The following is a 56,830-nucleotide window of genomic DNA, read 5'->3' as shown; positions in this document are numbered from 1 at the left end:
ACCGACCTCGGCGAGGAGGGCCCTGGCCCGGGGTTCGAACTCGCCCCGGGCGGTCGGGCCGACGTTGAGGAGCAGGTTGCCGTTCTTCGCGACGCCGTCCACCAGCACCCGGATCACCTGGCCGGCGTCGAGCCACTGCTGGAAGCCTGGCGCGTAGCCCCAGGACCCGTTGAGGGTGCGGCAGGTCTCCCAGGGGAGTCCCCGCTCGGTGAGGTCGTCGTGCGGGGACCGTTCCTCGGGGGTGAGGAAGTCGGCGGATCCGGGGAGGTCGAGGCGGTCGTTGACGAGCGTGGCGGGTGCGAGTTCCCGCACCATCGCGACGAGGTCCGCCGACCGCCAGTGGTCGCGTCCCTTGCCGTTGTCCAGGCCGGAAGCCGGCTCGGGGAAGGAGAAGTCGAACCACAACACGTCCGGCCGGTGGGCGGTCACCAGTTCCCGGACCTGGGCGTGCAGGTAGTCGACGTAGGAGTCGAGATCGCCCTCGTGGTTGTCGCCCCCGCGTTCCCAACGGGGGTGCATGCCGTCCCAGGGGTAGTCGGGGTGGTGCCAGTCGATCAGCGAGTAGTAGAAGCCGACGCGCAGGCCCTCGGCCCGGAAGGCGTCGACGAACTCGGCCAGCACGTCCCGGCCAGCGGGTGTGTTCGTCACCTTGTAGTCGGTGTGGGTGGAGTCCCACAGGCAGAAGCCCTCGTGGTGCTTGCTGGTCAGGATCGCGTACCGCATACCGGCTCGCCGGGCGTCACGCGCCCAGCGAGCCGGGTCGTAGCGGTCGCCCCGGAAGTGGCGGAAGTACCGGTCGTAGTGCTCGTCGTCGAGGTGTTCCCGCAGTTTGACCCACTCGTGCCTGGCGGCGAGGGAGTAGAGGCCCCAGTGCACGAAGAGGCCGAACCGGGCTTCGGTGAACCAGGCGGTCCGGGCCGCGACGGCGTCGGTCATTCCGGTGTCCTTCCTCGTGGGGTCGCCCATCCCCGGGTGCGCGTGCGCTGGTCGGCTCGGACGTCGACCACGGCCGGTGGATCAACCGCCCAGTTGTCGTTTCGCGTCGGTGAGGAAGCGCTCGACGCCCTCCTCGACGGTGAGGCGGCCGAAGGCGACGTCGTCGTTGACGCGCTGGAAGTCCCGCTTGACGGCGCCCTCACCCGGCGGGGGCGGCGGGGGTGCGGTGGCGAGCTGGTCGGCGATCTCCTCCTCGAAGGTGAACACCGCGAGCTCGGCGCCCTCCAACTCACCACCGACGGCCTCGCGGACCTCGGCGTTGACCGGCATCCCCCGCGTGGTGCCCTGGATGAGGCCCGCGTCGACGTCGTTGATCATGAAGTCGACGAACAGGGCCGCCTCGGCGGGGTGGTCGGTGTTCGCGGCCACCGAGGCGAGCATGGACGGCTTCGCGTACTGCCCGAGCTCGTCACCGGAGGAGGGGAACGGGGCCAGGCCCATCGGGCGGCCCAGGGTCTGCTCGTAGGAGGTGAACCCGCTGTCGTAGCCGAACTCCGAGGCGGACCGGTTCTTGCCCATCGGGCTGGTGGCGATCGAGCCGTCCATGCCGGTGCTGATCTCCGGCGGGGTGGCGGCACCCGACTCGCGGAACTCGGCGGCGAGCTCCCAGAACTCGGCGAGGTCCTCGCCGTCGTAGCCGATCTGCCCGTCGTCGGTGAACAGCTCCTTGCCCTGCTGCCGCAGCCACACCTCGAACCAGTCCTCGGCGCCGCCGAAGTCGGAGGTGCCGAACACGGAGGGCTCCGCGTCGCTGCCCTCGCTGATCGCGAGGGCAGCGGCGTGGAAGTCGTCCCAGGTCCAGCCGTCCTCCGGCGTGACCCCGGCGTCCTCCCAGAGTTCGCTGTCGTAGATGAGGACCTGGGTGTTCTGCGCCATTGGGATCCCGAAGAGCTGACCGTCGAGCTGACCGGAGGCCAGCAGCTCGTCGGGGATGTCCTCGGTCGCGAGGTTCTCCCCCGCCTCGCCGCTGGCGAGGTCGAGCAGCACCCCCCGGTCCGCGTACTCCCGCAGGTACCGGTAGTCCATCTGCACGATGTCCGGGGCGTTGCCCCCGGCGACCTCGGTGGACAGCTTCTGGAAGTGGTTCTCGAAGGACGAGAAGGAGCTCTCCACCCTGATGTTCGGGTGGCGTTCCTCGAACAGGGCGATCGCCTCGTTCGTCGCCTGGGCACGGTCGTCGTTGCCCCAGTAGACGAAGCGGAGGGTGACGTCACCGTCGCCGCCGTCCTGCGATCCACACCCGGCCACCGCGACCGCAGCCGCCGCGGCGACGGCGAGAGGCCAACGTCTGCGCATGTTGCTGTCCTTCCTGGCTTCCCTTCCCGCCACCCCACGGCGCGGGGTCGGGGCCCGCCGAGATCGGCGCCCGCCGGTGCGGCCGTCGTGCCCGTTCCCGGCCGTGAGCGCGTCGTACGCGGGATCTGGTTGACCGAGTATGGGTGGTTCTCCCGGCCGGCCCGCCCTGTCATCGGATGTCTGGCCCTTCCCGGCCAATCCCCGTGGCCCCCGTGGGCCGGCGGGGTCGGGCGCCCGCGCCCCTCCGGGCGGGCGGTCGCCGGCCGCTCCGGTGGTCTGGTGGTCGAACGGCCTGGTCAGCGGGCCTGTCGGATGCCCTGGGGACCGGTGCGGCGGCGGGGAGGGTGCCAGCGGGACGGTTCCCCGGCGGGCGGCGGGCGATCGCCTAGGGTGGCGCCGGGCCACCCGTCGGCCGGCGAGGAGCGTCGGGCCGGGGACCCGCGGCCGCCCCCGGGGCGCACCGCCGTGGACGGGTCGCGGCGGGCCCCGAACAGGGAGGGAATCTCGACGTGAGTGCCGGAACCGCACCGACCAGGGACGAGGTCGTCCGAGCTCCGCTGTACCGGGATCCCGTGTACGACGGCGCCACCGACCCCACGTTGATCCACCACCGCGCGACCGGGGAGTGGTGGATGTTCTACACGCAGCGGCGGGCTACCGCCGACGTGGAGGGCTTCGCCTGGGTGCACGGCACGGACATCGGGGTGGCGACGAGTTCGGACGGGGGCGCGACCTGGCTGTACCGGGGGGTCGCCGAGGGCCTCGCCTTCGAGCGGGGGCGCAACACGTACTGGGCGCCCGAGGTGGTCTGGCACGAGGGCCAGTACCACATGTTCGTCTCCTACGTCCGGGGCGTGCCCACGGACTGGGTCGGCGAGCGGCTGATCCTGCACTACACGTCGTCGGACCTGTGGAGCTGGGAGTTCCGTTCGGAACTCGACCTGTCCAGCAGGAAGGTGATCGACGCCGCTGTCGCCCCGCTACCGGGGGGCGGCTGGCGCATGTGGTTCAAGGACGAGGCGGACGACAGCCACATCCACGCGGCGGACTCGCCTGACCTGTTCGACTGGACGACGGTCGGCCCGGTGATCACCGACCGCCCGCAGGAGGGGCCCACGGTCTTCTCGTTCGCCGGCAGCCACTGGATGATCAACGACTTCTGGTCCGGTCTGTCCGTCTACCGGTCGGATGACCTCACCGCCTGGGAACTCCAGGACGAACCGATCCTGGACCGGCCGGGGGTGCGGGACGGCGACGACGGGCTGGGGCACCACGCGGTCGCGATCACGCAGGGGGAACGGGCCTTCCTCGTGTACTTCACCGAGCCCGGCGGAGAGCGCCGGGCACGGGTGCAGGTCGCCGAGCTCAGGGTGGTGGACGGTCGGCTGACCTGTGACCGCGACGCGCCGTTCTCCCTCACCCTGGACGCGGCCCGCACCGTGGAGTCGCGTGGTGGCCAGTTGCCCGGCTGACCACCACGCGGCCCCGGTCAGGTCGTTCCGACGAGACCGTCGGCGGCGGTCGGCAACGGGAGGGCCGGGGGCCGGGCGCAGGTGCTGGCGACCCGGACCCCCGACCCCGTCTCGTTCGAGGTGAGCACCGAGCGCATGACGTCGAGGACGTGCAGCGCGAGCCGCCCGCTGGCCCGGTGTTCGCGGTCGTGGGCCAGCGCGTCGGCGAGGTCGACCAGCCCGTAGCCGCGTTCGGTGTCCGGTGCCCCGGCCTGGGGGTGCTGTTCGACCCAGCCGTCCGACCCCGACCGCCACAGTTCGCAGCTGCCTTCGAAGGCGTTCGGGTCGGGGACGGACAGGGTTCCGGCCGTGCCGTACACCTCGATCCTCGGCAGCCGGGACGCGGCGACGTCGAAGCTCACCATCAGGGTGCTGACCAGGCCGGACTCGTGGCGCAGCAACGCGGAGACGTGGGTGTCCACCTCGACCGGGACGCGGTCCCCCTGCCGGGGGCCGCTGCCCACCGTGCGGGTGTCAGTGGCGCGGCTCCCCGCCCCGAACACCTGCTCGACCGGGCCGAGGAGGCTGATCAGCGCGGTGAGGTAGTAGGGCCCCATGTCGAAGAGGGGTCCGGCGCCGGGCTGGTAGTAGAAGGCGGGGTCGGGGTGCCAGGTCTCGTGTCCCGGTGAGGTCCAGAACGCGGTGGCGGCGACGGCGTCGCCGACGGCGCCGGCGTCCAACAGGTGGCGTGCGGTCTGGAACCCGGTGCCCAGCACGGTGTCCGGCGCGCAGGCGACCCGCAGTCCCCGCCCCTCCGCGAAGTCCAGCACCGCCCCCGCCTCGGCCACGTCCAGGGCGAGCGGCTTCTCCACGTAGACGTGCTTGCCCGCCCGGAGCGCGGCCATGCTGACCCCGGTGTGCGCGGCGGGGATGGTCAGGTTGACCACCACGTCCACGTCGTCACTGCTCAGCAGTTCGCCCACGGATCGGGCGGTGGCGGGTGGGTACGCGGCGGCGAGCTCGGTCGCCCGGTCCTCGACGAGGTCGGCGACGGCCGTCAGGTTCAACTCGGGACGGTCGGCGATGGTGCGCGCGTACCGCCGGCTGATCGTGCCGGCTCCGATGATGCCGATGTTCAACGGGCGGCCCACAGCAGCCCCCTTCCCGTGATGTCTCGTACGGCTGGGTCGGTGAGGTCCGGCAGGTGGTGGCCGAGTGTGGAGACGAAGACCCGGCCACTCCCCCACGTGCGGGTCCAGATCGCGGGCATCGTGACCGGCTGGTCCCACGGGGTGTCGGGTCCGGCGGGCAGCACGGTCTCGGCGAGCACCTCGTTGTGGGAGTCGGTGGCGACCCAGTACTGCTCGGAGTGCAGGCGCAGCCGGTGGTGGCCGGCGACGACGGGGTGGTGGGCGTGGTCGGGCCGCACGGTGACCTCGAAGTCGGTCAGCCCCGGGGCGTGCCACAGGAACTGGCCACCGGTGAGGCGCTGGTAGTCGATGCTGCCCCGGAACGCGTCGATGATCCCGCCGTGCCAGCCGGCGAGACCGGTTCCGGCGCGGACCGCGTCGGCCAGGCCCCGGACCTGGTCCTCGGTGGCCTCGCCCATGGTCCAGCACTGCACCACCAGGTCGGTGGCCGCCATCCGCTCGTCGTCGGTGTAGACGTCGAGGGAGTCGAGGGTGTCGACGTCGAAGCCGTTGCCGCGCAGGAACGGCAGGAAGAGGTCGGTGGCGGCTCGCGGCTCGTGCCCGGGCCACCCGCCCCGCACCACGAGCGCCCGTCGGCGGTGGTCGGGCCCGCTCACCGCGTGCCCCCCGTCGACGCGGACCGCGCCCCTCGCGGGCTGTCTGACGTTGTCGTCGGGGTGTGTCGCACGAAGAATCCTCACCTCGTCGTGTCCGGTCGCCGTGCCCGTCGGGTGCGCCGCCGCGACCGCGTCCTCGCGCAACGCGCGGGTTCCCGGGCGTGGAAGCGGTTACCACCCAGTCAACCAGTCTGCCAGAACGCGTCCGCGCCGCGATGGGGCCGCCCGGTTCGCGGGGGACGCCCCGCGAACCGCCGAGCGGCGGTGGTGACGCCGCTCTGGGCGCCGAGGTCGCCAGCCGATGGTCTCCCGTCCCGGACTGGCCGTCCCGCCCGGGGCGAGGTGGGGCGGACCACGGGTGGGAGCACCATCGCGGGCCGGGGCGGCCGGCCGTTCGAGCTGGTCACCGAGCGCTGGGCTGCCGCCCTCGGAGCCCGGGACTACCGTTCGGGGCGTGGGCGAGATCCTGGTGGGTACGGCGGGGTGGACCGATCCCACCCTGCTGGCCACCGACTGGTACCCGCCCGAGGCCCGGACCGCCGAGGACCGGCTCCGCTACTACGCCTCGCGGTTCCCCCTGGTGGAGGTCGACTCGACCTACTACGCCTCGCCGGCCGAGAACACCGCCCGGCTCTGGGCGGAGCGCACTCCCGCCGACTTCACCTTCACGGTCAAGGCGTTCTCCCTGCTGACCCACCACCCGACGAAACCCTCGGCCCTGCCGAAGGACCTGCGACCCGAGGGGTCGAGGAACCTCTACCAGCGGGACGCCGACCCCGGACTCGTGGAGTCGGTGTGGGAACGGTTCCTGTCGGCCCTGACACCGCTGCTCGACGCGGGGAAGTTGGGCGGGCTGCTCTTCCAGTTCCCGCAGTGGTTCCCGATCGGACGTCGGAACAAGCAGTACCTGCTCGAATGCCAGCGCCGGTGCGCTCCGGTCCCGGTCTGCGTCGAGTTCCGCAACCACACCTGGATGTCGGAGGACAACCAGCGGGAGACCCTCGGGTTCCTCAGCGACCACGCGTTGCCCTACGTCTGCGTGGACATGCCCCAGGGCTATCCGAACTCGATCCCCCCGGTGCTGGCGGCCACCGCCGACCTCGCGGTCGTCCGGTTCCACGGCCACTCGGAGAAGTGGACCAGCCGCGACGTCCAGGAACGGTTCGGCTACCACTACAGCGGTCCGGAGCTGGCCGAGTGGGCGCCTCGCATCACCGACCTCGCCCAGCGGGCGGACCGCACCCACGTCGTGATGAACAACTGCCACGCCGACTACGCCCACACGAACGCCCAGCAGCTGTCGCACCTGCTGGTGGGCGGCTGACCCGGTAGGGCGGGCCCGCGCGCACCGCCCGGCGTGACCACCCCGACGGCGGGGTTCCCGGCGCGCCTCGCGGCCCCGGTCGGTACTCCACCACTCCCCGTGTTCGCGGCGGGCCGGACGGTCGAAACCGACCCCGCCCATTTCCCACGACCAACGACGGGACGATCTCCGCACCAGCACCCGGAGAATCCGGAGCCAGCACTTCTTCGCATTCCCCCGAATCCAGCGGAATTGTTCCGCCCGCCTGTTCCGGTCACCCTAACGGGCCGAACCGACAGGTTCCCGTTCGGCGGAACCACGCGGTACGGGTCAGGCTGCCCGTCGCAGCACCCCGGTCTCCACCGCCAGCAGCGCGCGGGGGTCGGTCCGCCGCTCGGTGGACCGGCGGCGCCGGGTCCTGACGGACCCCCCAGGGCGGGACGAACCCCGCCGAGCAGCCGAAACGGGCCGGTATCCCCGTGTCGTGGACCGCGCGGCGGCGGACGCCCCGGGTCGCGCCAGCCCGTCACGTGGGTTCTCGTTCGGCTCCGCCACCGGCGTTCCACCGCCCGCGACGGCGGAACCGGCGTCCGCTCCCGCCCGCCCGGCGGCCGCGCCGCCGGCGTCGCGGGCGGCGCCCACGAGGGCACGCTCAGCCATCAGGAACAGGACGCCGCCCGTGATGGACCAGAAAACGAGATTGACGAGACCGCCCACCGTGACCTCCGTGACTGAGCCGTTCTTCGACACCCCCGGAAAGAGCCCGGATATCGTGGTCGCCGAACTGTCGATTGCTTTGGTACCCGTGATGCGCCGAATCATGCTTCCCGAGTCCGACAATTCCTGATCAACGACGAATTCACTCCGTTCGGACCAGTACGCACTGGTCCGAACGGATCAATGGGGTGTCCTCGTGGGAACCACGTCCCGTGCCCAAGGAGCGCACCCGATGACCCCGGCGGGAAGGTGTGGGTGATGGATGGTGGACGGCCTGGGCCTGGAGCTGGGTGACGCCCGCCACCCCTACCGCGTCGGCCGGTCACCCCGTGGCGGAGCGCTCCGTCACGGGCGGCACCTCCTCCGCTCCTTCGACCGAGGCCACGGCGGAACGCGGGAGGAACGGGGTCAGCGCGAGCGAGACCACCAGGACGACCAGGTGGTACCCGAGCGCGGCGGCGGCCGCACCCAGGTGGTCGGAGGCGGGCGCGGAGCCAGCGGTCAGGAGTCCGAAGTAGAGGGTTCCGACCACCGCCACCCCGAAGGCACCTCCGCACTGCAACACCGCGTTCGCCACGCCGGAGCCGGCTCCGGCGTCGCGGGCGGGCACCTCGACGAGCGCGATGCTGGTGAGGATCGAGACGCACAGGCCCATTCCCAGGCCCATCACCGCGATCGGCAGGGCGATGGTCCAGGCCCCGCCGGAGCGGGCCACGTCCCCGAGCGCCAGTGCCAGCCCGGCGGTGGCGAGGCAGATGACCGACAGCCCGACCTGGACCAGTCGGCGTCCGGCGACCTGGGCGTACCGCTGGGCGATGCTGGTCGTCGCGAGGACGCCCAGGGGGAACCCGACGACGACCAGGGCGGCGCCCATCGGCGTCCAGCCCAGGCCGAGTTGGAGCGCGTAGTGCAGGACGACGAACAGGGAGGAGAGGACCGAGTAGACGGCGAACATCACGACGAGTCCGACCGTGAAGGAACGGCGCCGCAGCAGCGCGGGCGGCACCAGCGCGTCCTCACCGAGGCCCCGCCGCCGTTGGCTGCGGTGGAAGGCGGCGAACAGGGGCACCGCCAGGACCGCGAGGGCAACCGTCCACCAGGGCCAGCCGGCCTCACGCCCCTGCACGAGCGGCACCATCACCGCCGAGGTGGCGGCCACGAGGAGGGCGAGCCCGAGCAGGTCGACGCGTCGCACCTCGGAGGACCGAGACTCCGGCATCCAGCGGAGCGCTCCGAGGAGGGCGAGCAGCCCGATGGGCACGTTGACGTAGAACAGCCCCCTCCACCCGAGGCCGAGCGGGTCGACGTGCAGGAACAGCGCCCCGAGGAGTGGACCTCCGACGTTGGCGAGGCTGAGCACCGCTCCGTACACGACGAAGGCGCGGGGTCGCTCCTCCGGTCCGAAGACCTGCACGATCAGCGCCATCGCCTGCGGAACCATCAGCGCCGCGCCCAATCCCTGCGCGACCCTGCCGGCGACCAGGACGCCACCGGACGCCGCCGCGCCGCACACGACCGAGGAGAGCACGAACAGGGCGGTGCCGACGAGGAAGACCCGCCGGCGCCCGTGGACGTCTCCCAGGCGTCCGCCGGGGATCATGCCCAACGCGAAGGCCAACAGGTAGGCGGCGACGATCCACTGGACCTCCGCGTCCGTCGCCTGGAGGTCGGCCTGGACGCGGGGCAGGGCCACGCTCACCATCGTGCCGTCCACGAGGTCCATGAAGACCGCGACGAGGACGACCGCGAACGCGGCCCACCGGCCGCGCGGCGGCGACGACGATCTCGCGGTGTTTGACATGATCCATCCTCCAGTACAGGTCCGCTCCGAGAAGAACGAAAATAGAGCATCTCTAAAGTAGAGACAAAGGAGGGGTATGAGCCCGGACAGCGGCCAGACCGAGAACGGGCGCACCGACGCCCTGTACGACGCGTTGCGCGAACAGGCGATGCGCGCAGTGCTCTTCCATCTGGATGTGGCCAACCGCGTCGGCATCAGCATCACCGACGTCGGGTGCCTTGGCGTGCTCGACAAGGAGGGCGCCATGTCGGCCGGCCAGCTCGCCGAGCGCATCGGCCTGTCGCGAGGCGGGGCGATCACGGCGGCGGTGGACCGCCTGGAGCGGGGCGGTTTCGTCACCCGGCGCCGCGACACCTCGGACCGGCGACGGGTGATCGTCGAAATCGTGCGGGGCGGACCGTACGACCGGGTCGTCGCGGCGCTGGACAGCCTCAGCAGCGCCTACCGGGAACTCATCGCCGGCTATGACGACACCGAGGCGCGACTGCTGCTCGACTTCACCCGCCGCGCCAACGCCGTCGTGACCGAGCACCTGACGGGCCAACCGCCCACCGGGCGCTGATCCCGCCCCGCCGGGTCGCGCTCGCGGGGGACGAGGCCGCCCGCGCTCAGTCCCCCGTGAGCCGGAGGCGAAGCTCGGTCTCGACGATCCGGTGCAGGTGCCGCCGGGCCTGCTCAGCGGTCAGCGGCGGCGCCTGCCGCAGCCACTGGAGCGCGAGACCGTCGATCAACGCCACCTGGTGCACGGCGGACTCCTCCAGGTCCGCACAGCCGAACTCCCCCTCGGGCGGTGGACACCGCGGCCCACAGGCGGTGCCCGGCGGGGACGGTGTACCCGGTGGCGGTCAGCCCGACCTCCACGTCCTCCTTCGCCCCTTCGCACCTCGGAGGACCGCGACTCGGACATCCACCGACGCGCCCCGACGGGAGCGAGCAACCCGATGGGCACCTCGACGTGGACCACCCCCTCCCCTTGTCGTCGACGGAACCTGGAGGCTCATCTCCAGTGCGGTCGTGGAGCGCCAGACCGCCTGGTCCAACGGCATGAAGTAAGGCCGGGTTCCGCTGACGGGTTCTCGCGGTTCCCGCGCTTGCTCGTCACCGTGCTGCCCCTCGAACGGTCCTCCCCCACACCGAACAAGGCCGTTCGCACCCCCAGACCATCACCTGTTGCTACGGTCCATCACTGTCCGCAATCGCTTTGTGGGGGGTGCTCAGTGTCCGTCGCCGACGTCGTCGCCCAGGCACGCACGGCCCTCCTGGAAATCGAGGAAGCCCAACGCGACCTGGTCGCGGCGCTCGACAGGGCGGAACGAGGCTGCCAACTCTCTGCCCAACTCCTCTTAGCTTCAGCGCACCACGACGTGGTGTGGACGGTGAAGGCCGCCGCCGACGCGGCCCAGCCACTGAAGCAGGCGTACGCCGCGTTCGGCCGGTCCGCAGACCTGATCCGCCACTACCTCGACACCATCGCAGGCGGAAACCACTCAGGGCCGGTAACACCCCCTCCCAGCCCTACGTCCGTAGTACCACCGGCCGCGCCGACCGCTCCTACGGACGCGGCGCCACTGGCCGCGCCGCCGACGGTGGGAACGTGGCGAGGGAAGACCGCGAGCGAGTACGCGAGGAACGAAGGCGAGGGGATCGGGCGGCTTTCCCCGCGAGGACGACGCACGGTGGTGCGCGAAGTCGATAGCGCCAAGGAAGTGCGTGACATATTCGATTCCCTCTCCCGGGGGGCTCGTAGGATCGATGTTCCCGGGTACAACGGGATTATGACCATAGACTCGGACGGTACTAGGATTGGGTATCGATACACCTCGGCAACAACGAAGGATGAACCCACTCTCGACGTTCGAGATGCAGATCAGAACGTGTTCAAAGTACACGTTGCAACGAAAGATTGATATTGATGGATATTGACCACGAGGTCCGTGAGTCGGTGTGCGATCTCACCCGGTATGACTACGTCATGATGACAGACGTCATCGGGATCATGGTTCACTTCGGAGGGAAGGAGTACAAGCATCTGATCAGTCGGGCGGGTCGTATAGCGGCCCAACTCGTTCGCGAGGGCAAGATCACCGCCGGCGACCTCCGCGAAGACGGCTTCGCGGCTTGGGATAGCACACCGGAGGAATCAGCGGCGCGTATTGAACGCGAGACCCGGGAGTACGAGGAGAACGGGCGCGAAGTCGACTTCGGCGATATCGCGTGGTTCTCGTGAACGACGTGGAACGAGCCCCCGACCAGGTGTGACGCTGATTGAGGGCTCGTTGGTCTGGTGCGCGTGGGCGTCTGCACGCTGCGGTGAGGACGTCGAGCACGTACGACGGGGATTACGAGAACGTCGCCGTCACGGGGCTTCGCGTTGCGCGGCCGGTACCCCTTCCTCCCCTCACACGCCGCACCTCCCGCTGTCACCAGTCGAGCGCGACGAGCGCCATTCACGCCCACCATGCCACCCTTCACCGAAGGCTGGTCTGTGCGCGAACTGGTGAGCCGCGTGTCCCGGGCTGATGTGTCGACTCGAAGCGGGCTGCCGTCAGCCCAGCTGGACGGTGAAGGACTGGCTCACCCTGTCACTGGCACTCACGATGTGGCTGGACTCAATCGGCTGACCGTCCACATCCACCGTGGTCCGGTTCGTGACCAGGACGGGGACACCGACGGGAAGTTCCAGGACCTCACGCTCGTCGGGGTCCGGCATCCGCGCGGTGATGCTTTCGGTGGTGAAATCGGGTTTCCGTCCGGCGTCTTCCGCCTCCTGGAAAATGTTTCCTGGTCCTCGGGTGGTGTCCGCGAGATCGCCGCCTCCCTTGGCTGCGATCAGCTCGGCCAGTGTTCCGGGAATCCACTGTTCGTGTACCTGAACGATGCCCTGGCCCTGGTAGTGGTGGCGGACACGCCGGATGACCCGCTCGCCGATGTCGACGCGGAGCCGGCTGCTGACGTCGCGGTCGGCCTGCTCCCACTCGGCTGAAACGAGCTCGTCCGTTCCCTCTCCGGCGGTCTGGGCTTCCCAGGTGCGCGAGGCACCGATCGGCGCGTACTCGAGCCGTACCGGGCTTGTTTCCCGGACGACGGTTCCGATGCCTCGTCGTGGGGTCACCAGTCCCTCAACCGACAGCACCCTGATCGCGTCGCGAACGGTGTCACGTGCGGCGTCGTAGCGCGTCATCAGTTCGGGTATCGCGGGAAGCGTCGATCCGGGCGGGAACTCCCCGCTCGCGATCTGTTCCCTGAGTTCGGAAGCGATGCGGCTGTACAAGGTTGTTCCCACGGGACTACTCCTAAGGGGTGAACATGGAGATGTTTGGCCGATCTTGCTGCTAGCGTCAGCCTACAATAAACGTCTACACCTTTAGCGCCTTCGTTTGTGGCGGCGGGCCCATTCCCTGTGGTGCCCCGACCGCGCAGCGCTCCTTGTTCGTTCGGAGGGAATGTACCGACGTGGGCTTTGTGCCTGTTGATCACCGTTTCCCTGAGTGTAGCCCTGTTGTTGCGGGGGGCGGCGTGGCTCGCGGAACGAGGCTTGCCACCGGAGCCTGACAAGCACCGAGCTGTCGAGTACGACCCCGCGACGCGAAGCTTCCGCTCGCTGACGGGTGGGGGTACCCGGTGACCGGTCACGGCGGGGACCTCGCTGACACCGCACGGGCACGCGACCTCCTCGCGGTGCGTGCCTTCGAGGCGCAGCGACGTCGTCGGCGCCGTCGGCGTATCGCCACGGTGGCGCGCGTGGTCGCCCTGGCCCTGCTGGCCGCGGTCACGGTTCTGGCCATCCTGGCTGCTCTGACCGCCTGATCCTGTTGACCGTTGTCGGGGGACGGTCACAACGACGTTAGCGCTTGCACAGGACCCCGACCACCGCTGCCACAAGGTGCCAACCTGACTGGTCAGAGCGATGTTGACGGAACGGCACTACCGGCGAGTTCTCCGGAGTACGAGGAGAGCGGACGAGAAGTCGACTTCGGCGATATCGCGTGGTTCTCGTGAACGACGTGGAACGAGCCCCCGACCAGGTGTGACGCTGATCGAGGGCTCGTTGGAGACTGGTTACAGGCGGCCGGACTTCACTGCCGAGAGGAAGGCCGCGAACGTGTCACGGTCGACGACCAGCATTCCGCCGTCACGGTTCTTGGTGTCGCGGACGGCCGCGAGGTCGGCGGCGCGGCCTACCTCAACACACTGCCCACTGTCGCCGCTCCGACTCGACTTACGCCAAGTTTTGATGCCCATGACTCTCCTCATCATACTTCGCCTGGTACTTGAGCAGGACGTCATTGCTTTCGTCGACGTTGAGCGCGATGGTGTGCAGCTTTTCGACTGCTCGCACGAAAATTTCCGTGTCGCGCTCCCGGTCCAGCCATGACGCCGTACGCAGGTTCTCCAGGTAGACTAGCGGAGATGTTTCGTTCTCGGGAAACGTCAGGAGCATAAACGGGCTGATCTGACCGAGATAGCATCCCGCTGAAAATGAGATCATTCTCACAGTGATGTTTGGCTCTTCCGATACGCGAAGCATGTACCGGATTTGATCGGACATGACCTCACTTGAGCCAGCAGGGCGCGCAAGTGCCGCTTCATCCAAGAATGCGGTGTAGCGGGGAGCACGCCGCCCGGTGAGCACACCTTGCCGACCAGCCCTAATGTAGAGCAGATCGCCTATGTTTGATGCTTCGTCGTCGGCAGTGATGACAGCCGTAGCGTAGTCGCGAGTTTGCAGTAGGCCCGGAATGTACGAGCTGACGTTAACGATGTGGTCTGCCTCGACTTCGTACGAGATCAACGCGGACAGCTCGTCATCAATCGCCGCGCTGGGAGTCCACGGGCTGACGCGCAGGTCGGCGAAACGGTCAAGCCACCGCCTCTTGACATCAAGGGAGACTTCCAGGAGGTCCGCGAGCTCGTTCAGGATCTCTTCTGAGAACTCGACCTCACCGCGTTCGAGGCGGTTCACCCACGCCCCGTTCTTCCCCGCGAGGCGCGCAAGTTCGCGAACTCCAACGCCTGCTTCCGTGCGCGCTCGGCCGATGGCTGCTCCCAGCGCCCGCGCGACGGGTGTTCGCAGTGTCCGTGACATGGCAGCAGCCTAGTGGATCGACATACGTACCAGTAACAGTTCACTCGACTGGGCACTAGACGCGATGTGTGAGACACAGCAACTCTTACGTGGACAGTGGAGCTGTATCGGATACAGCAGCCAAACGGCAGAAGGGGCCGCTATGTGGGCGTTGGTCTGGCTGGTCGTGTCGGGGATGGGCGTAGCCCTGTTGTTGCGGGGCGCGGCGTGGCTCGCGGAACGAGGCTTGCCACCGGAGCCTGACAAGCACCGAGCTGTCGAGTACGACCCCGCGACGCGAAGCTTCCGCTCGCTGACGGGTGGGGGTACCCGGTGACCGGTCACGGCGGGGACCTCGCTGACACCGCACGGGCACGCGACCTCCTCGCGGTGCGTGCCTTCGAGGCGCAGCGACGTCGTCGGCGCCGTCGGCGTATCGCCACGGTGGCGCGCGTGGTCGCCCTGGCCCTGCTGGCCGCGGTCACGGTTCTGGCCATCCTGGCGGCCCTGGCCGCCTGATCCTGTTGACCGTTGTCGGGGGACGCTCAATGAATGGACATGTACACCGATTCGTGGGGCCGGGGAGTCTGCCACCGGTCTGGCGGATCGACGCGCGACCACCTGCCGGCTGGTTGTGGTGGCGGCACCTGGTAATCGGCACCTACGGCGAACACCTCACCGGTACTACCGTCCACACCGTCTGCGGACACGCGGTCGTCGTGGGCCACGAGGAACGACCAGACGAGATCCCGTACCAGCCCTGCGGGCACTGTGCGCAGATCATGAAACCTGACCTGTTCGCGGCGCTGGTCGTGCCCGGATACACGGCGGCTCACCTGACGCGGGAACGCACCGACGTCGACGTGTGGACGGAATGCGGCATCCGGGCACCAGCAGCCGATACCGAACTCCTCAGCCTGCTCACTCCCGGGGTGGAGTTCTGCCTGGCCTGCTGGTTCCCCCACAACAGGGAAGGGGAACCGTGGTGAGCCCGTACGCGCCCGCCACCCGGCTCACCCACGCCGTCCTCGCGGGACGCCTCGACCGGTCGGCGCCGGTCACGGTGCTGACCGCCACGGCCTGCCGGGTGCACGGGCTGACCGTGGCCGGCGCGGCCGTGCTGGAGATCGTCGCCGACGGCCCCACCACGGCCAGCGCGGTACGCCACCAGGTGGGGCTGTCCCACCCGGCGTGGGAGGCGGTCCGCAAGCACCTCCAGCGTCGTCACCTGCTGCTGCGGGGCGTGGCCCGCGCCAGCCCTGCCCCCGGGGCGCCAGTGTTGCGGCGCCACCAGCTCACCGAAGGAGGGCGTGCGCTGGTGGGCCGGCTGACACCGCTGCTGATGATCATCCTGGATTACTTCGAGTTCCAGGAATAGAGCAGGAGGAATCCCCGTATCCAGTTGATACTGGATACGGGGATTCCTCCATGCGCCCAGTCGGTCCCGGCCGGACTTCGTCCGCCGCACCGTCGCACCTGGATGCTGCGCGCCCATCGGACACATCCACGTCGGTGCATCGTCACCAGCGCGGCCACCTTCTCATCGTCGGGCGGGCGCGGGCGCCGGTACAGGGTGACCACGCTGTCCGCGTGCTGCTGGTGGGCGCGGATCCGCCCGGTCGAGACGTCGTCAGAGAGCGGTCGGGGAAGGGAACCGGCGAGCGCGGTCATACTGCCTCCCCGTCCACGAGCCACTGTGCCGCCGGGAGCACGTCCCGGGTGGGCGCCACGGTCGCCGCGACCACCAGCGCCCGAACCCGCCGAGAGATGTTCACCGGCCGGGGACGGGTTGGTCAGGTCAAGGCGACGGTACGTCCCGGCCGCCGTCTCGCAAGGGAACGCGGTGGTCGATCCGCTGGCCCATCCTGTGCGATTCACCGCGCGCCTGGGTGTCGCACGCACGCACTCGCGAGAAGCCTGCCGTGGCCCGCGCTCAGCGCACGGAGCCCGGCCTGGCACGGGGTGTCCCCTCAGTCCCCCGTGGGCCGGAGGCGCAGCTCGGTCTCGACGAACCGGTGGAGGTGCCGCCGGGCCCGCTCGGCGCTCAGCGGCGGCGCCTGCCGCAACCGTTGCAGCGCGAGACCGTCGATCAGCGCCACGAGGTGGACGGCGGACTCCTCCGGGTCCGGGCAGCCGAACTCCCCCTCGGCGACCCCACGCCGGATCAACTCCAGGATCTGGGCATGCCACCGGTCGTACCGGCCGGACTGGCGGTCGGCGAAGGCGTCGTCGTGCCGGCCGGCGCTCCAGTAGTCGAACCACAACCGCCAGTGCCGAGCGGTGTCCTCGGTGAAGGCCGCCTCGACGAGCCCGCGCAACCCCTCGACGGCGGACCTGCTGCGACGCGCCTCGGCGAGCACCGGATCGTAGTACTGCTCGATCTCCAGGGCGATCGCCTCGGACAGGATCTCCCGCACGCTGTGGAAGTGGTAGGTGACCGTGCCGACCGAGACACCGGCCGCCCTGGCGATGTCACGGATGCCGATCCCGGCCAGGCCGCGTTCGCCGATGAGCGGGAGCGCCGCCTCCAGCACGAGTCGGCGGCGCACCTCGGTGGGCTGGCGGGTCCTGGTAGCCGGGGTGACCGCCCGGCGTCCTCGCCGCGCCCTCGGCTGCTCCCCGGGAGGGGTCTCCGCCACGGCCACCCCGGTGTCGGTGGCCATCGTCGGCTGCCCGTCCCGACCCGCCTCGGCACCGTCCTCGGGAGATCCCCCGTCCACCGCCCCGTCCCGGGCGGGAGTCTCCGACCCGGCGCCGGTTCGCGGTTCGGAGACCCGGGCGGCGGGGGGCGGCGACGCCCGCCCGGCTCCCGGCGTCGGGAGGTCGCCGTCCGCGTGATCCTGGGCGGGGTCCGCGACCTCGGAGGTCGCGGACCCCGGGAACCCTGCGCTCAACCCGAGGTCCTCGGGAGTCGGCGGTGCCAGGTGCGGTCGCTGACCGTCTCGCCGTCGGCGACGGCGGTGACCCGGCTCTCCAGGACGAACTCGTCCGCCGTGGCCCGCAGGTCGGACTTCGTGTCGATCCGCACGTCCCAGTCCTCCCGCCGCAACCGGATGGTCCACGTCGAGGTGGCGGAGGCGGAGAGGGGGTCGTCCGCCCGGATGCGGTAGGTCTCCAGGGCGCTCTCCGAGTACTCCATCCCGTCGGGGAAGGTCCGCGAACCCCCGTAGTTGGGGTCCACCTGGAGGGTCCACTCGCCGGTGGCGACGTCGTGGCGGACGACCCGCTCCGGGCGATCCGGCGTGAGACCGGACCGCACGGGCAGCGGCGGCGCCTGCTCCGGCTCCTCGAACTCGATCGGGGCGGCACCCGCGTCGGCCCCCGGGTCCCGCACGGGCAGCAGCAGCGCGCTGTCCTGGGCTCGTACCCGCAGCACCGGGCTGGTGGGCTGGGGCCAGACCCAGGGCCAGTACGCGGTGGACACCGCGACCCGCAGGCGGTGCTCGGCGGGAACGGCGTACCCGGTGGCGGTCAGCTCGACCTCCACGTCCTCCTTCGTCCCGGGGTGCCAGGGCACCGCCCGGTCCCGGCCGTCCCGGCTCGCCAGGTTCAGCACGCCCCGGCTGATGAGGGTGGAGGACCCGTCGGGGGCGACGTCGCAGAGCCGGACGATCACGTTGGCCCTGGTGACGTCGCAGTCCATGCGGAGCCGCACCCTGGCCCGCCCGAGGATCTCCAGCCGCTCGGTCAGGGGGGCCGAGTCGAAGCAGGTCGACCGGCCGTCCTCCTCCCGCTGGTCGGGTGGCAGGTCGGTGGCGTTGCCGAACGGGAAGTAGCGACCGGCGTCCACCCCGGTGTGCTGGGGGCTGGAGATGACGACGCGCCCGTCGCCCATCGTGGCCGGTCCCCGCAGGTCCCCCGCGAACGGGCGGGTCTGCCAGTTCACGGAGGGGGAGGGCCAGCTGGGGTCACCAACCCACCGCCCCGGCCGCTCCGGGTAGCTGGTTCGTGGTGGGACGGGTTCCTGCATCCAGGTGCGCAGCGGCGGCGTGTCCATCGCGCCGTTGTCCTCGCCCTTGAGCCAGTGGTCCCACCACCTCAGGGTCTCCTGCAGGAACCCGATGGCGGGTCCTGGCGGCAGTTCGATGTCCGGGTAGCGGTGCGCCCAGGGGCCGATGATGCCCCGAACGGGGGCGTCGAGGTGTTCGACGAGCCGGAGCACCGTGTCGCGGTAGGGGTCCGCCCAGCCGCCGACGGCGAGGACGGCGGCGTCGATGGCCGAGTAGTCCTCGCAGACGCTGCCGTGCCGCCAGTAGTCGTCCCGCTGCTGGTGGGCCAACCAGGTGTGCAGGAACGGCTCCAGCGCGTCGAGCCGTTCCCGCCACATCGGCAGCCACCGGTCCCCGACGGCGGCCGGGTCCGGCGGGCGGGAGGTGAAGGCCAACATCGTGCCCGCCCACGCCAGCATGTCGATGCCGAGGACGGCGCCGCCGACGTAGTGCACGTCGTTGTCGTAGCGGTCGTCGGTGGAGCAGACGGTCACGACGGCCTTGAGCGGTTCGGGACGCAGCGCCGCGACCTGGAGGGAGTTGAAGCCGCCCCAGGAGATCCCGAACATGCCGACCCGCCCCGTGGACCACGGCTGCTCGGCGAGCCAGTGGACGACGTCGACGCCGTCGGCCAGTTCCTGTTCGGAGTACTCGTCCCGCATCACGCCCTCGGAGTTGCCACTGCCCCGCAGGTCCACCCGCACCGAGGCGTAGCCGTGGCCGGCGTACCAGGGGTGGCGCTGGGCGTCCCGGGGGGCCGTCCAGTCCCCCTTGCGGTAGGGCAGGTACTCCAGCAGCGCCGGGACCGGCCGGTCGACCGCGTCCACGGGACGCCAGATGCGGGCGTGCAACCGCGTGCCGTCCCGCATCGGGATCCAGGTGTCCTCGACCTCGACGTCACGGGCGAACTCCTCGCGGTATCTCACCGGTCCTCCTTGCCGACCTCCCGCCACCGCCGGATTCGGTGGCCTGCCCCTAGTTCTTCCCACACCGCCCCGTCGGCCGCGTCATCGGCCCACTGGACGGGTGGCGCGTCCCGGTTCTCGGCCCGTCGGCGGGCCGAGGTCGGGTCGGGTTCGAGCGCGGCGGCGAGCAGTGTGCTGGTGTACGGGTGGTTGGGGCCCGCGAAGACCGCTTCGGTGGGGCCCTCCTCGACGACGACACCGTGCCGGAGGACGACGACGCGGTCGGCGATGCCCCGCACCACGGCCAGGTCGTGGCTGATGAACAGGCAGGCCAGCCGCCGTCGCGCCCGGAGGTCGTCGAGGAGGGCGAGGATCGAGGCCTGCACGGACACGTCGAGCGCGGTGGTGATCTCGTCCGCGATCACGACGTCCGGTTCGCCCGCCAGTGCCCGGGCGATGCCGACGCGCTGCCGTTGGCCGCCGGAGAGCTGGGCCGGCAGCCGTTCGGTCAGGGCCGGGTCCAGGTGGACGTCCGCGACCAGCCCTCGGGTCCGCTCGTCCAGTTCCCGGCGGCCACGCGCCAGGCCGAACATCCGGAGTGGACGCCGAACCGCCTCGGCGACGCGCCGACGCGGGTTGAGCGCGGTGTCGGCGTTCTGGAAGACCAGCTGCACCCGGCGGCGCAGGTCGGTGGCCCGGCGGGCGGCGGGCTGGGCGAGGTCGTCGGACCGCCCGTGGTCGGTGTACCGCATCTCGCCCTCGCTCGGGGGGCGCAGGCCGGCCAGCGACCAGGCCAGGGTGGTCTTCCCACTGCCCGACTCACCCACCAGCGCCAGCACCTCGCCACGGCGCAGCTCCAGGGAGACCCCGTCGACGGCGGGGCGGGGTTCGGCGTGGGCTCGGCGGGTGCGCCGGCGCCTCCCGTACCCGATGCGGACGTCCCGCAGGGAGACGACGGGTGGTGCGTCCGCCACCGGCTCGCGCCGCCGCACGGTGCGGCCGCCGTCCTCGCCCACCTCGACGAGACCCCCGTCGGTGATCCTGGGGACGCTCGCCAGCAGGGTCCGGGTGTAGGGGTGGCGCGGGTCGGCGAACAGCCGCTCGGTGTCGGCTTCCTCCACGACCTCACCCCGGCGCATCACCAGCACCCGGTCCGCCATGCTCGCCACCACCCCGAGATCATGACTCACCAGGACCGTCGCCAGGCCCAGTTCGGAGCTCAGCGTGTCGAGCAGGCGGAGGATCCCGCCCTGGGTAACGACGTCCAGCCCGGTGGTGGGCTCGTCGAGCACGAGCGCGCGGGGGCGCGCGGCCACGGCCATCGCGATCGCCACCCGCTGCTGTTGGCCGCCGGAGAGCTGGTGCGGGTACCGCCGGGCCAGCTCCGCCGGGTTGGGCAGTCGTACCTGGTCGAGCAGCTCGACCACGGCGGCGTCCAACGCGCGGCGGTCCAGCCCCCGGCCCCGCAGCGCTTCGGCGATCTGGCGTCCCACCCGCATCGACGGGGTGAGCGCCTGTCCCGCGTTCTGCGCCACCATCGCGACGGTCCCGCCCCGCAGGGCGCGGAGCTGCCGGGGCGGCAGGGCGAACACGTCCTGCCCGTCGACCAGCACCCGGCCGCCGGCGAGTCGCGAGCCGTGCCGCAGGTGGCCGAGCACGGTGCCGGCCACGGTCGACTTCCCCGACCCCGACTCTCCCACCACGGCCACCGTCTCGTTGGCGCGCACCGCCAGGTCGACCTCGTTGGCGACGACCACGTCCCGGCCCGCGGAGCGGTAGGACACGGTCAGCCCGGTGATCTCGACGACCGGCTTCCCGCCGGTCGCTTCCCGCTCGGTCATGCGCGCCCCTTCCGCACCCGGTCGACTCCCCATGCCTTGGACAACCCGTCTGCCGCCAGGTTCAACCCGATGACCAGGGTCGCCAGCGCGATGATCGGCGCCAGGCTCGCCATCGGCACCACGGTGATCGCCGTCCTGTTCTCCGCGACCATCAGCCCCCAGTCCGGCGTCGGCGGGTTCGCGCCGAAGCCCAGGAAGGACAGCGAGCTGATCAGCAGGATCACCCAGGAGGCCCGCATGGCGAACTCGACGCAGACCACGTCGACGATGTTGGGCAGCACCTCCCGGAACAGGATCGACGTCGTCCGTTCGCCCCGGACCCTGGCCGCGGTGACGTAGTCGCTGGGGGCCACCCCCTGGGCGGCGGCCCGGACGACGCGGGTGACCGCCGGCGTGTAGACGAGGCTGACGGCGAGGACGATGACCAGCGGGCCCGCCCCCAGCACGGTCACGACCACCAGCAGGGCCAGGACCGGCGGGATGGACAGCACGGCGTCCATCACCCGCATCACCAGGTTGTCCAACCAACCCCCGCGCAACGCCACCACGCAACCGATCACGGTGCCCAGGGCCACGGCGAGGACGGTGGCCCCGAAGGACACCATCAGGGCGTAGCGCCCGCCGTGCAGCACGCGGCTGAGGACGTCACGTCCGTACTGGTCGGTGCCGGCCCAGTGCGCCCAGCCAGGCCCGGCGAGGGCGTTGGCCGGGTCGTTCTCCACCGGGGAGTGGGGGGCGACCAGCGGGGCGAGGAGGGCGACCAGCAGGTGCGCCGCGACCAGCGCCAGGCCCACCCACGCCGTGGTCGAACCCCGCAACGCTCCCAGGAGACCGGTGAGCGTTCCTCGCCGCCCGGTCGTGTCGGTACCAGTCCCGCTCATCGCAGCCCCACCTGCTCCCTGCTCCGCAGTTTCGGGTTGAGCGCCATCGCGCCGAGGTCGGCGGCGAGGTTGCACAGCACGTAGACGGTGGCGCTGATCAGCGCGATGGCCTGCAACATCGGCAGGTCGCGGTTGTGCACCGCCTGGAGCATCAGACTGCCCACCCCCGGGTAGTTGAAGACGTTCTCCACGACGACGACACCCCCGACCAGCCAGGCGATGTTCATGGCGATCACGTTCAGCGTCGGCAGCAGGGCGCTGGGCAGGGCGTGCCGGGTCACCACCCGCCAGCGCCCGAGCCCCTTGAGGGTGGCCGTCGTGACGAACTCCCCGGCCATCACGTCGATCACGCTGGTGCGTGCCATGCGGACGATGTAGGCGGTCATCGCGACGCCGAGGGCGGCGGCGGGCAACCAGACGGCGGGGAGCAGCTCCCCGATGCTGGCCGATGGCCCGTCGAGCACCACGGCGGGCAGCACCGGCACGGTGATGGACAGCGCCAGGACCAGCAGGGTCGCCACCACGAACTCGGGCACGCTCATGCCGACGAGGCTGAGCCCGGAGATCAGCGTGTCGGGCCAGCGGTCGCGGTAGAGGCCGGCGAGCACGCCGAGCACCACGGAGAGCGTGACCGCGACGAGGATGGTGACCACGGCGATGAGCAGGGTGTTGCGCAGGTGCAGGCCCACCTCCGCCGCCACCGGCTCCCCCGAGGCGAGGGAGGTGCCGAGGTCCCCGGTGACGGCGCCCCCGACCCACTCGAGGTAGCGCTGCCAGGCGGGTTGGTCGAGGTCGAGCTGCTCCCGCAGCGTCGCCACCGCCTCGGGGGTCGCGTCCCGCCCCAGGATCTGGCTGGCGACGTCGCCGGGGAGGGCCTGGAGCGCGAGGAAGATGAGCACGGAGGACAGCGCGATGGTCAGCAGCGCGGAGAACAGTCGTCTGGCGACGAAGGACAGCATGCCGGTCACCTCCGCAGCCCGATGTTGAGGTAGTCGAACTCGAACCCGTGCTCCCGGTAGTTGAGGACGTCACGGGAGAGACCCACCAGGCGGTCGGCGAACACCGGGGTGATCGAGCCACCGTGGTCGACCACGTACCGCTGGGCGTCCTGGTAGAGCATCCGGCGGCGGTCGGCGTCCATCTCACCCCTGGCCTCGTCGAGGAGCCCGTCGAAGCGGTCGTCGGCCCAGGCCGTCTCGTTGTAGCTCGAACCACCTCGGAAGATCTGGTTGAGGAGTTGTTCGATGGGCCGGCCGGTGTACCAGTAGGTCGCCATCAGTGGTTTCTGCATCCAGATCTGGGAGAAGTACGACTCGGCGGCCGCGGTCCGGACGTCGAGGGTGATCCCGGCCTCCCGCACCGAGTCCCGGAACGCCAACGCCATCGGCGTGAAGACCGGGTCGTAGGCGGAGGTGTGCAGGTCGAGGCGAAGGCCTTCCAGCCCGGCTCGGCGGAGCAGGAAACGCGCGTGCTCGGGGTCCCGTTCGACGCGGTAGTCGGTCCAGTAGGGCTCCTCGGGGGGTACGGGGTTGTCGTTCCCGATGACCCCGGCTCCCTGGAGGGCGACGTCGAGCACGGCCTGGGGGTCGTAGGCGAGCTTCATCGCCTGCCGGACCGACGGATCGGTGAAGGGCTCGGCGGTGCACAGCATCGGGAGGCCGTACCACTGCGAGTTCACCGACCGGGCGATGGTCGCCCGGTCGGAGGCGTTGATGACGCGTGCCGTGGCGAAGTCCAGGTTGGTCTGGGAGAGGAGGTGCACCTGGCCGGCGAGCAGCGCGTTCGACCGGGCCTGGGTGTCCGGGATGGCGTAGAACTCGATCTCGTCGAGCACCGGCCGCCCCTCCCAGTACTCGGGGTTGGCCACCACCCGGCCCCGGCCGGCGGGGGTGAAGGACTCCAGTCGGAACGGGCCGGTCCCGACCCCGGTCTCGCCGATGTGCCGCCCGCCGGCCTCGGCGCTGCCGTCCGGGATGACGTAGCAGTTGTACGAGGTCAGCAGGCTCGGGAACTCGGCGTTGGGCCGGGTGAGGTCGACCACGAGCGTGTGGGGGTCCGGGGTGTGGATCCCGCCCGGTTCGAGCATCGGCGCCAGGACCCCGGCCTGCGGCGATGCCACGTCCGGGTCCAGCAGGTGCCGCAGCGTGTAGCGGGCGTCGGCGGAGGTGAAGGGCCTGCCGTCGTGGAAGGTCACGCCGCGGCGCAGGGCGAAGGTCCACCGGGTGCCGTCCGGGGACGGTTCCCAGCCCTCCGCGAGGTCGGCGACGACGGAGCCGTCCTCCCCGATCCTGGTCAACCTGTTGTAGACGGCGCCGAGGTACTCGTAGGCGGAGAGCGCGCTCGCCGGGTCCAGCGTCTCGGCGTCGGAGGCCGGGGGCCGCGCGATGCGCAGCACCCCTCCGCTGGCCGGGTCGCCGGTCGCCGCCTCCACGGGGAGGGCGCGGGAGGCTGGTCCGGACGAGGAGCACCCCGCGGCCAGCCAGGTGGCCCCGAGGGCGCCCAGCCCGCCGGCGAGCAGGGAGCGGCGGCTGATCCCCCCGGGTGGTCGGACGCTGGTGCTGCCGTGGCGCATCTTCCTCCTCGCCCTGGCTGGGTGCCTCGTCTCGCCCTTATTCGTTCACTGAGCGATTGAGTTGGACCGCTGCACGATAGACAGACACCGCGAGGAGACCAAGCCCCCGGCCCCGTGGAGACCCGGGCGGAGACGAGGCGGACGGGCCCTCGGATCGAGGGCCTCACGACCGCCTCACGCACCGACACGGGTCACCTCGAAGCGGGAGGAAACCGCTGTTCGTGCCGGGGAGTCGGCCCACACCACCGCCCGGTGGGCCCCGGCGCGGCGAAGGCCCCGAGAACCGGCGGGCAGGACCGTTACGGCTTCCCGCCGGTAGTGACGGGAAACACTGCCCTGGCGACGGAGGGAGTTCGGCCCGTCACGGTGATCCGCCGGGGGCGGGGCTTGGGACGATCGATCGGCGGCCGGCGGTCGACCGTCCACGGTCGTCCACCGCCGGGAACGTCCGGATCACGGTGTCACGGCCGGGGTGGACGGCCAATCCGCGCGGCTCGCCGCACCGAAGGACGGACGTGACGAGTCGGCTCGACGATGAAGGTGGTCATGGCTGAGTGGACGGAACGGGCCGGCCGGCCCCCGGAGCAGGACGGGGCGGGCCGGCCGGACCAGGACGCCCCCACCGCGGAGCAGCTGATGGTGCGGGTCGCCAGAGGGGACGAGACCGCCTTCGGGCAGCTGTTCGACCTCCTCTCCGGCCCCGTGCTGTCCCTGGTGCGGACGGTGCTGCGCGATCCGGCCCAGTCCGAGGAGGTCGCGCAGGAGGTCCTGGTCGAGCTGTGGCGCACGGCACCCCGGTACGACCCGGCACTGGGGTCCGCGACGACCTGGGCCCTGACGATGGCCCACCGGCGGGCGGTGGACCGGGTCCGCTCCGAGCAGTCCGCGACGGACCGGGAGTCGAGGGTGGGCCGGCTCGACGAACGGCGGCCCTTCGACGAGGTCGCGGAGACCGTCGCGATCCGGCTGGAACAGGCGCAGGTGCGGCGCTGCGTCTCCACGTTGACGAGCCTCCAGCGGGAGTCGGTGCTGCTCGCCTTCTACCGGGGGCACACCTACCGGCAGGTGGCGGAGCTCCTCGGGGCGCCGTTGGGGACGGTCAAGACCCGGATGCGGGACGCCCTGATCCGGCTGCGTGACTGCCTGGGGGTGGGACAGTGAGCGTGGACATCCATTCGTTGACGGGCGCCTACGCGCTCAACGCGGTCACCGGCGAGGAGCGGACGGCGTTCGAGGAGCACCTCGCGGCCTGCCCGGTGTGCGCGCAGGAGGTGCGGGAACTGCGGGCGACGGCGGCGCGGGTGGCGGGGGCGCTGCCGACCACCCCGTGCCCCGGCCTGCGCGAGCGGGTCATGGCCGAGGTCGCCACGGTCCGCCAGGAACCCCCGCTGGTGGACGACGGGACACGGGCCGGGGCCCCCGCCCCGGACGTGCGTTCTGGTGCGGGTCGGCGGTGGGTGGTGCGCTCGGCGCTCGCGCTGGCCGCCGCGACCGCGGTGCTGGCCGGCGTGCTGGGCGGGCAGGCCATCCAGCTGCGCGAGGAGCGGGACACGCTCCGGGAGGAGCTCGCCGGAGAGGCGGGGCCGGCGCTGTCCGACCTGTTGGCCTCCGAGGACACCAGGGTGGTCAGTGGGGAGAGCGAGGGTGGGGGTACGGCCACCGCCGTCGTCTCCCGGGAGGCCGACCGGGCCGTCCTCCTGGTGTCGGGCATGCCGGACGCGCCGGCCGACCACGGCTACCAGCTGTGGCTGATCGACGACCAGCACGCCAGGCCGGCGGGGATGCTCGACGACGGGGAGGGACCCGTGGTGCTGGTGAAGGGTCTGGACGGGGCCGAACGGATCGGGGTTACTGTCGAGCCGGCGGGCGGGTCACGCCAACCCACCACGGATCCGGTGATGGTGCTCTCCCTGAGCGGTTGACGGGCCGGACGACGGCTCGTCCGGGAGGGACGAGGGCGGATCCGCCGCGCCCCCGCGCGGCGGGCGGTCCGGGCCGCACGCACGGGCCCGGACCGCCGGCGCGACTCGCCGCACCACCCCGGGTGCGCGGCGCTGGCTCGTTTGCCCCCGGGGCGCTCGGGTACCCGGAGCACGGTGGCGGCCCCGGGAGACTTCACCGCCGGCCGGTGGTCCGAGCGGAGGAGGAGCGCATGCGCGCACCGTTGTCCCGGCTCCGGTCAGCGGTACTGGGACCGAGCCGACGCGTACCCGAGCGAGCGCGGGACGTCGAGACCGCGACCCTGCGCTACCTGGTGTACGGGCTCCTCCCCGCCTGGTTCGTCCCCGGCTTGCTCGACTGGGCGCTACACCGGCGCACCGACATCGAGCACACCGCCGGGGTCCAGGAGTCGCTGATCCACGCCCTGATGATGACCGAGGTCGGCGTGCCGATCGCCATCGCCCTGGTGTGCGAGGTCAACCCCCTCGTGCTGACGATCATCGTGGCCGCGATCCTCGCGCACGAGGCCACCGCGTTGTGGGATGTCACGACGGCGGAGGAGAGCGGGCGGGAGGTCCGGCCCGTCGAGCAGCACGTCCACAGTTTCCTGGAGGCCATGCCGTTCATGGCTGGTGGAGCGCTGGCCTGCCTGCACTGGGAGCAGATCCAGGCGCTGGCGCGGGGTGCCCGGGACCGCCGGGCCTGGACGCTCCGGTTGAAGCGCCCGTCGCTGCCGCCCCGCTACCTGGCCGGGGTCGGTGGGGCCATCCTCGGTCTGATCGCACTGCCCTACGGGGAGGAACTGGTGAGGTGCCTGCGGGCACGTCGGCGCGGCTCCGCCACGGCGACGGCCTGACAGGTCTCCCCCGCCGCCGGCCCGCCGGTCGACCGGGGCGACCGTGGGTTGGCGCGCGTGCGTTCGACCCGGCGCGGGTGCCGCGCCGAGGGAGGCGCCGCGGCGGCCGGTCGCGTGCCGCCCGGTGGGCGGAGGCCTTCGGGACGTTCCCGCTCGCCGCCGGCGCGAGGTCGAGCGGGGGGCCGACGACCGCCGACGGGCACGCGCACCAGAGGAGACGGGACCGGGGTCCGCCGAACGGCGGCCAGCACCCCGATCCGTGGAGGACGAGGAGGACGACGATGACCGAGCACGCTGGCGAGTTGGCGGTGAGCACTCCGTCGGACGTCGAGATCACCATGAGCCGGACCTTCGACGCGCCCCGGGACCGCGTCTTCGCCGCGCACGGCAGCTGCGAGCACCTGCGGCGCTGGTGGGCGCGCGGGAACCCGATGGACTGCGAGCTGGACTTCCGGCCGGGCGGTTCCTACCGCTTCGTCGAACACGACCCCGACGGGAACGACTACGCCTTCCACGGCGAGTACCAGGAGATCGTCGTCCCGGAACGCATCGTTTCCACCTTCGAGTTCGAGGGCGCGCCCGGTGAGGTCCTGGTCGACACCGTGACCTTCGAGGAGGCGGACGGGAGGACCACGGTCACCACGGTCTCCCGGTTCGACAGCAGGGAGGCACGGGACGCGATGCTCCGCGTGGGCATGGTCGACGGAGCCGCCCAGTCGCTGCGCCGGCTCGCGGAAATCCTGCCCACCCTGCCCTGACGCGGACCGGTCCCAGGTCGGGGCGTGTCCGGCCGGGGACGTGCGTGACCGCCTCGTGGACGTCGAACCGGCCGCCGATCGCGGCCGGGGTGGCGAAGGATGCGGGTCAGGTCGAGTTGACGGTTCCCCGCCCCGACCGCAGCGCGGGGCTCGGGTGGTCGCGACCGGCTTCGAGCCCTTCCAGCAGTTCCAGCACGGTCGCCCTCGCGTCGTGCTCCGGACGCCAGCCCAGCTCCGTCCACGCTCTGGACGTGTCCAGCACCGGGCACCACCGGGCCAGGTCCACCCAGCCCGGCGAGGTCGGCTGGAGGCGCAGTGCCCAACTCACCCTCGCGGCGGCCCGGACGAGCCAGGGCGCGACCGGCACGTGCCTGGCGTGGAGGAGGCGGGCCAGCTCGGCCGGCGGCATCGGCGGATCGGCGGCCAGGTTGAACGCCCCCGCCGCCCGCTGACCGATGGCCAACGACACGGCGCTGGCCACATCCTCGGTGTGGACGAACTGGAGGGTCAGTTCGGAGGGCATCGGTAGCACGGGCAGCTTTCCCCGCCGCACCCCCCGGTACACCGACCGGGGGACCAGTGGGCCGATGAAGTAGCCGGCGATCTCGACGGCGGCCCGCCGTTGCAGGATCAGGCCCGGCCGGAACCGGGTGATGGTGAGCCCTGGCTCACGGCGACCCAGTTCGTCCAGCAGGGCCTCGACGGCCGCCTTGTCCCGGCTGTAGGAGGACGCGGCGACACCCCCGGTGGGCCAGTCCTCCCCCACCGCCCGACGTTTGGGACCCGGTGAGTACGCGCCCACCGAGGACAGGTACACGAGGTGGGGCACGCCGGCTCGGACGCACGCCTCGGCGACCCGCCTGCTGCCTTCGACGTTCGTGCGGTGCAGGGCGAGCTCGTCGTGGCTCGGTTGGATCAGCCAGGCGAGGAGCACGACGCTGTCCGCGCCCCGCAACACCTCGACCAGACGTGGGGTGCTGTCCTCCGAGCCGATGTCGATCTCGTGCCAGCCGACACCCTGGTAGGGCGGGGCGGGGGGTGGCGTCCGCCTGCTCACCCCGACCAGTTCGGCCCGCGGGTAGTCGCGGGCCAGCCGACCGAGCACGGCCGTCCCCACGTTCCCCGAGGCTCCGACCACGACGATCCTCACGACGGCTCCTCCTCACCGGGCTGCGTGCTCGTGGGTCCCGTCTCCCGCGCGGGGGACCCCGGCCCGAGGCCTGGGCGGCGGGAGGGGCCGCCCCGGGGGACCGCCCGGTCCCCGTCCCGCGCCCCCGACGCCCAACCTCGGTGGCCGTGCGGCCGCAACAGCACCTTCCGCACGCCGGGACGCTTCTTCGCGAAGGCCGCGTAGTACTCGGGGGCGTCCCGCAGCGGGACCTGGTGGGAGACGAGTTCGGCGGCCCCCAGCGGGTCACCGTCCCGCAACACGTCCAGCAACGTGTCGGTCCACGCGCGGACGTGGGCCTGGCCCCAGCGCAGGGTGACGTTGCGGTCGAACAGGTCGCCCAGGGGGAAACGCGGCATCCACGCCGCGTACACGCCGCTGACCGAGACGGTGCCGCCCCGGCGCACCGCTCCGAGGGACTGGTGCAGGGCGTGCAACCGGTCGGGCTTCGTCTTGAGGATCTGGGTGACCCGGTCGACGACCGACCCCTCCGAGTCCATTCCCACCGCGTCGATCACCGAGTCGGCGCCGCGGCCGGCCGTCCCGGCCCGGATCTGTTCCACCGGGTCACCGTCCTGGGGATCGATCGTCTCGATCCCCGCCCTGGCGGCGAACGCGCGCCGGTCGGGGTACGGGTCGACGGCGAGGACCCGGCCGGCGCCCCGGTGCAGGGCGATCCGGGCGCTCATCTGTCCGATGGGGCCGAGGCCGAAGACCGCGAGGCTGCCCCCTCGGGGGACGTCGGCGTACTCGACGGCCTGCCAGGACGTGGGCAGCACGTCGGAGAGGAGCGCCAGCGCCTCGTCGGGGACCCCTTCGGGTACCCGGATGGGCCCGAAGTGGGCCTGGGGAACCCGCAGGTACTCGGCCTGCGCTCCGGGGACCCCACCGTAGAGGTGGGTGTAGCCGAACAGCGATGCGCCCTTCCGGCCCCCCAGGTTCTGCGTCGTCTCGCACTGCGCGAACAGCTGGCGCCGGCACATGAAGCACTCGCCGCAGGAGATGTTGAACGGCACCACCACCCGGTCCCCCGGCCGGATGTGGTGGACCGACCTCCCCACCTCCTCGACCACGCCCATCGGCTCGTGACCCAGGATGTCCCCGGGTTTCACCGCCAACGCGAGGCCGTGCTCGTAGAGGTGGAGGTCCGAGCCGCACAGCCCGCTCGCCGTGACCCGGATGATTGCGTCCGTCGGCTGCTCGATGGTCGGGTCCGCCACGGTGTCGACGTGCACCGACCGGGGGCCGTGCCAGGTGAGCGCGCGCATCCTTCCCCTTCCGCCCAGCGTCCGTGAACCTCCGCACTGTCCCCCTACCCGGACGCCACGCCGCGAAACGTGGCCCGGCCGGGCCCGACCCGCTCGGTCAGACCCGGCGCAGCAGGTCCGCCGCTGCCGTGAGGTCAGCGAGGAAGCCCGCGTAGGCGTCCTCGCGGTCCCTCGCCCGCAGCACGGCCGACGGGTGGACGGTGGCGATCAGGTGGTCGGGCGCGCTCCTTCGCGGACCGAGTTCCCCGGCGGGGAAACGCTGGGGTTCGCCCCGGTGCCGGGTCACCCGGAACGAGTCGCCCAGCAGGGACTTCGCCGCCACGGCCCCCAATGCCACCACCAGTCGGGGGCGAACGACTGCGAGTTCCGCCAGCAGCCAGGGGCGGCAGGCGACGCGTTCGGTGCGGTTGGGCTGGCGGTGCGGGCGTGGCTTGCCCGTGCCGCCACGGGTGAACCCGAAGTGCTTGACCGCGTTGGTGAGGTACGCGCGGTCCCGGTCGATCCCGGCCTCCCGGAGACCTCGGTCGAGCACGCGGCCCGCGGGGCCGACGAACGGGGTGCCCTCGATGTCCTCCCGGTCGCCCGGCTGTTCGCCCACCAGGACGACCTCGGCGGTGGCCGGCCCCCGGCCGAACACGACCTGCGTGGCGTCCCGGTAGAGGTCGCAGCCCCGGCAGGCCGTGGCCGCCCGCCGCAGTCCGGGCAGTCCGGCCCGGGCCGGCACGAAGGGGGTGGCGTCGGTGTGCTCAGCGGGCATGATCACGTCACCTCGTCTCGCCGCGCCGAGCAGGCTCCCTGCTTGGACGGCTGCGCGGACGTCCTCGGACGGAACGCCGTTCCCCTCCGGGTGCCCCGCCGCCGGGCACCGTTCACGGCCCGGTCTCCTCCGAACCTCTCGCGGGAGGCCTGCCCTCCCGCGCGGTCGCGTCGCCGCCCCCGCCAGCGCGTACCCAGGCCGTCCGGCCCGGCGTCGCGGCGCACCCCGCGACCGGGCGGTCCCCCGCGCCAGCCGGGACGCGGTCAGCCAGGGCACACCTCCACCCTCCCCCGCCACGGTGGCGGCCCAGCCGAACCGGCATGCACCCGCGGCCGGCGGGCACCCGGCTACCGGGAGCGGGTCGGGGCACCCGCCCTGGATACCGGGCGGAACGCGGAGGTGCGGGGTGGCGGCTGACCAGCCCAGGGTGGCGATGGTGTGCGGGACGACGGCGGCGGACAGGGACGGGGTCGCGGACTACGTCCACCACCTGCTGCCCGCGCTGACCAACGCCGGGGTCGCGGCGGACCTGGCACCGGTGTCCCTCCACCCGGGGCAGGGGCCGGGCCGCCGGTGGGACCAGCTGCGCACGTTGCGCCGCCGGCTGGCCCGGTGGGCTCCGGACGTGGTGCACCTCCAGTTCGCGCCGTCCGCCTACGGCTTCTCCCGCCTCTCCGGCCTGCTGCCACTGGTGGTGCCCCGAGGCGTGCCCCTGGTCACCACCCTGCACGAGTACGGTTCCTGGGACCCGCCAGCGGTACTCCCCCGGGCCCTCTGGCGGCTGGCTGAGGCCCGAGGCTGGTGGTGCCGGGAAACCGGGCGGCTGGTTCCGAGGAGCCGGGCGCTCCTGACCACCAACGCCGGGCACGCCAGCGTCGTGGCACGGCGGTGGGGGCAGGCCCCGCACGTGGTGCCGCTCGCCGCGAACGTCGCGGTAGGACGACCGGAAGGCGATCCCCGGGTCCGCGTGCGCGCCGGGTTGGGCCTGCGCGCGGACGCCCCGCTGATCGTGTTCTTCGGGTTCGTCCACCCGGTCAAGGGCCTGCGCTACCTGATCGACGCGCTGCCACCGCTCCGCGCCGCCCACCCGGGGCTGCACCTGTGCGTGGCCGGCGGCTTCGTCTCCTGCGCCCTGCCCGAGCCGGAGGCGCGGGCGTTCCACGACGACCTGGTCGAGCTCACCCAGCGGCGGGGCGTGGGCGACGCCGTGACCTTCACCGGGTACCAACCGGAGGAGCGGGTGTCGGACCTGCTGCGCGCGGCGGACGCCGCGATCTTCCCGTTCACCGGGGGCGCCACCACCAAGAGCGGCGCCGTCCTCGCGGCCATGTCGCACGGAACGCCGACGGTGGTGACCGGAGCGGACCCGCCCGATCCCGACCTGGTGGACGGCGAGACGACGGTGGTGGCGCCCTCCACCCGCAGCGCCGAGGCGCTCCGCGAGGCGGTGCACCGGGTACTGGCCGACCCCGACCTGCGTCGACGTGTGGCGGACCGGGCCCGCCAGGTGGTGGGTCGCCGCGACTGGCCGGTGATCGCCGCCGAACACCACAGCGTGTACCGGGCGGTGCTGCGGGAGTGGTCGTGAGCGGCACCTACCGGCGCATCCTGGTGGTCGACCTGCTCGGCGGTCTCGGGGACCTGCTCATGCTCCTGCCCTCCGTGCATGCACTGGCCAGGAACCACCCCGGGGCGGAGGTGCACCTGCTCACCCACCGGCCAGGGGACTCGCTGGTGGAGGCGGACGAGGCGGTGACGGCGGTCCTGGTTCCGGAACGGCGGGGCGGGGCGGTGAGCGCGAGGCCGTCCAGCGGTCGCTGGCACGGGTCGACCCGGACCTGGTGGTCAGCTCCACCCGCTACGACGGCATCCCCGACCTCATCGAGCGCTTCGGCGCCAGGGCGGTGACCGACCTGTGGCGCCACCCGCCGCCCGACGAACGCGTCGGTGACCGCTACCTGCGGATCCTGCGCGACGAGGGGCTGATCGGGACCGAGGACCTGGACTGCCCTGGGCATGTCCGCCTCACCTCGACCGAGCGCCTCCTCGGCGCGGAGCTGCTGGGGCGCGTGGTGCCGGCGCACGTGCGGCGGGCGCCGGTCGTCCTGGTGACGGGAGCCGGCATGGCCGTCAAGCGCTGGCCGGGTCCGAGCTGGGACGCCCTCGCCGCCGCCCTGCGCGCGGCGGGCACCCCGGTGCTGGCCGTCGCCGACGGGGGACCGGTGCCGAGGGGGGCGTCCCCGCTGCCCCGAGGGGACCTCCGGGCGCTGGCCGCGACCTACGCCGAGGTCGGGCGTCGCGGTGGGGTGGTCGTCGGCGGCGACACGGGACCAACCCGGCTGGCCGCCTCACTCGGAGTGCGGGTCGTGGGGCTGTTCGGGCCGACCTCGACGCCGCGGTACGGGTTCGGGCCGGGACCCGGTTCACCGCACGAGGCTGGCCGACGGGGGGTGGGGCAGGTCGGGGGCGGTGGCGCGGGTACCCGCGCCACCGGCGCGTCGGCCCGTCCCGGGCGAGACGGGGAGGACGGGCGGGTGCTCGTCTCCCCATCGGGTTCCGACCTCCAGGGCCTCCCCGGGTGCGACCACCGCAGACCCACCGCGATCACCGAGCAGGGTTGTTGGTGGTCGGCCGCCTGCCCGTTGTCGCCCCACGGTCCGGCGTGCATGGCGGCCCTGGACGTCTCCGATGTCCTCCTCGCGGTGGAGCGTGCCACGGGGGCGGCCGGGTGAGGGGCGGCCGGGACGGGCCTCGTCGCGGGCCGGCGTGCCGTGCGCGCGGGTGCCCGGGGCGGCAGCTCGGCGTTTCACCGCGCCGTCACGTGGCATCCCGGGAGGGAGGTCCATCCGGACCTCGGCGGCGGTGGGACCGCCGTCCGGACCGGCACCGGAGGAGGGACGGATCATGGCCAGCGCCAACCCGATCCAGATGCAGAAGTCGCTGAAGGACCTGGACTACCCGGCGAGCACGGACCAGATCGTCGAGCACGCGCAACAGCACGGAGCAGACGAGAACATCCTGTCCGGCCTGCGCAAGCTGCCCAAGGACCGCACCTTCGACGGGCCGAACGCCGTGAGCGAGGCGTTCTCCAAGGTGTGACGTCACGACGATCGCCCCAAGGGGCGCGGCTGGGGTGTCAGGCGGCTGATGCCCCTTCCCGTGCGCAGTCCGGGACACCCAGCGGAGGAGTGAGATGAGGCTGTCACGAATCACCGACCGGATCGCGGAGCAGAAGTGGCTGGACAGGGTGAACTCCCGCATCCACCGCGTCGTCACGCGGGTGCTGCCCGAGGGGAGCGTGAAGGACGCCCTCCACGGTGTCTGGCTCGGCCACCCGGTGCACCCCGCGATGGTCCAGCTCCCCGTCGGGTGCTTCCTCTCGGCCGCCGTGCTGGACGTCACCACGCCGGGGAGCCGGGCGGCGCGGGTGTTGGTCGGCACCGGGATCGCCAGCGCGATGCCCGCGGCGGTGAGCGGTTGGGCCGACTGGTCCGACGCCCACGAGGAGCAGCAGCGGACCGGCACGGTGCACGCGCTGTTGAACACCGCCGGGCTCGCCTGCTACCTCGTGTCGTTCGTGGCCCGCCGCGACCGGTCCGGTCGCACGGGTTCGGTCTCCGGCGGCGTGGGCATGCTCTTCCTGCTCGCCGGCGCGACGCTGGGCGGCGAGTTGTCGTTCCGGCAGGCGCTGGGCCCCAACCACGCCGAGGACGCGGCGCACCGGGGCCCCAACGACTGGTGCGACCTCGGCCCGCTGGACGACTTCAGCGAGGGGCGCCCCGAGGTCCGGGACGCCGGCAACGTGAAGGTCGTCGTGCTGCGCAGCGGTTCGGACGTGGTGGTGTTGCACGACGCGTGCAGCCACCTCTCCGCTCCCCTGCACGAGGGGGAGGTGGAGGAGGTGGCCGGGCACCGCTGCCTGGTGTGCCCGTGGCACGGCAGCACCTTCCGCCTCTCCGACGGTGAGGTCATGCGGGGGCCGGCGACCGCGCCGCAGCCACGGCTGATCAGCCGGGTGCGGGCGGGCCGGGTGGAGGCCCGGGCCCGCACCTACGCGGGCGTCCCGGCGAGCTGAACCTCCCGGCCGGCGGGTTCCGCTCCGGCGTCCCCCGTCTCCACCGACGTGCGGAGGTGTCGGCCGCTCGTGGACGGCACCCGAGGCCAGGCGTCCGCCCTCGGGTCCCCGCACCGGGGACGGGAGTGCCCCGGGGGGACCCGACATCCGCCGCATCGACGACTCCCCCGGCACCTGGTCCGGGCGGCCCCGGACCTCGGGAACGGCTCGGCGCCAGGTCGTCGCAGTTCGGCAGCTCCTCTGGGCCTGAGCGGGACCGCCGCCCAGCGGTAGGTGGGTCACGACCGGTACGACCGGTCCCGATCGGGACGGGGGCCGGTTCGGTCCCGGAATCCCGGTCCGACGGGCGTTCACCTGCCGCTTCCGCGCCTGGCCGACGGTGACACCCGGTCCACCCGAGACGGGACGCACGGGTGGGGAGGTCCACTGGCAGCGCCCGGGTTGGCGGCGGCCCGTTCGGGTCCGGGAGCCCGGCGACGGAGCCGCCGCGTCCGCGCCGCCAGCCAGTCACGTCACCGAATCACCGAATCACCGAGACACCGAGACACCGAGACACCGAGACACCGAGACACCGAGACACCGAGACACCGAGACACCGAGACACCGAGACACCGAGACACCGAGACACCGAGGATGGGACCACCGGTCGCTCGTGCCCGGTCTGGGAGCCCCAGGAGTTCGACGCCGGAGAAGCCAGTCGTCAACATCGCGCCCGACTCCCCTGCCGAGCCCTCAGCGGGGGTCACGCCCGCTCCCGGCCTCGTCGCCGGCACGGTGGAACTCCGGGAGGGCGGTGGCCTGCGCCTCCCGGTCGGGGACCGTGGTGGGCGACTCCAGGTGCACCGCACCGGAAGGCAGGACGCCCGCCCCGCCGAACCGCCGCATCACCCGCCACTGCGCGGCGACGTCCTCCCCCGCGTGTTCGACGGGGAGGTCCGACCAGAAGTCGTAGCCCCCGCAGGCGACCAACGCGAGGCGGTCGTAGAGGACGCAGCCGGACACCCAGGCCACCTTGTACGCCCGCCAGTCCTCCGCGCCAGTCAACACGTGTTCGGCCAGGTGCAGCGGATTGGCGGCGTTGTGCAGGGTCCACCTGGCCATCGCGGGGCTGCCCGGCCCCACCGCCTCGGGTACGGGTCGTCCCGGCCATTCCTCGTAGGGCTCCCACTCCGCCGGTCGCCGGTCGGCGACGTGGGACATGCCCACGACGGCGTTGCCGACGAAACCGCACCCCAGCGCGGCCAGTGCCCGGCGGAGCCGGGCGATCGTGCCGGGCGCCAGCCACACGTCGTCGTCGAGGCAGAGCACGAGGTCCGCGCCGGACGCGTCCAGGAGCGCCTGCCGGTGTTCGGCCAACCCCCGCCGGGGCAGGTGGCGACCCAGCCGGACGGCATGGCCCCGGTGGTGGAGGGTGCGGAGCACGGCACGGGCGGCGGGGGTGTCGTAGGAGGCGGTCCCGTCGGACTGGTCGGACACGATGATCCCGAAGCGGTCGTCATCGTCCTGCGCACCGAGGCCGGCCAGGGTGACCGCGAGTTCGGTTGGCCGGTTCCTGGTGGGGATCAGGACGTCGAGCGTGCTCCGGTGTGCCGCCGGTTCCGGCAGGTCGCGCGGGCGGGGAGCACCCGCCCTCGGCAGCGGTGCGCCCATCAGTCCACCACTCGGTCCGCGTTGGCCCGGATCCGGGTGATCAGCGCGGTGGTGGACCGGTCCGGGACGTAGTCGAGAAGCCGGACCTCGCCGCCGTACCCCCGCACGACCGGCGTCTCGGGCAGCATCTCGGGGGTGTAGTCACCCCCCTTGGCGTACACGTCAGGGCGGAGCAGGCGCAGGAGTTCCACCGGGGTGTCGCCGTCGAAGACCGTCACGTGGTCGACGCAGCTCAGCCCGGCCACCACGGCGGCCCGGTCGTTCTCCGGGTTCACCGGGCGATCGGGTCCCTTCAGCCTGGCCACGCTCGCGTCGGAGTTGACCGCGACCACGAGCACGTCCCCCAGTTGCTTGGCCTGGGCCAGGTAGGCGAGGTGTCCCCGGTGCAGCACGTCGAAACAGCCGTTGGTGAACACGATGCGCCGACCGGTGTCGCGGTGCCGGCGCACGACCGCCGCCAACTGCTCCCGCCCCACGGGCTCCCCCTCGCGGTCCCCGAGCCGGCTGGCGAGCTGGTCGGGCCCGCACACGCAGGTCCCCGGCTGGGCGACCACCACGTCGGCCGCGGCCTGGGCGAGCTCCATGCCACCGGTCAGGGGCAGGCCGCTGGCGAGCCCGGCCGTCAACGCGGCGACGTAGGTGTCGCCGGCTCCCGCGGCCCGGCAGTCGGGTACCGGCCTGGCCCACGTCCGGTGCTCCGGATGGGTGTGGCTGAACAGCACGGAGCCGTCCCGGTCCAGGGTCACGACCACGGCGCCGGCGCGGGTGCGGCGGAGGATGCGGTCCCGGTGGCGCTGGAGGTGCGCGAGCCGCCGGCCCCGCCCGCCCGCGCCCAGCAGGGACGCCGCCTCCTGGGCGTTCGGGGTGACCACGTCCGGACGGGTGGCCGCCCACTCCGCCGGGTCGTGGGAGTCCACGATGAGCAGCGGGACCTCCTCCCGGAGGGCGGCGACGGCGTCGCGGAGCGGTGGACCGGCGACGCCGAGGCCGTAGTCGCAGACCAGGAGCGCGTCGTGGTCCGGGACCAGGTCGGCGAGGAGACTGGCGAGTTCCCGGGTCGTCGCGGCGGGAGGGTCGGCCTGGTCGCCGTCGTCGAAACGGGCGAGCAGCTGGTCACCGCAGATCAGTCGGGACTTCGTCATCGTGCGCCCGCCAGGCGCGGACACCAGGTCCCGCACGTTCACGCCCCGGTCGGTGAGTGCCGCGCGCAGCGCCCGCCCGGCGGGGTCGTCCCCGGTGACGGCCAGGAGGGTGGCGGCCGCCCCGAGGGCCGCGAGGTTCGCCGCCGTGTTCCCGGCGCCGCCGGGTGCCGTGGTCGTCCGTTCGACCTCGACGACCGGGGCGGGAGCCTCCCGGCAGAGACGACGGGAAGTCCCGGACAGCCAGACGTCCACCAGGACGTCCCCGAGGACGAGGACCCTCGGTCGCCGGCCGGCCAGCAGGCCGGGCGTGGTGGGTCCCACCGTCAACGTCGTGTCGGGTTCCTGGCCCCACAGCATCTCCCACCTCCTGGTCGTGATGTCCGCCGTGCGCCGGCCGCGCGCGGTGCCCGGGCGGCCGACCACGGCGGGAGGACCCCGGGCCGACGGCCCGCCGGGCGCTTCGGCCGCTCATCTCCCCCGGCCTCGACCGGCCCGCTGGCGCGGGTGCCGTTGGCCGAGGCGGTGTGGACGCGGCTCAGGGTTCCGGGTTCGCCACGTCGCCGGGCAGGCCCAGGTGCACGACCTTGACCGTGGTCATCTCGTCGAGCAGTTCCGGGCCGAAGCCGAACCCGTTGCCGCTGTCCCGGCGGGGTTGCGCCGCTCCCCCGGGGGCGCCACCGAACACGTCGTTGACCTTCACCGTGCCCACGGGCAGTTCCCGCCAGGCGCGCTGGGCGTGGGCCATCGACCCGGTGAGCACCGTCGCGGCGAGTCCGTAGCGGTCGACGGCGGCCTCCGCCAGGGCCTGGTCGAAACTGTCGACCACCCGCACGGGGGCCACGGGCCCGAACGTCTCCTCCTGGAACACCGCCATCTCGGGTCGGCAGCCGGTGAGCACCGTCGCCGGGTAGGAGGAACCCGGGCCGGGTGGGATGACGCCGCCGCACCCGACCTCGGCGCCGGCGTCGAGTGCCTGGGTGACGTGGCCGTGCACGTGCGCCCGGTGCCGGACGTCGACCAGCGGGCCCAGTTCGACCTCGGAGGTGTCGCGTGGCCGGGCCCGGTACCGGCGGGCCTGGTCGACCAGCGCGGCCACGAAGCGGTCGGCGACCGCCCGGTGCACGTAGACGCGTTCGACGGCGGTGCAGATCTGCCCGCTGTTGGTGAACGCCCCGATCGCCGCCTGTCCGGCGGCCCACACCGGGTCGACGTCGGAGTCGACCAGCAGCGGGTCGTTGCCCCCGTTCTCCGCGAGCACCGCCGCGCCCCGCACGGCCGCGGCGGCCAGGACGCGGCGGCCGGCCGCGGTGGAACCGACGTGGGCGATCAGGTCCACCCGGGGGTCCTCGACCAGGGCGGCCCCCACCCGCCCGTCGCCGGTCACCCGCACCAGGACGCCGCTCGGGAGCGGCGCGCACAGCACCTGGCCGAGTGCCCGCCCCAGGTGCGGTGCCCGTTCGCTCGGCTTGAAGCAGACCGTGTTCCCCGTCGCCAGGGCCGCGCCGATCAGCCCGCAGGCCACCGCGACGGGTTCGTTCCACGGGGTGAGGACGGCGACCACGCCCCGAGGTTCGGGCACCATCAGGTCGGTGGCCGCCACGTCCCCGAGCAGGGCGCGGCCACCGCGCACCGGTGCGAGTTCGGCGTACTGGTCGAGTGTGGCGGCTCCCGCCAGCACCCCGTCGAGGGCCTGGGAGAACGGTCGACCGGTCTCGGCCGTGTTCAGCCGGGCCAGCCGGTTCGCCGAGGCGCGGACCTCCTCGGCTATCTCGTGGAGGAGGCGGCCCCGCCTGGCGGGCGGGGTGGCGGCCCACGCGGGCTGGTGGCGGTGGGCGAGACCGACCGCGTCGCGCACCTCCTCGGGACTGGACATGACCAGTCGGCCGAACGGGGTCCCGGTGACCGGGTCGGTCACCTCGATCACCGGGGCGGTCCCGTCCGCCGGGGACACGGCGGTGGCGGCGCGCACGCCGTCGACGCCCACCAGCTGCTCCGTCATGGGGCACCTCCTCTCCGTCGCTGGCCGGATACCCGGGCCGGTCGGGGTCATTCCTGCTGCTCCTCCTCGTCCTCCGTGTGGTGACCGGCGGGGTGGCCGCCGTTTCTCCCAGCGCCCGTCGGGCAGTTCTCGGTGGGGACGTCACTCGGCCGGAGGGGGCAGGCGTGGGGGAACACGACGCGGGACCGGCGTTGCCGCCGATCGGCCCGGCCGGGGGGCGCTGGCCGGATGTGGGGCGCATCGGCGTGCTGCGGGGCGGGGGCATCGGCGACCTGATGTTCGTGATGCCGGCGCTCGTCGCATTGCGAGCGGCCTACCCGGAAGCGGAACTGGTCCTGCTCGGCACCGGAGCGCACCGGGCGCTGCTGGCCGGTCGCCCCGGCCCCGTGGACCGCTGCCTGCCGCTGCCTCGGGCCCACGGGGTGCACGAACCGACGCCCGGTCAACCGGACGACGGGGTCGACCAGGGGGCGTTCCTCGCCTCGGTGGCCGCGCTCCGCCTCGACCTCGGAGCGCAGTTGCACGGCGGCGGGCGTTGGTCCAACCCCTTCCTGCTGCGGACAGGGGCCCGGCACACCGTGGGGACGGCGACTCCCGACGCCGAACCGCTGGAACGGACGATCCCCTACCGCTACTACCAGCACGAGGTGCTGCGCCACCTGGAGGTGGTCGGCCTCGCCGGTGCCCCGCCCGTCGTCGTGGACCCCGCGCTGCCCGTCACCGACGGCGACCGGGACCGGGCGGCGAGCGCCCTGTCCGGGCTGCCGGAACCGCTGCTGGTCGTCCACCCGGGCGCGACGGACCCTCGACGCCGCTGGCCTCCACCCCTGTTCGCGGAGGTCGTCGAACGGGTGGTGCGGGACGGCGCGGGAGCCGTCGTCCTGGGGTCGTCGAACGAGGAGGCGCTGGTGCGCGGTACCGCGCGACTGGCACGTGAGCGGCTCCCGGCTGGGCTCCGGGAACAGGTCCGGGAGTTCCCCGGGACGCTGGACCTGTCCGGCATGGTCGGGGTGCTGGCGTCGGCGCGGGTGGTCCTCGCCAACGACAGCGGCCCCCGGCACGTGGCGCAGGCCGTGGGCACCGCCACCGTCGGGGTCTTCCAGGCGTGCAACGTGATCAACGCGGCCGCGTTGGGGCGGGCACGACATCCGGTGCACTTCAGCTGGTTCACCCGCTGCCCCCGGTGCGGGGTGCTCGCGGCCGGACCGGAAGGCGCCCGCTGCGCGCACGAGTTCTCGATGGTGGGCGACGTTCCGGTCGTCGAGGTGCTGGCGGACGTGCGGGAGCTCCTGGGGGGTCCGACGGGCTCGGACCGGGGCGGATCGCGCGACCGTCAGGGAAGTCGGGGAACCGGCTGCCAGCGCCACTCGTCGCCGGGCGCGTCGTGGACCTCGGGGGTGGGCGCGCACCGCAGCGGCTTCCCGGCCGGGGAGAACGCGTAGCGGCCGTGGTGGCTGTCGCCGCAGAGCCGCCAGGGCGTCCTGGGGCCGTCGACGAGGAGCGGGGGGCCGCCGGTCGCGGGCGCCGAGGTGGGGCGTGCGCCCTGGCGATCCACCGCATCGTGCTCGCCCGCGTCGGCGGGGCCGTGCCACGTCGCGACGGCCGGTGGGGACGGCCCGTCGACGGGTGCGGGCCCCTGATCGGGCAGCAGGGGGCGGTCGAGCAGGGCGGCCGCCGAGATCAGCGCGCCGAGCGCGACCCGGAGCGCGAGGTGGTGTGTCGTCGTCATCCTGGCAGCCTGCCAGCACTCGAACACCCACCGTCAACTTCCACTACAACGTGTGACCACCCCGGGTGGGCCATGGGCGGTTGGCTGGCGGTGCGGATGGTCGCCCAGCGGGACCGGGGAGGTCGCCGGCTCGTCGGTGGTGCCCTCATCGGCCGGTGGGACGGGGTGGTCGGCGCGGACATCGTTCGCGCGAACGCGGCCGGTCGCACCGCGAGCTGGCGCGCTGGCCGCCCTGCCCAACCCGACGGACTCGGGCGCCCCAGCTCCGACCCCCGCACGGCGGCGGGGAGGAACCACTCCCGGCCGCGCCGCCGCCGACGCCGGACGCGGCCCAGCCGGGTCCGACGCGGCGGGGGGCGGACCGGCGCGGCGCGTCAGCTCGGCGGCACGGGGATCGGCGCCTGCTGGAGGGCGCGGGCGACGGCCACCAGGTTGGAGGCCATCATGCGGCCCGTGCGGTGTGCCCACTGGTGCCCGTGGTCGACGTCCGGGTAGTTGGGGCCCGGTCCGGGCCCCATGTTCCAGTAGGTCCAGGACTGCCCTGGCACGGTGTACCCCACGTCGATGAGGGCGCCGTTCGTCTCGCTGATGACGTGGTGCGCTCCGTCCTCGTTGCCGGTGACGACCACACCGGCCACCCTGTTGTAGGCCACCGGGAGACCCGCGTCGTCGGTCTCGGACATCATCGAGTCCATCCGTTCCAGGACCTGGCGGGACACCGAGGACGGCTGGCCGAGCCAGGTCGGGGTGGCGACGATGAGGATCTCCGACTCCAACAACCGGCGGTGGATCTCCGGCCACTCGTCGGCTCCGCCGAGGTCCGTCTCGACCCCGCGCGGGACCTCGCGGTCGACGACGCGGATCTGCTCCACGTCGACGTCGCGTTCCCGGAGTTCGTCCACCACCACGGAGGTGAGCAGTTCGGTGTTCGACTTCGCCGGGGACCGCTTCAGGGTGCAGCTCAACACCACGGCACGCACGCTGACCACTTCCCGTCTCGTATCGGTTCGCTCTTCCGTCAGACCGCGACCGCGACCTTCACCCAGCCGGGTTCCTTGTCGTCGAAGGTGTGGTAGGAGCGGATGACGCCGTCCCAGTCGGTGAGTTGGGTGACCGAGGCGAGGGGGTCGACGACACCGGACCGGACCATGCGCAGCAACTCCGGGATGTGCGTTCGGTGGTTGCAGTTGCCGAGTTTCACGGTGAGGTTGCGGTTCATCGCCGTACCGATCGGCCAGCGGTCCATCGTGGGTGGGTAGACCCCGACGACCCCCACCGTCCCGGCCTTGGCCACCGCCCGCACCGCCCACTCCGAGGCCTGGCTCGGGGCGATGGGCGGCAGCTGGTCCCCTCCCTCGACGCCCGGCTCGGTGATCTCCCGCCGCTGTTCGGGGAACCCCTCGGGCGCGGCCCACGCCGGGGCCTCTGCGTCCACGCCCACCGCGTCGATGACCCGGTCCACGCCGATTCCGCCGGTCAGCTGGCGGATGGTCTCGACGGGGTCCTCGGTGTCGAAGTCGACGGTCTCGGCGTGCTGGGACCGCGCCATCTCCAGCCGGGAGGCGACGTGGTCGACGGCGAGGACGCGGTTGGCGCCCTGTTGCTGGGCGGAGGTGATGGCCAGCTGTCCCACCGGGCCGCAGCCGAACACGGCGACGTCGTCCCCCGGGGACACCTCGGCGAGCAGGGCGCCGAACCACGCCGTCGGGTAGACGTCGCTGACCACGATGGCCTGTTCGTCGGTCACCTCGTCGGGAAGGGCCACCAGGTTGACGTGGGCGAAGGGGATGCGGGCGTACTCGGCCTGGAGCCCGTCGACCGGGCCGGTCATCTCCGGCCCGCCGAAGAACGAGGTGCCCGCGAGGGCGCCCTGCGGGTTGGCCCGGTCGCACTGCGCGGTGTAGCCGGCGCGGCAGTAGGAGCAGGTGCCGCAGCACAGCGTGGAGGGGATCACGACCCGGTCTCCCGGTCGGAAGTTGCGGACCTCGGGGCCGACCTCCTCGACCACGCCGACGCCCTCGTGCCCGAGGATCGTGCCGGGGCGCATCCCGGGCAGGCTGCCCCGCACCATGTGCAGGTCCGTTCCGCAGATCGCGCTGACGGTCAGCCTGACGACGGCGTCGGTCGGCTCCTGGATCCGCGCGTCGGGCACCTGTTCCACCGCGATCTCACCGGGTGCGTGCCACACGACGGCCTTCATCGGTACGTCCACCTCGTCTCTTCGCGCTACTCGTCGTACTGCTGGGTGTCTCGCCTGGCCCGCGCGGTTCCCTGCCGCGCGGTCGGGGACGCCACCGGTCGCCGGGAGGGCCGAGGTCGTTCCCGGGTGCGCGGGTCAGCCGTCCCGCCACTCGTCGCTGGGCAGCCGCAGGCCCGCCTCCGGCCCCATGAGCGCGAGCCCGCCGTCCACGAGCAGGGAGACCCCGGTGATGTAGGAGGCGGCGGGGGTGGCGAGGAACGCCACCGCCGCCGCGACCTCGTCGGCCGCGCCCGGCCGGCCGAGGGGGACGCCGGGCCTGGGCTGCTCGGCCGGGTCCACCCCCTCCTGGTCGTTCATGCCGGTGCTGATCTCGCCGGGAGCCACCGCGTTGACCGTGATCCCGTGCCTGGCCAGTTCCAGCGCCAGGACCCGGGTGAGCTGCCCCGCCCCGCCCTTCGCCGCCGCGTAGGGCGCGAAGCCGGTGCGGGGCAGGTGTTCGTGGATGCTGGTGATGTTGATGATCCGCCCGCCGTGGCCGGCGTCGATCATCCTGCGGGCGGCCCGCTGCGAGCACAGGAACACGGCGTCGAGGTTGACCGAGGTGACCTGCCGCCACTTCTCGTAGCTCGTGTCGACCCCGAGCGCGTCCGAACCCACGCCGGCGTTGTTGACCAGGATGTCCACTCCGCCCAGTTCGTCGGCGAGCTCGTCGACCACCGAGGCGGCGTCGGGTAGCTCGGACAGGTCGGTCTGCCTGGCCAGCGCACGGCTCCCCCTGCCCTCGATCTCCTTGACCGCGTGCCGGGCGCGTTCGGCGTCCGAGTGGTAGGTGATGCCCACGTCGAGGCCGCCACCGGCGAGGCTGACCGCGATCGAGCGGCCGATACCGGAGTCGCCACCCGTGACGATCGCGGTCCTCGGCAGGTCGGGCCACTGGTCGGAGTCTCGGGTTGCTGTGTCGGATCCCGGATCAGTCATGCCCCCCGGGTACCCGCGGGTCCGGCCGCGCAACACCGGCTCGTGGGGAAACCTGGTGGGTCGGCCGTCCGACCAGCCGTTGGACCGCGCGGACCACGTCCTCGGGGGCGACGTCCGACAGGCACGGGTGCCCCGGCACCGGGCAGTGGCGTGCCCGGCTCCCGGCGCAGGGGGCGCGTTGGTCGCCGAGCAGGACCGTGGGCACCCGGTAGGGCGCCCACCGGCGGGCCGGCACGACGGGGGCGAACAGCGAGACCACGGGGGTGCCGTGCGCGGCGGCCAGGTGCGCCGGCCCGGTGTTGCCGACCACCACGGCGGAGGCGCCGAGGACCAGCCCGGACAGCTGCGGGAACGACGTCCGTCCGCCCAGGTCGGTGGCGTGGTCGCCGGCGACCTCCCGCGTCAGCCGGATCTCGCCGGGGCCGCCGGTCACCACCACCCGGTGGCCCCGCAGGGCGAGCCGGCGGGCCGCCTCCCGCCAGTGCCAGCTCGGCCACCGGCGGGCCGGGGCGGACGCTCCCGGGTGCATGACGACGTAGGGATCGGAGTCGACCAGCGTGCGCACCGGCGGTGGGGGGAGCACCGCGAGGCGCCCGTCGTCGCCTCCGGGGAGCGGGAACCCGGCGGCGTCGGCGACCAGCAGGGCGCGTTCCGGTTCCGGGAGGTCCTCCGGGAAGTCCTCGCCGGGGCGCAACCGGACGTCGAGCAGCGTGCCGGCGTAGTCGGTGGACGCCGCGGCGATGCGGGGAACTCCCGCCAGCCGCAGGAGGAGCGCCAGCGGCAGCGCGGACTGGTGGAAGGAGGTGAGGACCACGGCCGAGTCGAGGTGGAGGCCGGCGAGCCGGGACACCAGGCCGTCGACGTCGGGGCCGCGCACCGGGGGCGGGTCGGCGTCGATCCACGGGCACCGCCAGCGGAGCACGTCGTCGACCCCGGGGAGCTGGCGGGCCGCCCGTTCGCCCGCCGGCCCGCACAGCAGCGTCAGGTGGCTCGCGCCGGCGGCGACGGCCCGCACGGCGGGGCCGGCGAGGAGCACGTCGCCGTCACTGTCCAGCCTGACCACCAGCACCCTGGGGCCCCGTTCGCGGGGAGGGGCCGTCCGAGGTCCCCTGGCGCCGCGCGCCGACCGCTCTGGGCCGTGCCGGCCACCCCGGTGGCCGCCCCGGTCCGGCGGCCGACCGTGGTCCGGCGACGCTCCGGTCACGGCCACGAGCCCTCCTCGGAGTGCGAGACCATCAGTTCCCTGATCTCACAGCCGGCGGGCTGCCGCAGCGCGAACAACACCGCGTCCGCCACGTGCTCCGGGGGGTTCAGCCGGCTGTCGTCGGCGGGCCGGTACCGCTCCTCCCTGTCGTCGAAGAAGCGGGTGCGCATCCCGCCGGGCACGACGAGGGTGACCCCGACCGCGCCGGCGAGTTCGGCGGCGAGCGCCCGGGTGAACCCGACCACTCCGAACTTCGACGCGCAGTAGGCGGTGGCGTCGGACACCGCGCGCAGGCCGAGGGTGGAGGCCACCGTGACGATCCGCCCCCGGGCACGGCGCAACGCGGGCACGGCAGCCCGGCAGACCGCGGCGGTGCCGAACAGGTTGACGCGCACGACCCGTTCCCACTCGTCGGTGGGGACGTCCTCCAGCGCACCGCACCGGTCGACGCCGGCCGCGCAGACGACGCTGTCCAGACCTCCGGCTCGCCGGGCGAGTTCCACGACGGCTCGTTGGGCGGCTTCGGTGTCGGCCAGGTCCGCGTGGACGAAGTCCCGCCTCCCGCCGGGTCGGTCGGGCTCCGGGGGCGTGACGCGGTCGAGGACCAACGCGTGTCCGCCGGCGTGGGCGACGGCCCGCGCCACGGCGGCCCCGAGCCCGGAGCTGCCGCCGGTGACCAGCACCCGTCCCGGGGAGGTCAGCCGGGGTGCCACGTGGTCGGGTTCGCTGGCTGGCACGGTCGAGGTGGTCATCGCGGGGCTCCTTCGTGACCGGGTTCGCGCGCCGGGCGCGAACGCGTTGTCGTCGGCCGCCACGGGGGCGTGGCGGACTCGGTGGTCCGCTGCCCGGGAGAGGTCGGGCGAGCCGGCCCCCGGGTCGTCGGGACACCGGTGGTCGCTCAACCGGGCTCGGGGGTCCTCGGTCGGTGGCGGCGGTCCGGGAGGGGGCTCGCCTCCCGGTGGGCGGCTCCCAGCTGCGCGGCCAGCCCGGTGGTGGAACGCCCGGGGTGGTAGGGGACCAGCGCGATCCGTCCGCCCCACCGGCGCACCAGGTCCGCCTCCGGCAGGCGTGTGAGGTCGTAGTCGGCGCCCTTGACCACGACGTCCGGCCGGAGTTCGAGCAACAGGCGTTCCGGGGTGTCCTCCGCGAACACCTCGACGCAGTCCACGCAGGACAGGGAGGCGACCATCTCGGCGCGGTCGTGTTCGGTGTTGACGGGCCGTCCCGGGCCCTTGAGCCGCCGGACCGACTCGTCGGAGTTCAGGCACACGACGAGGAGGTCGCCGAGGGCCCTGGCCGCCGTGAGGGTGCGCAGGTGCCCGGTGTGGAGCAGGTCGAAACATCCGCTGGCGACCACCACCGTCCCGCCGGCCGCCCGGACCGAGGCGATCCGTTCCCGCACGTCCCCGCCGGGCGGTCCGGGGGCCCGGAGCCGACCGACCGCGGTGGCGCCGCCGGCCTCGAGGAACGCGGCGGCACGACCGACCGCGGTGGTCACGGCGTCGTCGACGGCGGCCCCACCCGCCAACGCGGCGGTGGCCTCGGCGGCGAAGGCGTCTCCGGCGCCGCACGGGTCGGGCACCGCGAGCCGAGGTGCGGGCACGGTGAGCGGGCTGTTCGCGCCGTGGTCGAGGATCGCCCCCCGCTCGCCAGCGGTGATCACCACGGCGTCGGCCCGCCACCGGTCGCGCAGCAGGCGGGCTCGGCGTTCGACGCCGGTGGCGTCCGCCTCCGGCACCCCGGCCTCGGTGGCGTTCGGGGTGATCAGGCGCAGGCCCTCCACCGGGTCCGCGCCCCTCGGGTGGGGGTCCCACACGACGGGCACGCGCCGGGCCCGGGCGGTGAGCACCTCCCGGAGGCGGGGATCGCCGGCCACGCCCCGCCCGTAGTCGGAGACGAGGACCGCGTCGGCGGAGGAGACCGCGTCGAGCAGGTCCGAGGTGGCGCGGGGCGGGGGTCCCTCACCTCCCCGGTCCGCCCGCAGCATCGGGTGCCCCGCCGAGCGGAACCTCGTCTTGACCACGGTCGAGGGGCCAGGGCAGGTGACCAGCCGCAGGTGGTCCCGCAGGAGCGCCCGGAGACGCCGGCCGGCCTCGTCGTCGGTGAGGGAGGTGGCGAGCACGACGGTGGCCCCACTCCGGGCCGCCAACAGCGCCGCCAGGGCCGCCCCGCCCGGACGCTCCTGCTCGGCTCGCACGTCGAGCACCGGCGCGGGTCCGTCCGGGCAGATCCGCCCCACCGGCCCGCTCACGTCAACGTCGAGCAGTGCGTCGCCGACGACCACGATCCCCGGGCCGGTCACGGGCGGTGTCCTTCCCCCTGCCGTGGGCGCCGGGCCCTCGGCTGCCCTCCCCCGCCGGTCTCGCGGGCACCGTGGTCGGTCCCGGGCGGGAACGGCCGGGCACCGGCCTCCGCCTGGTCACCCGCGCCCCCTCTCCGCCGTGCCCCGGTGAGGTGGCCGTCGGTGGGGCGCCGTGGTCGCGGGTCCCGGGCCGGGGCGGACGTGTCCGCCGTCCCGGCGTGGACCCGCTCGTCCGGCGCCGGCGACCCGTGCCGTGACGCGGTCTCCTGGGACGGCCCGGCCGGGGTGGGTGGGGGGCTTGGCGGCCTCGACGCACGGGGGTTCCCCGCGTCGGCGCGCGGTGCGGTCGCGGTGGCCGGTAGTGCCCGCTCGAACATCACGCACAGCAGGTGGACGGCCACCAGGTGGGCCTCCTGCACGCTGGAACAGGTGCCGGGCAGGGAGAGGGTCTCGTCGGCGAGGCCGGCCAGCGGGTTGGGGAGCGCCCCGGTGACCGCCCAGGTCAGGACGCCCAGTCGACGCGCGGTTCCGGTGGCCCGCAACAGGTTCTCGCTGCGCCCGCTGGTGGAGAGCAGCAGCAGGACGTCCCCGCGGCGGGCGTGCGCCTCCACCTGGCGGGCGAAGACGTCCCCGTAGCCGTAGTCGTTGCCGATGGCGGTGACGCTGGAGGTCTCGGCGTGCAGCGCGAGGGCCGAGTAGGCCCGGCGGTCGCCGTCGAAGCGCCCCACGAGCTCGGCCGTGAGGTGCTGGGCCTCGGCGGCGCTGCCGCCGTTCCCCGCGGCGAGCAACCGGTGCCCGGCGGGGAGCAGCTCGGCGAGCCGCTGGCCCCAGCGGACCAGGGTGGGGAGCTCGGCCCGCAGCGCGCACAGGGTCTCGGAGAGCTGGTCGAGGTGGTGGTGCCCCGTGTGGCGCCAGGCGTCCTCGGCGGGGTCGGTGCCCGGCGCGGGTACCGGGAGGCGACGCTCGGGTACGTCGTGGGGGGCGATGCGGTGTCTCATGTCGCTCCTTCCACGGCCGGGGTGATCAGGGACGCCGGGGGCGGCGGGGGCGCCAGTCGCTGGTAGGCCAGCACGGTGTCGTAGGCGACGCGGTCCCAGGAGTAGCGGGAGAACGCGCGGTCGAAACCGGCGAGGCCCAGCGCGTGCCGCCGGGCGGGCTGGTTGAGCAGGCCCCGGAGCGCGGTGGCGAGAGCGCGCGGGTTCTTGGGGGGCACGAGCTTCCCGGTGACCCCGTCGACGATGGTGTCCAGCAGTCCTCCGACGGCCGAGGCCACCACAGGGACACCGCAGGCCATCGCCTCCAGCGGGACGATGCCGAAGGGCTCGTACCAGGGCGTGCAGGCGACGATGTCGGCCGACCGGAGCAGCGCGGGCATGTCCTCGCGGGGGACGCGTCCGAGCAGGTGGACCCGGTCGGCGACCCCGCCCCGGACGGCGCACGACCGCAACCTGTTCGCTTCCTCGTCGTGCGCCAGCTGGTCCTCGTCGGGCCCGCCGGCGATCAGGAGCTCGGTGTTCGGCACCGCCCGCAACGCCGCGATGAGCAGGTCGAAGCCCTTGCGGGGGATGAGCCTGCCCACGGTGACGACCCGGTGCAGCTCGCTCCGGTCGGCCACCCGCCCGTCGGGGTGGAAACCGGTGGTGTCGACTCCGCAGGGCACGATCGCGACCTTGGTGCGGCGGATGCCGAGCGCTCCGAGTTCGTGCACCTCGTCGGAGCAGCTGGCCACCACCAGCGCGCTGTCCCGCGCGATCATCCGCTCCAGCCGCAGGCGCTGCGGTGGGCTGGTGTCCCGGCTGCCCTGGTGGCGCCGCTTGACGTGGCCGAGCGCGTGGAAGGTCTGGGCCACCGGGATGCCCAGTCCCCGGCAGGCCAGCAGGCTGGCGAGCCCTGAGGTCCAGAAATGGGCGTGGACGACGTCGGGCCTGGTCAGGGTCAGCTCGGCGAGCAGGTGGTCGGCGAACTCACCCATGTGCGGGAGCAGGTCGTCCCTCGGCAGCGGCTCGGGGGGACCAGCGGGGAGGTGCACCACCTCCACCCCGTGGTCGGTGGTGACACGGCAGGGCTGGTCGGGTGAGTCCCGCCGCGTGTAGACCCGCACCTCGTGCCCCTGCCGGACCAGTGCCGAGGACAGCTCCGCGACGTGCACGTTCTGCCCCCCGCAGTCCTCCTCGCCCGGCACGGCCAGTGGGCTGGCGTGTTCCGAGACCATCGAGATCCGCATCCGAGACTCCCTCCTCCCAGGTCCTCCCTCGTGGCACCCTCACCCGGCCGGTGGGGCGTGGACCGTCGTCCCGCTGTCCGTGGTGGAGCCGGCGCAGGTGCGCGGACCGCTCCGCCGTGGTCGTCGCGGGCCCTCGGCCACCGCCGCCCCCAGCACCCGGTCCCAGTCCCGGGTGAACGCGTCCACCCCGAACCGGGCCAGCGCCGTCCGCCGGGCGCCGGCACCGAGGGCGCGGGCGAGTTCCGGGTCGGCGCGCAGACCTCGTACGGCATCCGCCAGGACGTCGGGCCGGGTGGACAGGACCCCTGCTGTCGGGGGGACCACCTCGACGGCCTCCGTGCAGGCGAAGCCCACCACGGGCAGGCCCAGCATCATGGCCTCGATCAACGCCAGGCCCAGCGAGGTCCAGCGGGGCGGGTGCAGGTAGAGGCGGCGGCGGGCCATCTCCTCGTGGAGCCTCGGCTCCCGGACGTCGCCCAGGGCCCGCAACCGGTCCGGTGCCACACCCAGGTGGTCCGGGAGGGTGGTCGTACCGAGGCCGAACACGTGCAGCGGGATCGTCCGGGCGAAGTCCGCAAGCAGGTCCGTTCCGGTGACCCGGCCTCGTCGCACCGGTTCGTTCACGACGACGGCGGCCGCGTCCAGTTCACCGCTGTACCGGTGCCCCGGGTCGGGGACGCCGTGCTCGACGACGAGGGTGGGGGCGCGCCCGCTGTCCCAGAGGAGCCGGTTGAAGTGCGTGACGTGGGCGATCGGGATGTCGGTGCGGTCGGCCAGCGGGTGCCGGGTGTCGGGGACGTGGTGGCGGGGCGTGTTGTGCTCCACGTAGACGGCCGGCACGTCCCGCCCGGGTTCCCTGCCGAGCCACCGGGCGGCGAGTTCGAGTTCCTCGGGCCGTTGCAGGACGACGACGTCGACGTCCTGGCCGTGGAGGTCCTGGACCGGGACCTCCACGGCGCGCTCGGGCCAGTCCCGGTCGGCCCGGCCCAGACCCCACGGGCCCGGGTCGGGTGTCCGGGGCAGCAGGACGTGGTGACGCCCCTGGACGAAAGCGGTGGTCCACGAGCCGTGCACGTGCCAGACGAGCACCCGCAGCGGACGGGCCGCCGCCTCGCCCACCACCGGCGCGCGGGGGGAGGCGACCTCCGGTGGGCGCGCGGTCGAGGTGGGGGGCGCGGTGGCGCTCACGAGGTACCTCCCGTCGGCCGGATCCGGTCGTCCACCGCCGGCGGCGTCCTCCGGAGCCGCGCGGGCTCCCGCGCGGAGTGGGACGGGAGGCGCGGGACGTGGGAGGGCGCCGGCACCCCGACCGCACGGCGCCGGGGGGCTCCGTCCAGGAGCATCCGCAGCGCGTGGCGCAGGTCGTCCGCGACGCACGGCGCCCGCCGGACCTCCACCGCCCTGGTCCTCCCGTTGGGCACCAGCACCCCGGTTCCGCCGACCGCGCGCACCGCGAGCACGTCGGACTCGATGTCACCGACGAGCCACGTCTCCGATGCCGGAACGCCCAACCGTTCCGCCGCCGCCAGCACCAGCCCGGGGCGCGGTTTGCGGCAGTCGCAGCGTTCGTCCGGTCGGTGCGGGCACACCTGCACGGTGTCGAGCCCGCCCACCAGTGCCGAGACGCGCGCGTTGACCGCGCGGACCTGCCGCCAGCTCAGCACCCCACGGCCGATCCCCGACTGGTTTGTCACCAGCCCCACGGGTATCCCCCGATCGCGGAGGGCCCGGACCACGTGCTCGGCGCCGGGCCGCAACCGGACGGCCGCCGGGTCCCCGTTGTAGGGGACGTCCTCGACGAGGGTGCCGTCCCGGTCGAACAACACCGCGGCCGGTGCGGTCGGACGCGGACGTGGCGTGGTGCTCGAGGAGTTCACGAGAACCGGCTTACCGGGGGGGTGATCGGTAAACGCTGCTTCTCCTCCTACTACTCGCCGTAGCCGCACCGCGGAGCGGCGACGTGGGCGATGACCCTGCTGACCTGCGCGGGGACGTCCCCGCCCGTCGGGTAGCCCGTCCGAGGGGACTGCGGGCGGTGTCGGCCAGCCGGCCGCCGGGCGGCGACCCGCCACCGCCGCCGGCGCGCCGACCGGGCGGCGCCCGGTGACCGGTGGGGGGACCCTGGAGACCCGCCGGCGGCGGGTGGCTGAGGCGACCAGCCGTGGCGGGCCAGGTCACGCGGCTGCGGGCGACGACCCTGCGGCCCCGAGGTTCGGTCCGAGGAGGATGATGGTGTCCGAGAAACCCTGGGTGCTGGCCCTGCGGGCGCTGAAGCTCGGTGACGCGCTGGTGGCCGTCCCGGCGCTGCGGGCGCTGCGGACCGCCTTTCCCGACCACCGGGTCGTGCTCGCCGCGCCGCCCGAGCTGCGCCCCCTGGTGGACCGCATCGGCGGGATCGACCTGCTGCCCGTCCGCGACCTGGACGGCCCGCTGCCCCCGTGCGCCCCGGACACCGCCGTGAACCTGCACGGGGCCGGCCCGAGGAGTTCCGAGCTCCTGGCCGCGCTGTCGCCGGCGCGACGGATCGGGCACCGGGGCCCCGGATGGCCGGGGCCGGAGTGGGTGGAGGACATGCCGGAGCGGGAGCGGTGGTGCCGTCTGCTCCGGGAGCACGGCATCGCGGCGGACGGGACGGATCTCCACTTGTCGGACCCGGAACACCCGGGGCCGGCGCCGGGCACGGTGGTCGTCCACCCAGGGGCCGCCTACCCGAGCAAACGGTGGCCGGCGGAGAGGTTCGCCGCCGTCGCCCGGTGGCTGCGCGACCGGGGGGAACGGGTCGTACTGACCGGGACGGAGGCCGAGCGGCCCCTCACCGCGCGGGTGGCGGCGCTGGCTGGGCTCCCTCCGGAGCGCGACCTCGCCGGCCGGACCGGCCTCGACGACCTGATGCGCCTGGTGGCCCACGCTCGGCACGTGCTCTGCGGGGACACCGGGACCGCGCACCTGAGCTACGCGTTCGGGGTGCCCTCGACGGTGCTGTTCGGCCCGGTCCCCGCCAGCCGGTGGGGACCGCCGGCGAACGGCCCCCACCGGGCCCTGTCCGCTGACGGGCCGCGGCGCGGCGACCCGTTCCGCGCCGTGCCGGATCCCGCGCTGCTCGGGGTGACGGTGCCCGCCGTCCTGCATGCTCTCGCAGAGCAACTGATCGACTGAGAAAACGGCAGCGGATATCACCTGTTGTGATTACCCGCGCCCCCCATTTCGCGCAGCAAGTAGTCACTTGTCGCGATGGATGTCCCCGTGGAGGTGAGTGCGTTGGCGTGACACTGCCCGTACGGTGGAGTCACAAGGGACGCACACGATGCTCCCCGCAGTTGCCAGCGCGTCTCGTCGGCGCGAAAGCCAGTCAACGTCGAGCCGTTCACCGGCAGGACATGACGAGTCCCCGCGGGCCCCGTTCCAGCAGAACGAGTGAACGGCGAGGACGGGAGGTTTCCATGACCAACGTCTCCGGCCGTGCCCCAGTGACGAACTGCCGCCCGCGCGGCCCTGGACGGCCACGGCCACGCACCCCCGGCCCCGGCGAGGAGCAGCTCTCGCTCACCGTCGAACACGACGCCCGAACCGCCAGGCCCGGCGACGGGCATCCGATCGTCCTCCACTTCCACGGCGAGGTGGACATGGTCAGCGCGCCCGCGCTGCGCCAGGGGATACTGCCGCACCTGGGGGGCGGTCACCCCGTCGTCGTCCTCGACCTGTCCGGTGTGACGTTCTTCGGAGCGCGGGGCGTCAGCGCGCTGATGACGGCGCAGGACACGGCCGAGCACCAGCACATCGAACTGCGGGTGGTCTCGAACCGGAGCACCGTGCCCCGCGTCCTGCGCGCCGCCGACGTCGGCGACGTGCTGCCCGTCTACGACAGCGTCGCCGCCGCGATCGCCGAACCCCGCCACCCGACGCGCTGAACCAGCCCTTCCTCCGTGCGCCTGGGCCGGGTGACGGCGGCCCCGCTCCGGTCGGGAGCACCCGACCCCGTGTTCCGGGACCGCGCACCCGACGGGCGGTCGGCCCGGCGCGAACCGCCACCTCGTCCGGGGTCAGGAGGGCTGTTGAACGGCGGCCTCCTCGGCGTCCGGGTCGAGTTCGATCACCGCCGCGAGCGCGTCCACCGCTTCCCGTGCCCCGTCGCCGTCGGCACTGAGCTCCACCTCGTCCCCGTGCCCGGCGGCCAGCGTCATCAACCCGAGCATGCTCGCCGCGCTCACCGCGTCGCCCGGCGTGCCGTCGACCACCTTCGCGATCGACACCGCCGCGCCCTGCTCGGCCGCTCTCCTCGCCACCAACGCCGCTGGGCGCGCGTGCAGTCCGACACTCGCCGCGACGACGACTCGACGTGCGTACACGGGGCTCTCCCTCTCCCGACAGCATGAGGAACACGCCCGGGACGAGTGGCGCCACGGTGCGCGCCTGCGAGGCTACCGAGGGCGACCCGGTCGCGTCGAGATCCACGTCCTCCGAGCGGGCCGACCGGGCGGTGGACTCGCCCCGACCCCCGCTGGTTCCCGCGATCCCCCCACAGCGGAGCGCCGTCGTCCCGCCACCACTCGGCGCGGCTCGGCGGTGCCAGCGCCGCCCCCGGCTCGCACCGCCCCGGCTCGCGCGACCCCGCGCGCGGCGACGAACGGGGCGGCACCCACGGGGATCCCGCCGTGCGTGTCGGGATCCGGGAACCACCGGTCGGGGGAACGGACCGGCGACCTCCGCTCGCCAGCCCACCCGTGGGTTATGGTCTCCCAGCTCAGCAGCAGGGGAGGTCGGGAACCGACCCCCCCGTCGAGGCCCGTCTTGGAGGCAACGGTGAGCGCTCGCGTCAGCATCCGCGACGTCGCCGCGCGCGCGAAGGTGTCCCTGGCGACCGTGTCCAACGTGCTCAACCGCCCCGAGGTGGTCGCCACCGCGACCCGCGAACGGGTTCTCGCCGCCATCGAGGAACTGGGGTTCGTCCGCAACGAGTCGGCACGGCAGCTCCGGTCCGGCCGGCCCAGGGCGATCGGTCTTGTCGTCCTGGACGTCTCCAACCCGTTCTTCACCGACGTCGCCCGGGGTGTCGAGGAGGCCGCGAGCGAGGCCGGTCACGCCGTGATCCTGTGCAACAGCGCCGGTTCGGCCACCCGGGAGGCCAGGCACGTGGAACTCCTGGCGGAACAACGCGTGCACGGCGTGCTGATCACGCCGGCGACGAACTCGCTGGAGGCGGTGGACGGGCTGCGCCGGCGCGGGGTGTCCGTGGTGCTGTTGGACCACCCGGCGCGGTTGGAGGACACCTGCTCGGTGGCGGTGGACGACAGGACCGGCGGTGAGCTCGCCGTCACCCACCTGCTGGCGGAGGGCCACGAGCGGGTGGTGATGGTCAACGGTCCCGCCCACGTCCACCAGGCGGCGGAGCGCCACCGGGGAGCGGTGGACGCCGTGCTGCGGGCCGGGCGGGACCCCGAGCTGCTGGAGACCATCGTCATGCCCACCCTCGACGTCGCCTCCGGACTGCGCGCCGGCGAACAGCTGCTGGCCAGGCCGGTCCGCCCCACCGCGGTCTTCTGCGCGAACGACCTGCTCGCGTTGGGCGCTCTCCAGGCCCTGGTACGAGGCGGCGCTCGGGTCCCGGAGGAGGTGGCGATCGTGGGTTACGACGACATCGACTTCGCCGCCGCGGCCGCCGTCCCGCTCACCTCGGTGCGACAGCCCCGCCACCTCATCGGGAGGACCGCGGCCCAACTCGTCCTCGCCGAGGCGGACACGTCCCGGGACCACGAACACCACCACGTGGTCTTCACACCCGAACTCGTGGTCCGGGAGTCCAGCCGAGGTCCACGCCGACGCCGCACCGCCTCCCGCCGGTGAACGGCCGCCGCCGACCGGGGCCGGGCAGGACCGAACACGGGCGGTAACGTCGCCAGCGTTCCCGTCCCGCACCACGGAGGCCCGAGTGAGCACCGAGTCCCCCCACCGCGGCGG

Annotated in this window: 56 protein-coding genes and 1 pseudogene (2 of these 57 cut by a window edge); 23 read left to right on the top strand and 34 right to left on the bottom strand. The window is 73.2% G+C overall.

The features are described from left to right. Together G443_RS00750 and G443_RS00745 are read right to left on the bottom strand one after the other, a co-directional pair. Positions 1-936: the 5' portion of an alpha-L-fucosidase gene (locus G443_RS00750; protein WP_026418718.1), read on the bottom strand. 369 nt of this gene lie to the left of the window's left edge; 936 of the gene's 1,305 nt are visible here — the first part of the coding sequence; its start codon is at positions 934-936; its stop codon lies beyond the left edge, outside the window. Between the two features lie 81 nt (positions 937-1,017). Beyond that, positions 1,018-2,292: an ABC transporter substrate-binding protein gene (locus G443_RS00745; protein WP_026418717.1), complete on the bottom strand. Its 1,275-nt coding sequence runs from the start codon at positions 2,290-2,292 to the stop codon at positions 1,018-1,020. Positions 2,293-2,801: 509 nt separating this feature from the next. Between G443_RS00745 and G443_RS00740 the strand changes: the two genes are divergently transcribed. After that, positions 2,802-3,764 (top strand): glycoside hydrolase family protein, encoded by a 963-nt coding sequence (locus G443_RS00740; protein WP_026418716.1) that lies wholly within the window; start codon positions 2,802-2,804, stop codon positions 3,762-3,764. Between the two features lie 17 nt (positions 3,765-3,781). Here the strand turns inward: G443_RS00740 and G443_RS00735 are convergent, their stop codons facing one another. Both G443_RS00735 and G443_RS00730 read right to left on the bottom strand, forming a co-directional pair. After that, positions 3,782-4,894 carry a Gfo/Idh/MocA family protein gene (locus G443_RS00735; RefSeq protein ID WP_035292069.1) on the bottom strand — a complete coding sequence of 371 codons (1,113 nt, stop codon included), beginning with the start codon at positions 4,892-4,894 and terminating at the stop codon, positions 3,782-3,784. Continuing rightward, entirely contained in the window at positions 4,879-5,694 is an 816-nt protein-coding gene (locus G443_RS00730; RefSeq protein ID WP_245588780.1) for a ThuA domain-containing protein, read from the bottom strand. The genes G443_RS00735 and G443_RS00730 overlap by 16 nt, the downstream gene beginning before the upstream one ends. Positions 5,695-6,004: 310 nt before the next feature. Here G443_RS00730 and G443_RS00725 point away from each other — a divergent pair, with 310 nt between their 5' ends. Continuing rightward, positions 6,005-6,874, top strand: a complete 870-nt coding sequence (locus tag G443_RS00725; protein WP_026418714.1) for a DUF72 domain-containing protein — start codon at positions 6,005-6,007, stop codon at positions 6,872-6,874. Positions 6,875-7,183: 309 nt separating this feature from the next. Here G443_RS00725 and G443_RS00720 read toward each other — a convergent pair whose 3' ends face one another. Together G443_RS00720 and G443_RS00715 are read right to left on the bottom strand one after the other, a co-directional pair. Continuing rightward, on the bottom strand, positions 7,184-7,513 hold the full coding sequence (locus G443_RS00720) for a hypothetical protein (protein ID WP_156038818.1): 330 nt from the start codon (positions 7,511-7,513) through the stop codon (positions 7,184-7,186). A gap of 379 nt (positions 7,514-7,892) precedes the next feature. Beyond that, the gene (locus G443_RS00715) at positions 7,893-9,371 is read right to left on the bottom strand and encodes an MFS transporter (protein WP_026418712.1); all 1,479 of its coding nucleotides are present in this window, start codon (positions 9,369-9,371) and stop codon (positions 7,893-7,895) included. 76 nt (positions 9,372-9,447) lie between these two features. On the opposite strand from G443_RS00715, the gene G443_RS00710 reads away from it, so the two are divergent. Then, positions 9,448-9,933, top strand: coding sequence for a MarR family winged helix-turn-helix transcriptional regulator (locus tag G443_RS00710; RefSeq protein WP_026418711.1), 486 nt, complete (start codon positions 9,448-9,450; stop codon positions 9,931-9,933). 46 nt (positions 9,934-9,979) lie between these two features. On the opposite strand, the gene G443_RS00705 is transcribed toward G443_RS00710, so the two are convergent. Next, positions 9,980-10,117, bottom strand: coding sequence for a TetR family transcriptional regulator C-terminal domain-containing protein (locus G443_RS00705; protein WP_245588779.1), 138 nt, complete (start codon positions 10,115-10,117; stop codon positions 9,980-9,982). A gap of 471 nt (positions 10,118-10,588) precedes the next feature. Between G443_RS00705 and G443_RS00700 the strand changes: the two genes are divergently transcribed. Then, positions 10,589-11,278, top strand: a complete 690-nt coding sequence (locus G443_RS00700; protein WP_155886116.1) for a hypothetical protein — start codon at positions 10,589-10,591, stop codon at positions 11,276-11,278. 5 nt (positions 11,279-11,283) lie between these two features. Further along, on the top strand, positions 11,284-11,598 hold the full coding sequence (locus G443_RS00695) for a hypothetical protein (protein ID WP_035292033.1): 315 nt from the start codon (positions 11,284-11,286) through the stop codon (positions 11,596-11,598). 318 nt (positions 11,599-11,916) lie between these two features. Here G443_RS00695 and G443_RS00690 read toward each other — a convergent pair whose 3' ends face one another. Beyond that, entirely contained in the window at positions 11,917-12,642 is a 726-nt protein-coding gene (locus G443_RS00690) for a GntR family transcriptional regulator (RefSeq protein WP_030106053.1), read from the bottom strand. Positions 12,643-12,992: 350 nt separating this feature from the next. On the opposite strand from G443_RS00690, the gene G443_RS00685 reads away from it, so the two are divergent. Next, positions 12,993-13,178, top strand: a complete 186-nt coding sequence (locus G443_RS00685; RefSeq protein WP_016701497.1) for a hypothetical protein — start codon at positions 12,993-12,995, stop codon at positions 13,176-13,178. 252 nt (positions 13,179-13,430) lie between these two features. Here G443_RS00685 and G443_RS00680 read toward each other — a convergent pair whose 3' ends face one another. Together G443_RS00680 and G443_RS00675 are read right to left on the bottom strand one after the other, a co-directional pair. Then, on the bottom strand, positions 13,431-13,613 hold the full coding sequence (locus G443_RS00680; RefSeq protein WP_081715410.1) for a DUF397 domain-containing protein: 183 nt from the start codon (positions 13,611-13,613) through the stop codon (positions 13,431-13,433). Continuing rightward, complete coding sequence (locus tag G443_RS00675; protein WP_081715409.1) at positions 13,591-14,457, bottom strand: helix-turn-helix domain-containing protein; 867 nt, start codon at positions 14,455-14,457, stop codon at positions 13,591-13,593. The genes G443_RS00680 and G443_RS00675 overlap by 23 nt, the downstream gene beginning before the upstream one ends. Before the next feature lie 312 nt (positions 14,458-14,769). On the opposite strand from G443_RS00675, the gene G443_RS00670 reads away from it, so the two are divergent. Genes G443_RS00670 through G443_RS00660 form a run of 3 tightly spaced genes read left to right on the top strand, consistent with a single transcriptional unit; the run spans position 14,770 to position 15,814 of the window. Continuing rightward, positions 14,770-14,955 carry a hypothetical protein gene (locus G443_RS00670; protein ID WP_026418709.1) on the top strand — a complete coding sequence of 62 codons (186 nt, stop codon included), beginning with the start codon at positions 14,770-14,772 and terminating at the stop codon, positions 14,953-14,955. 29 nt (positions 14,956-14,984) lie between these two features. Then, complete coding sequence (locus G443_RS00665) at positions 14,985-15,425, top strand: hypothetical protein (protein WP_155886115.1); 441 nt, start codon at positions 14,985-14,987, stop codon at positions 15,423-15,425. Then, on the top strand, positions 15,422-15,814 hold the full coding sequence (locus G443_RS00660; protein ID WP_155886114.1) for a hypothetical protein: 393 nt from the start codon (positions 15,422-15,424) through the stop codon (positions 15,812-15,814). The genes G443_RS00665 and G443_RS00660 overlap by 4 nt, the downstream gene beginning before the upstream one ends. Positions 15,815-16,406: 592 nt before the next feature. Here G443_RS00660 and G443_RS00655 read toward each other — a convergent pair. From G443_RS00655 to G443_RS00630, 6 genes are read right to left on the bottom strand one after another with little or no spacing between them, the layout of a single operon-like run. After that, complete coding sequence (locus G443_RS00655) at positions 16,407-17,330, bottom strand: TetR/AcrR family transcriptional regulator (protein WP_245588778.1); 924 nt, start codon at positions 17,328-17,330, stop codon at positions 16,407-16,409. After that, the gene (locus tag G443_RS00650) at positions 17,327-19,351 is read right to left on the bottom strand and encodes a CocE/NonD family hydrolase (RefSeq protein WP_026418705.1); all 2,025 of its coding nucleotides are present in this window, start codon (positions 19,349-19,351) and stop codon (positions 17,327-17,329) included. The genes G443_RS00655 and G443_RS00650 overlap by 4 nt, the downstream gene beginning before the upstream one ends. Then, positions 19,348-21,171: a dipeptide ABC transporter ATP-binding protein gene (locus G443_RS00645; protein ID WP_026418704.1), complete on the bottom strand. Its 1,824-nt coding sequence runs from the start codon at positions 21,169-21,171 to the stop codon at positions 19,348-19,350. The genes G443_RS00650 and G443_RS00645 overlap by 4 nt, the downstream gene beginning before the upstream one ends. Then, on the bottom strand, positions 21,168-22,052 hold the full coding sequence (locus G443_RS00640; RefSeq protein WP_026418703.1) for an ABC transporter permease: 885 nt from the start codon (positions 22,050-22,052) through the stop codon (positions 21,168-21,170). Before G443_RS00640 ends, G443_RS00645 begins: the two co-directional genes overlap by 4 nt. Beyond that, positions 22,049-23,011 carry an ABC transporter permease gene (locus tag G443_RS00635; protein ID WP_026418702.1) on the bottom strand — a complete coding sequence of 321 codons (963 nt, stop codon included), beginning with the start codon at positions 23,009-23,011 and terminating at the stop codon, positions 22,049-22,051. Before G443_RS00635 ends, G443_RS00640 begins: the two co-directional genes overlap by 4 nt. Positions 23,012-23,016: 5 nt before the next feature. Next, positions 23,017-24,624 (bottom strand): ABC transporter substrate-binding protein, encoded by a 1,608-nt coding sequence (locus G443_RS00630; RefSeq protein ID WP_026418701.1) that lies wholly within the window; start codon positions 24,622-24,624, stop codon positions 23,017-23,019. 546 nt (positions 24,625-25,170) lie between these two features. Between G443_RS00630 and sigK the strand changes: the two genes are divergently transcribed. The 4 genes from sigK (at position 25,171) to G443_RS00610 (ending at position 28,179) form a co-directional block, all read left to right on the top strand. Then, positions 25,171-25,785 carry an ECF RNA polymerase sigma factor SigK gene (gene sigK / locus G443_RS00625; protein WP_081715427.1) on the top strand — a complete coding sequence of 205 codons (615 nt, stop codon included), beginning with the start codon at positions 25,171-25,173 and terminating at the stop codon, positions 25,783-25,785. Further along, the gene (locus G443_RS00620) at positions 25,782-26,546 is read left to right on the top strand and encodes an anti-sigma factor (protein WP_026418700.1); all 765 of its coding nucleotides are present in this window, start codon (positions 25,782-25,784) and stop codon (positions 26,544-26,546) included. Before sigK ends, G443_RS00620 begins: the two co-directional genes overlap by 4 nt. 230 nt (positions 26,547-26,776) lie before the next feature. Next, positions 26,777-27,421: a hypothetical protein gene (locus G443_RS00615; protein WP_051313919.1), complete on the top strand. Its 645-nt coding sequence runs from the start codon at positions 26,777-26,779 to the stop codon at positions 27,419-27,421. A gap of 281 nt (positions 27,422-27,702) precedes the next feature. Next, positions 27,703-28,179 (top strand): SRPBCC family protein, encoded by a 477-nt coding sequence (locus G443_RS00610; RefSeq protein WP_026418698.1) that lies wholly within the window; start codon positions 27,703-27,705, stop codon positions 28,177-28,179. A 106-nt stretch (positions 28,180-28,285) separates the two neighbouring features. On the opposite strand, the gene G443_RS00605 is transcribed toward G443_RS00610, so the two are convergent. From G443_RS00605 to G443_RS00595, 3 genes are all read right to left on the bottom strand, one after another. Then, entirely contained in the window at positions 28,286-29,329 is a 1,044-nt protein-coding gene (locus G443_RS00605; RefSeq protein ID WP_026418697.1) for an NAD-dependent epimerase/dehydratase family protein, read from the bottom strand. After that, on the bottom strand, positions 29,326-30,615 hold the full coding sequence (locus tag G443_RS00600) for a zinc-dependent alcohol dehydrogenase (RefSeq protein ID WP_026418696.1): 1,290 nt from the start codon (positions 30,613-30,615) through the stop codon (positions 29,326-29,328). The genes G443_RS00605 and G443_RS00600 overlap by 4 nt, the downstream gene beginning before the upstream one ends. A 97-nt stretch (positions 30,616-30,712) precedes the next feature. Continuing rightward, on the bottom strand, positions 30,713-31,372 hold the full coding sequence (locus tag G443_RS00595; RefSeq protein ID WP_026418695.1) for a UdgX family uracil-DNA binding protein: 660 nt from the start codon (positions 31,370-31,372) through the stop codon (positions 30,713-30,715). Between the two features lie 406 nt (positions 31,373-31,778). On the opposite strand from G443_RS00595, the gene G443_RS00590 reads away from it, so the two are divergent. The 5 genes from G443_RS00590 to G443_RS00570 all read left to right on the top strand — a co-directional run bounded on the left by G443_RS00590 (position 31,779) and on the right by G443_RS00570 (position 35,447). Further along, entirely contained in the window at positions 31,779-32,960 is a 1,182-nt protein-coding gene (locus G443_RS00590; protein ID WP_051313918.1) for a glycosyltransferase family 4 protein, read from the top strand. Continuing rightward, entirely contained in the window at positions 32,957-33,280 is a 324-nt protein-coding gene (locus G443_RS00585) for a hypothetical protein (protein WP_253860086.1), read from the top strand. Before G443_RS00590 ends, G443_RS00585 begins: the two co-directional genes overlap by 4 nt. Beyond that, the gene (locus G443_RS00580; protein WP_253860085.1) at positions 33,214-34,104 is read left to right on the top strand and encodes a glycosyltransferase family 9 protein; all 891 of its coding nucleotides are present in this window, start codon (positions 33,214-33,216) and stop codon (positions 34,102-34,104) included. Before G443_RS00585 ends, G443_RS00580 begins: the two co-directional genes overlap by 67 nt. Before the next feature lie 172 nt (positions 34,105-34,276). Continuing rightward, the gene (locus tag G443_RS00575) at positions 34,277-34,471 is read left to right on the top strand and encodes a DUF2795 domain-containing protein (RefSeq protein WP_016698370.1); all 195 of its coding nucleotides are present in this window, start codon (positions 34,277-34,279) and stop codon (positions 34,469-34,471) included. Positions 34,472-34,565: 94 nt separating this feature from the next. Further along, positions 34,566-35,447 (top strand): Rieske (2Fe-2S) protein, encoded by an 882-nt coding sequence (locus G443_RS00570; RefSeq protein ID WP_035292030.1) that lies wholly within the window; start codon positions 34,566-34,568, stop codon positions 35,445-35,447. Between the two features lie 732 nt (positions 35,448-36,179). Here G443_RS00570 and G443_RS00565 read toward each other — a convergent pair. The 3 genes from G443_RS00565 to G443_RS00555 form a co-directional block, all read right to left on the bottom strand. Next, positions 36,180-37,097: a glycosyltransferase family A protein gene (locus G443_RS00565; RefSeq protein ID WP_081715407.1), complete on the bottom strand. Its 918-nt coding sequence runs from the start codon at positions 37,095-37,097 to the stop codon at positions 36,180-36,182. Then, complete coding sequence (gene rfaE2, locus G443_RS00560) at positions 37,097-38,596, bottom strand: D-glycero-beta-D-manno-heptose 1-phosphate adenylyltransferase (protein WP_051313950.1); 1,500 nt, start codon at positions 38,594-38,596, stop codon at positions 37,097-37,099. Before rfaE2 ends, G443_RS00565 begins: the two co-directional genes overlap by 1 nt. Positions 38,597-38,774: 178 nt before the next feature. Beyond that, positions 38,775-40,238, bottom strand: coding sequence for an aldehyde dehydrogenase family protein (locus tag G443_RS00555; protein WP_081715406.1), 1,464 nt, complete (start codon positions 40,236-40,238; stop codon positions 38,775-38,777). A gap of 164 nt (positions 40,239-40,402) precedes the next feature. Here G443_RS00555 and G443_RS00550 point away from each other — a divergent pair, with 164 nt between their 5' ends. After that, a complete protein-coding gene (locus tag G443_RS00550; protein ID WP_211237522.1) occupies positions 40,403-41,680 on the top strand; it encodes a glycosyltransferase family 9 protein in 1,278 nt (425 codons plus the stop codon). Here the strand turns inward: G443_RS00550 and G443_RS00545 are convergent. The 11 genes and pseudogenes from G443_RS00545 to G443_RS00495 form a co-directional block, all read right to left on the bottom strand. After that, positions 41,572-41,967 carry a hypothetical protein gene (locus tag G443_RS00545; RefSeq protein ID WP_155886111.1) on the bottom strand — a complete coding sequence of 132 codons (396 nt, stop codon included), beginning with the start codon at positions 41,965-41,967 and terminating at the stop codon, positions 41,572-41,574. The two genes, G443_RS00550 and G443_RS00545, sit on opposite strands and share 109 nt — an antisense overlap. A gap of 374 nt (positions 41,968-42,341) precedes the next feature. Continuing rightward, entirely contained in the window at positions 42,342-42,956 is a 615-nt protein-coding gene (locus tag G443_RS00540) for a flavodoxin family protein (protein WP_103056511.1), read from the bottom strand. Positions 42,957-42,985: 29 nt separating this feature from the next. Then, positions 42,986-44,167, bottom strand: a complete 1,182-nt coding sequence (locus G443_RS00535; RefSeq protein ID WP_026418690.1) for an alcohol dehydrogenase catalytic domain-containing protein — start codon at positions 44,165-44,167, stop codon at positions 42,986-42,988. Positions 44,168-44,302: 135 nt separating this feature from the next. Continuing rightward, complete coding sequence (locus tag G443_RS00530) at positions 44,303-45,145, bottom strand: SDR family oxidoreductase (protein WP_051313917.1); 843 nt, start codon at positions 45,143-45,145, stop codon at positions 44,303-44,305. After that, positions 45,138-46,208: a glycosyltransferase family 9 protein gene (locus tag G443_RS00525; protein WP_245588777.1), complete on the bottom strand. Its 1,071-nt coding sequence runs from the start codon at positions 46,206-46,208 to the stop codon at positions 45,138-45,140. Before G443_RS00525 ends, G443_RS00530 begins: the two co-directional genes overlap by 8 nt. A gap of 137 nt (positions 46,209-46,345) precedes the next feature. Further along, positions 46,346-47,101 (bottom strand): SDR family oxidoreductase, encoded by a 756-nt coding sequence (locus G443_RS00520; protein ID WP_103056509.1) that lies wholly within the window; start codon positions 47,099-47,101, stop codon positions 46,346-46,348. Positions 47,102-47,247: 146 nt separating this feature from the next. Beyond that, on the bottom strand, positions 47,248-48,651 hold the full coding sequence (locus tag G443_RS00515) for a PfkB family carbohydrate kinase (protein WP_051313916.1): 1,404 nt from the start codon (positions 48,649-48,651) through the stop codon (positions 47,248-47,250). Positions 48,652-48,998: 347 nt separating this feature from the next. Then, positions 48,999-49,520: pseudogene (locus G443_RS00510) on the bottom strand (D-sedoheptulose-7-phosphate isomerase); the annotation flags it as partial. 125 nt (positions 49,521-49,645) lie between these two features. Further along, the gene (locus G443_RS00505; RefSeq protein ID WP_026418688.1) at positions 49,646-50,875 is read right to left on the bottom strand and encodes a glycosyltransferase; all 1,230 of its coding nucleotides are present in this window, start codon (positions 50,873-50,875) and stop codon (positions 49,646-49,648) included. Between the two features lie 39 nt (positions 50,876-50,914). Next, positions 50,915-51,970, bottom strand: coding sequence for a glycosyltransferase (locus G443_RS00500; protein WP_245588790.1), 1,056 nt, complete (start codon positions 51,968-51,970; stop codon positions 50,915-50,917). An 89-nt stretch (positions 51,971-52,059) separates the two neighbouring features. Continuing rightward, complete coding sequence (locus tag G443_RS00495) at positions 52,060-52,752, bottom strand: D-glycero-alpha-D-manno-heptose-1,7-bisphosphate 7-phosphatase (protein ID WP_026418687.1); 693 nt, start codon at positions 52,750-52,752, stop codon at positions 52,060-52,062. Positions 52,753-53,107: 355 nt separating this feature from the next. Between G443_RS00495 and G443_RS24785 the strand changes: the two genes are divergently transcribed. After that, on the top strand, positions 53,108-54,031 hold the full coding sequence (locus tag G443_RS24785) for a glycosyltransferase family 9 protein (RefSeq protein WP_308208815.1): 924 nt from the start codon (positions 53,108-53,110) through the stop codon (positions 54,029-54,031). A 284-nt stretch (positions 54,032-54,315) separates the two neighbouring features. Further along, complete coding sequence (locus G443_RS00480; RefSeq protein WP_051313913.1) at positions 54,316-54,783, top strand: STAS domain-containing protein; 468 nt, start codon at positions 54,316-54,318, stop codon at positions 54,781-54,783. A gap of 132 nt (positions 54,784-54,915) precedes the next feature. On the opposite strand, the gene G443_RS00475 is transcribed toward G443_RS00480, so the two are convergent. After that, a complete protein-coding gene (locus tag G443_RS00475) occupies positions 54,916-55,221 on the bottom strand; it encodes an HPr family phosphocarrier protein (protein WP_026418686.1) in 306 nt (101 codons plus the stop codon). 454 nt (positions 55,222-55,675) lie between these two features. On the opposite strand from G443_RS00475, the gene G443_RS00470 reads away from it, so the two are divergent. Both G443_RS00470 and G443_RS25265 read left to right on the top strand, forming a co-directional pair. Next, positions 55,676-56,716, top strand: a complete 1,041-nt coding sequence (locus tag G443_RS00470; protein ID WP_026418685.1) for a LacI family DNA-binding transcriptional regulator — start codon at positions 55,676-55,678, stop codon at positions 56,714-56,716. An 85-nt stretch (positions 56,717-56,801) separates the two neighbouring features. Then, positions 56,802-56,830, top strand: the 5' end (the start) of a protein-coding gene (locus G443_RS25265) for a cytochrome P450 family protein (RefSeq protein ID WP_026418684.1). 1,171 nt of this gene lie beyond the right edge of the window; only the first 29 of its 1,200 coding nucleotides appear in the window; the start codon lies at positions 56,802-56,804; its stop codon lies beyond the right edge, outside the window.

This window comes from Actinoalloteichus caeruleus DSM 43889, assembly GCF_000429185.2.
GTDB lineage: Bacteria > Actinomycetota > Actinomycetes > Mycobacteriales > Pseudonocardiaceae > Actinoalloteichus_B > Actinoalloteichus_B caeruleus.
The sequence above is the reverse complement of the archived record's forward strand: the minus strand, read 5'-3'. Positions and strand labels throughout refer to the sequence as shown.

Coding starts and splice junctions, on each gene's coding strand:
- G443_RS00745 (WP_026418717.1), bottom strand. CDS start 2,292: ATGCGCAGACGTTGGCCTCTCGCCGTCGCCGCGGCGGCTGCGGTCGCG.
- G443_RS00720 (WP_156038818.1), bottom strand. CDS start 7,513: ATGGCTGAGCGTGCCCTCGTGGGCGCCGCCCGCGACGCCGGCGGCGCG.
- G443_RS00715 (WP_026418712.1), bottom strand. CDS start 9,371: ATGTCAAACACCGCGAGATCGTCGTCGCCGCCGCGCGGCCGGTGGGCC.
- G443_RS00710 (WP_026418711.1), top strand. CDS start 9,448: ATGAGCCCGGACAGCGGCCAGACCGAGAACGGGCGCACCGACGCCCTG.
- G443_RS00695 (WP_035292033.1), top strand. CDS start 11,284: ATGGATATTGACCACGAGGTCCGTGAGTCGGTGTGCGATCTCACCCGG.
- G443_RS00680 (WP_081715410.1), bottom strand. CDS start 13,613: ATGGGCATCAAAACTTGGCGTAAGTCGAGTCGGAGCGGCGACAGTGGG.
- G443_RS00675 (WP_081715409.1), bottom strand. CDS start 14,457: ATGTCACGGACACTGCGAACACCCGTCGCGCGGGCGCTGGGAGCAGCC.
- G443_RS00665 (WP_155886115.1), top strand. CDS start 14,985: ATGAATGGACATGTACACCGATTCGTGGGGCCGGGGAGTCTGCCACCG.
- G443_RS00645 (WP_026418704.1), bottom strand. CDS start 21,171: ATGACCGAGCGGGAAGCGACCGGCGGGAAGCCGGTCGTCGAGATCACC.
- G443_RS00640 (WP_026418703.1), bottom strand. CDS start 22,052: ATGAGCGGGACTGGTACCGACACGACCGGGCGGCGAGGAACGCTCACC.
- G443_RS00635 (WP_026418702.1), bottom strand. CDS start 23,011: ATGCTGTCCTTCGTCGCCAGACGACTGTTCTCCGCGCTGCTGACCATC.
- G443_RS00630 (WP_026418701.1), bottom strand. CDS start 24,624: ATGCGCCACGGCAGCACCAGCGTCCGACCACCCGGGGGGATCAGCCGC.
- sigK (WP_081715427.1), top strand. CDS start 25,171: ATGGCTGAGTGGACGGAACGGGCCGGCCGGCCCCCGGAGCAGGACGGG.
- G443_RS00615 (WP_051313919.1), top strand. CDS start 26,777: ATGCGCGCACCGTTGTCCCGGCTCCGGTCAGCGGTACTGGGACCGAGC.
- G443_RS00610 (WP_026418698.1), top strand. CDS start 27,703: ATGACCGAGCACGCTGGCGAGTTGGCGGTGAGCACTCCGTCGGACGTC.
- G443_RS00600 (WP_026418696.1), bottom strand. CDS start 30,615: ATGCGCGCGCTCACCTGGCACGGCCCCCGGTCGGTGCACGTCGACACC.
- G443_RS00595 (WP_026418695.1), bottom strand. CDS start 31,372: ATGCCCGCTGAGCACACCGACGCCACCCCCTTCGTGCCGGCCCGGGCC.
- G443_RS00575 (WP_016698370.1), top strand. CDS start 34,277: ATGGCCAGCGCCAACCCGATCCAGATGCAGAAGTCGCTGAAGGACCTG.
- G443_RS00570 (WP_035292030.1), top strand. CDS start 34,566: ATGAGGCTGTCACGAATCACCGACCGGATCGCGGAGCAGAAGTGGCTG.
- G443_RS00565 (WP_081715407.1), bottom strand. CDS start 37,097: ATGGGCGCACCGCTGCCGAGGGCGGGTGCTCCCCGCCCGCGCGACCTG.
- rfaE2 (WP_051313950.1), bottom strand. CDS start 38,596: ATGCTGTGGGGCCAGGAACCCGACACGACGTTGACGGTGGGACCCACC.
- G443_RS00555 (WP_081715406.1), bottom strand. CDS start 40,238: ATGACGGAGCAGCTGGTGGGCGTCGACGGCGTGCGCGCCGCCACCGCC.
- G443_RS00545 (WP_155886111.1), bottom strand. CDS start 41,967: ATGACGACGACACACCACCTCGCGCTCCGGGTCGCGCTCGGCGCGCTG.
- G443_RS00535 (WP_026418690.1), bottom strand. CDS start 44,167: ATGAAGGCCGTCGTGTGGCACGCACCCGGTGAGATCGCGGTGGAACAG.
- G443_RS00530 (WP_051313917.1), bottom strand. CDS start 45,145: ATGACTGATCCGGGATCCGACACAGCAACCCGAGACTCCGACCAGTGG.
- G443_RS00520 (WP_103056509.1), bottom strand. CDS start 47,101: ATGACCACCTCGACCGTGCCAGCCAGCGAACCCGACCACGTGGCACCC.
- G443_RS00505 (WP_026418688.1), bottom strand. CDS start 50,875: ATGCGGATCTCGATGGTCTCGGAACACGCCAGCCCACTGGCCGTGCCG.
- G443_RS00480 (WP_051313913.1), top strand. CDS start 54,316: ATGACCAACGTCTCCGGCCGTGCCCCAGTGACGAACTGCCGCCCGCGC.